Origin of the sequence: Blautia sp. LMAG:89, assembly GCF_008679485.1 — a bacterium.
Classification (GTDB): domain Bacteria; phylum Bacillota; class Clostridia; order Lachnospirales; family Lachnospiraceae; genus Blautia_A; species Blautia_A fusiformis.
Map to the genome: position 1 here is coordinate 1 of NZ_NANC01000005.1, position 45,000 is coordinate 45,000.

Annotated in this window: 37 protein-coding genes, 8 tRNA genes, 1 rRNA gene and 1 riboswitch (1 of these 47 only partly in view); of the genes, 7 read left to right on the plus strand and 39 right to left on the minus strand. The window is 46.1% G+C overall.

Translation table 11 applies throughout. The features are described 5' to 3' along the window. Nucleotides 1–150 precede the first annotated feature (150 nt). The 21 genes from CCC70_RS09095 to CCC70_RS09195 form a co-directional block, all read right to left on the minus strand. Nucleotides 151–594 (minus strand): GNAT family N-acetyltransferase, encoded by a 444-nt coding sequence (locus CCC70_RS09095; RefSeq protein WP_287084709.1) that lies wholly within the window; start codon nucleotides 592–594, stop codon nucleotides 151–153. 217 nt (nucleotides 595–811) lie between these two features. Then, nucleotides 812–2,845: a lysine--tRNA ligase gene (gene lysS, locus CCC70_RS09100; protein ID WP_287084710.1), complete on the minus strand. Its 2,034-nt coding sequence runs from the start codon at nucleotides 2,843–2,845 to the stop codon at nucleotides 812–814. A gap of 64 nt (nucleotides 2,846–2,909) precedes the next feature. Beyond that, entirely contained in the window at nucleotides 2,910–3,395 is a 486-nt protein-coding gene (greA, locus tag CCC70_RS09105; protein WP_015526720.1) for a transcription elongation factor GreA, read from the minus strand. Nucleotides 3,396–3,663: 268 nt separating this feature from the next. Next, complete coding sequence (locus CCC70_RS09110) at nucleotides 3,664–4,614, minus strand: glycosyltransferase family 2 protein (RefSeq protein WP_015526721.1); 951 nt, start codon at nucleotides 4,612–4,614, stop codon at nucleotides 3,664–3,666. Between the two features lie 115 nt (nucleotides 4,615–4,729). After that, nucleotides 4,730–5,698, minus strand: coding sequence for a tRNA dihydrouridine synthase DusB (gene dusB / locus CCC70_RS09115; RefSeq protein WP_118609143.1), 969 nt, complete (start codon nucleotides 5,696–5,698; stop codon nucleotides 4,730–4,732). Between the two features lie 9 nt (nucleotides 5,699–5,707). Then, nucleotides 5,708–6,076, minus strand: a complete 369-nt coding sequence (locus CCC70_RS09120) for a DUF6145 family protein (protein ID WP_015526724.1) — start codon at nucleotides 6,074–6,076, stop codon at nucleotides 5,708–5,710. Nucleotides 6,077–6,207: 131 nt separating this feature from the next. Next, entirely contained in the window at nucleotides 6,208–7,014 is an 807-nt protein-coding gene (locus CCC70_RS09125; RefSeq protein ID WP_270391749.1) for a biotin--[acetyl-CoA-carboxylase] ligase, read from the minus strand. Beyond that, nucleotides 7,014–8,012 (minus strand): ornithine carbamoyltransferase, encoded by a 999-nt coding sequence (argF, locus tag CCC70_RS09130; RefSeq protein WP_021975947.1) that lies wholly within the window; start codon nucleotides 8,010–8,012, stop codon nucleotides 7,014–7,016. The genes CCC70_RS09125 and argF overlap by 1 nt, the downstream gene beginning before the upstream one ends. Before the next feature lie 26 nt (nucleotides 8,013–8,038). After that, complete coding sequence (locus CCC70_RS09135; protein WP_015526727.1) at nucleotides 8,039–8,980, minus strand: SPFH domain-containing protein; 942 nt, start codon at nucleotides 8,978–8,980, stop codon at nucleotides 8,039–8,041. A 3-nt stretch (nucleotides 8,981–8,983) separates the two neighbouring features. Beyond that, a complete protein-coding gene (locus CCC70_RS09140; RefSeq protein WP_144093618.1) occupies nucleotides 8,984–9,424 on the minus strand; it encodes an NfeD family protein in 441 nt (146 codons plus the stop codon). 15 nt (nucleotides 9,425–9,439) lie between these two features. After that, on the minus strand, nucleotides 9,440–10,216 hold the full coding sequence (locus tag CCC70_RS09145) for a TrmH family RNA methyltransferase (protein ID WP_270391746.1): 777 nt from the start codon (nucleotides 10,214–10,216) through the stop codon (nucleotides 9,440–9,442). A 36-nt stretch (nucleotides 10,217–10,252) separates the two neighbouring features. Next, entirely contained in the window at nucleotides 10,253–10,912 is a 660-nt protein-coding gene (locus CCC70_RS09150; protein WP_118515158.1) for a potassium channel family protein, read from the minus strand. Nucleotides 10,913–10,925: 13 nt separating this feature from the next. Continuing rightward, a complete protein-coding gene (locus tag CCC70_RS09155) occupies nucleotides 10,926–12,320 on the minus strand; it encodes a TrkH family potassium uptake protein (protein ID WP_021652589.1) in 1,395 nt (464 codons plus the stop codon). Nucleotides 12,321–12,328: 8 nt separating this feature from the next. Next, nucleotides 12,329–13,318, minus strand: a complete 990-nt coding sequence (pfkA, locus tag CCC70_RS09160) for a 6-phosphofructokinase (RefSeq protein WP_015526732.1) — start codon at nucleotides 13,316–13,318, stop codon at nucleotides 12,329–12,331. Between the two features lie 68 nt (nucleotides 13,319–13,386). Continuing rightward, nucleotides 13,387–16,854 carry a DNA polymerase III subunit alpha gene (locus CCC70_RS09165; RefSeq protein ID WP_022426228.1) on the minus strand — a complete coding sequence of 1,156 codons (3,468 nt, stop codon included), beginning with the start codon at nucleotides 16,852–16,854 and terminating at the stop codon, nucleotides 13,387–13,389. A gap of 105 nt (nucleotides 16,855–16,959) precedes the next feature. Then, the gene (locus CCC70_RS09170; protein ID WP_021652585.1) at nucleotides 16,960–17,802 is read right to left on the minus strand and encodes a CvfB family protein; all 843 of its coding nucleotides are present in this window, start codon (nucleotides 17,800–17,802) and stop codon (nucleotides 16,960–16,962) included. Between the two features lie 178 nt (nucleotides 17,803–17,980). Continuing rightward, a complete protein-coding gene (locus CCC70_RS09175) occupies nucleotides 17,981–19,567 on the minus strand; it encodes a Na+/H+ antiporter NhaC family protein (protein WP_442859725.1) in 1,587 nt (528 codons plus the stop codon). Between the two features lie 185 nt (nucleotides 19,568–19,752). After that, a riboswitch (Lysine riboswitch) is annotated at nucleotides 19,753–19,923 on the minus strand. A 193-nt stretch (nucleotides 19,924–20,116) separates the two neighbouring features. Next, complete coding sequence (locus tag CCC70_RS09180) at nucleotides 20,117–20,359, minus strand: helix-turn-helix domain-containing protein (protein WP_015526736.1); 243 nt, start codon at nucleotides 20,357–20,359, stop codon at nucleotides 20,117–20,119. 204 nt (nucleotides 20,360–20,563) lie between these two features. Continuing rightward, nucleotides 20,564–21,265, minus strand: a complete 702-nt coding sequence (gene araD, locus CCC70_RS09185; protein WP_015526737.1) for an L-ribulose-5-phosphate 4-epimerase — start codon at nucleotides 21,263–21,265, stop codon at nucleotides 20,564–20,566. Between the two features lie 64 nt (nucleotides 21,266–21,329). Beyond that, on the minus strand, nucleotides 21,330–22,037 hold the full coding sequence (locus CCC70_RS09190; RefSeq protein ID WP_021652581.1) for an acyl-[acyl-carrier-protein] thioesterase: 708 nt from the start codon (nucleotides 22,035–22,037) through the stop codon (nucleotides 21,330–21,332). A gap of 146 nt (nucleotides 22,038–22,183) precedes the next feature. After that, nucleotides 22,184–22,255: transfer RNA gene (locus CCC70_RS09195), tRNA-Gln, on the minus strand. Between the two features lie 275 nt (nucleotides 22,256–22,530). On the opposite strand from CCC70_RS09195, the gene CCC70_RS09200 reads away from it, so the two are divergent. Together CCC70_RS09200 and CCC70_RS09205 are read left to right on the plus strand one after the other, a co-directional pair. Beyond that, a complete protein-coding gene (locus CCC70_RS09200) occupies nucleotides 22,531–23,991 on the plus strand; it encodes a nicotinate phosphoribosyltransferase (RefSeq protein WP_270391738.1) in 1,461 nt (486 codons plus the stop codon). Between the two features lie 72 nt (nucleotides 23,992–24,063). Beyond that, entirely contained in the window at nucleotides 24,064–24,627 is a 564-nt protein-coding gene (locus CCC70_RS09205; protein ID WP_092071858.1) for a M15 family metallopeptidase, read from the plus strand. A gap of 75 nt (nucleotides 24,628–24,702) precedes the next feature. On the opposite strand, the gene CCC70_RS09210 is transcribed toward CCC70_RS09205, so the two are convergent. Further along, a complete protein-coding gene (locus CCC70_RS09210) occupies nucleotides 24,703–25,251 on the minus strand; it encodes a stage V sporulation T C-terminal domain-containing protein (RefSeq protein ID WP_044962160.1) in 549 nt (182 codons plus the stop codon). 383 nt (nucleotides 25,252–25,634) lie between these two features. Here CCC70_RS09210 and trhA point away from each other — a divergent pair, with 383 nt between their 5' ends. Next, nucleotides 25,635–26,300: a PAQR family membrane homeostasis protein TrhA gene (gene trhA / locus CCC70_RS09215; RefSeq protein ID WP_110103161.1), complete on the plus strand. Its 666-nt coding sequence runs from the start codon at nucleotides 25,635–25,637 to the stop codon at nucleotides 26,298–26,300. 354 nt (nucleotides 26,301–26,654) lie between these two features. On the opposite strand, the gene CCC70_RS09220 is transcribed toward trhA, so the two are convergent. Further along, nucleotides 26,655–27,752 carry an RNA-guided endonuclease TnpB family protein gene (locus CCC70_RS09220; protein ID WP_287084712.1) on the minus strand — a complete coding sequence of 366 codons (1,098 nt, stop codon included), beginning with the start codon at nucleotides 27,750–27,752 and terminating at the stop codon, nucleotides 26,655–26,657. Then, nucleotides 27,715–27,852, minus strand: a complete 138-nt coding sequence (locus CCC70_RS09225) for a hypothetical protein (RefSeq protein WP_199579967.1) — start codon at nucleotides 27,850–27,852, stop codon at nucleotides 27,715–27,717. Before CCC70_RS09225 ends, CCC70_RS09220 begins: the two co-directional genes overlap by 38 nt. Before the next feature lie 191 nt (nucleotides 27,853–28,043). Between CCC70_RS09225 and CCC70_RS09230 the strand changes: the two genes are divergently transcribed. Both CCC70_RS09230 and CCC70_RS09235 read left to right on the plus strand, forming a co-directional pair. Beyond that, nucleotides 28,044–28,370 carry a hypothetical protein gene (locus CCC70_RS09230; RefSeq protein WP_129976138.1) on the plus strand — a complete coding sequence of 109 codons (327 nt, stop codon included), beginning with the start codon at nucleotides 28,044–28,046 and terminating at the stop codon, nucleotides 28,368–28,370. Nucleotides 28,371–28,468: 98 nt separating this feature from the next. Next, the gene (locus CCC70_RS09235) at nucleotides 28,469–29,185 is read left to right on the plus strand and encodes an ATP-binding protein (RefSeq protein WP_287084713.1); all 717 of its coding nucleotides are present in this window, start codon (nucleotides 28,469–28,471) and stop codon (nucleotides 29,183–29,185) included. 96 nt (nucleotides 29,186–29,281) lie between these two features. Here the strand turns inward: CCC70_RS09235 and CCC70_RS09240 are convergent, their stop codons facing one another. The 6 genes from CCC70_RS09240 to CCC70_RS09265 form a co-directional block, all read right to left on the minus strand. Further along, nucleotides 29,282–29,524, minus strand: a complete 243-nt coding sequence (locus tag CCC70_RS09240; RefSeq protein ID WP_118609232.1) for a GIY-YIG nuclease family protein — start codon at nucleotides 29,522–29,524, stop codon at nucleotides 29,282–29,284. A gap of 434 nt (nucleotides 29,525–29,958) precedes the next feature. Next, nucleotides 29,959–31,386, minus strand: a complete 1,428-nt coding sequence (locus CCC70_RS09245; RefSeq protein WP_287084714.1) for a glycoside hydrolase family 32 protein — start codon at nucleotides 31,384–31,386, stop codon at nucleotides 29,959–29,961. A 1-nt stretch (nucleotide 31,387) separates the two neighbouring features. Next, nucleotides 31,388–33,307: a PTS beta-glucoside transporter subunit IIBCA gene (locus CCC70_RS09250; RefSeq protein ID WP_287084715.1), complete on the minus strand. Its 1,920-nt coding sequence runs from the start codon at nucleotides 33,305–33,307 to the stop codon at nucleotides 31,388–31,390. A gap of 542 nt (nucleotides 33,308–33,849) precedes the next feature. Then, on the minus strand, nucleotides 33,850–34,830 hold the full coding sequence (locus CCC70_RS09255; protein ID WP_021652887.1) for a LacI family DNA-binding transcriptional regulator: 981 nt from the start codon (nucleotides 34,828–34,830) through the stop codon (nucleotides 33,850–33,852). Nucleotides 34,831–35,086: 256 nt separating this feature from the next. Further along, nucleotides 35,087–36,055: a M23 family metallopeptidase gene (locus CCC70_RS09260; RefSeq protein WP_270652904.1), complete on the minus strand. Its 969-nt coding sequence runs from the start codon at nucleotides 36,053–36,055 to the stop codon at nucleotides 35,087–35,089. Nucleotides 36,056–36,220: 165 nt separating this feature from the next. Then, nucleotides 36,221–37,090, minus strand: a complete 870-nt coding sequence (locus tag CCC70_RS09265) for a SpoIID/LytB domain-containing protein (protein WP_287084716.1) — start codon at nucleotides 37,088–37,090, stop codon at nucleotides 36,221–36,223. A 174-nt stretch (nucleotides 37,091–37,264) separates the two neighbouring features. On the opposite strand from CCC70_RS09265, the gene CCC70_RS09270 reads away from it, so the two are divergent. After that, a complete protein-coding gene (locus CCC70_RS09270; protein WP_270652906.1) occupies nucleotides 37,265–38,482 on the plus strand; it encodes a metallophosphoesterase in 1,218 nt (405 codons plus the stop codon). On the opposite strand, the gene CCC70_RS09275 is transcribed toward CCC70_RS09270, so the two are convergent. Continuing rightward, on the minus strand, nucleotides 38,446–40,815 hold the full coding sequence (locus CCC70_RS09275; RefSeq protein ID WP_287084718.1) for a carboxypeptidase regulatory-like domain-containing protein: 2,370 nt from the start codon (nucleotides 40,813–40,815) through the stop codon (nucleotides 38,446–38,448). The two genes, CCC70_RS09270 and CCC70_RS09275, sit on opposite strands and share 37 nt — an antisense overlap. A gap of 129 nt (nucleotides 40,816–40,944) precedes the next feature. Between CCC70_RS09275 and CCC70_RS09280 the strand changes: the two genes are divergently transcribed. After that, on the plus strand, nucleotides 40,945–41,364 hold the full coding sequence (locus CCC70_RS09280; protein WP_092071782.1) for a DUF3592 domain-containing protein: 420 nt from the start codon (nucleotides 40,945–40,947) through the stop codon (nucleotides 41,362–41,364). Between the two features lie 264 nt (nucleotides 41,365–41,628). Here CCC70_RS09280 and CCC70_RS09285 read toward each other — a convergent pair. From CCC70_RS09285 to CCC70_RS09320, 8 genes are all read right to left on the minus strand, one after another. Then, a tRNA-Lys gene (locus CCC70_RS09285) sits at nucleotides 41,629–41,701 on the minus strand. Nucleotides 41,702–41,765: 64 nt separating this feature from the next. Then, a tRNA-Phe gene (locus CCC70_RS09290) sits at nucleotides 41,766–41,838 on the minus strand. A 5-nt stretch (nucleotides 41,839–41,843) separates the two neighbouring features. Further along, nucleotides 41,844–41,917 (minus strand) — tRNA-Met (locus tag CCC70_RS09295). Nucleotides 41,918–41,932: 15 nt separating this feature from the next. After that, a tRNA-Thr gene (locus tag CCC70_RS09300) sits at nucleotides 41,933–42,005 on the minus strand. 7 nt (nucleotides 42,006–42,012) lie between these two features. Next, nucleotides 42,013–42,094, minus strand: a tRNA-Tyr gene (locus CCC70_RS09305). Nucleotides 42,095–42,102: 8 nt separating this feature from the next. Next, nucleotides 42,103–42,175: transfer RNA gene (locus CCC70_RS09310), tRNA-Val, on the minus strand. Between the two features lie 29 nt (nucleotides 42,176–42,204). Further along, nucleotides 42,205–42,278, minus strand: a tRNA-Asp gene (locus CCC70_RS09315). Nucleotides 42,279–42,363: 85 nt separating this feature from the next. After that, nucleotides 42,364–45,000, minus strand: a 23S ribosomal RNA gene (locus CCC70_RS09320) (it continues 250 nt past the right edge of the window).

Consider the following 45,000-nt stretch of genomic DNA (forward strand, 5'->3'; position numbering starts at 1 on the left):
AACTGTTACTCATATCAAAACCTCCACTTCCTCTGTGATTAGAGTATATGAGGTTTTGGCTTTTACTTGTAGTTTGCGAATATCTGTATAAATAGAAAAAGCCCTTTGAGAAAAGATTTCTCCTCTCTCAAAGGGCTTGAATGCATTAGTTTATAGGTTTCTTTGAAAAATCACCATATCCACCAACCTGACGCCACATTCAAATATTGGGTGGTCATAATAATCTGTAAAAAAGTTCGGTATCATATAAGAACGAACAAAACCGCACTTTTCATAGAATGGAACTGTCAAAGGACTATCGCCGGTTCCGACCTGTAAAACGGAATAATTGTCGGCATACTCTTTAACAATAAAATCTATCAAGGCTTTGGCATAGCCTTTACCTTGATATTCTGGAACGGTCGCAATATTCTTTATTTCAAGAATACCGTTGCCCTCATCCGTAACAACACATTCAGCTTTCACACCGTTATCATTAAACACATACATAGTGCCTCTTTCAAGATAGCGGTCTATCATATTTTCCTGTTCATCTGCCAATAGCAGTAATGAAAGGAATTGTTTTTTATTTTCTTTGATTTCCCGAATCTTCATAATTAGCCACTCTGTTAAATTTCATTTTAGACTTTTATCATACTTTTGAAAATGGGCAATCCCGATTGGGACTGCCCATATATTTTGAAAATTATGCGATTTTTAAGACTCTGCACCGTTTCAAGCACCATTTGGTGTAAATTTGGTGTATTTGTGTATTTTCAGAGCTTTTTCACAAATGAAGTACATCCCGTTTTGTAGGGTAAAACGGTACTTCTTAGTAGAGCTTTGCACCTGCCGGAATATGGTCATCTACCATAAGCAGATGGAGCTTTTCTTCGCCTTCTTCTTCGTGTACTGCACTCAGGAGCATACCACAAGAGTCAATGCCCATCATTGCTCTCGGAGGAAGATTTGTGATTGCAATAAGTGTCTTACCGACAAGTTCTTCCGGCTCATAATATGCGTGAATACCGCTTAAAATGGTTCTATCTGTGCCTGTTCCGTCATCAAGAGTAAACTGCAACAGCTTCTTTGATTTCGGTACTGCTACGCACTCTTTAACCTTAACGGCTCTGAAATCAGACTTTGAGAATGTATCAAAATCAACATCTTCTTCAAACAAAGGCTCAATCTTTACCTTAGAGAAATCAATCTTTTCAGGCTCTGAATTTGGTGTAGAAACTTCTTTATCCTTTACACCATTTTCGGATTTTACACCACCGAGGGTCTTCATTGTCGGGAACAGAAGTACGTCACGAATTGCCTGGCTGTCTGTCAGGAGCATAACGAGACGGTCGATTCCGTATCCGATACCACCTGTTGGCGGCATACCGATCTCCAGTGCATTCAGGAAGTCTTCATCTGTGTGGTTGGCTTCCTCATCACCTGCGTCTGCAAGGGCATCCTGTGCTTTGAAACGCTCTCTCTGATCGATCGGGTCGTTGAGCTCGGAATATGCGTTACACATTTCCCATGTATTGATAAAGAGCTCGAAACGCTCTACCTTGTTCGGATCGGAAGGTTTCTTCTTGGTCAGCGGAGAGATCTCGATCGGATGATCCATGATAAATGTCGGCTGGATCAGCTCTTTCTCACAGTACTCCTCGAAGAAGAGGTTGATGATATCACCCTTCTTATGGCGATCCTCATACTCGATATGATGCTCATCAGCAAGCTTCTTGGCTGCCTCATCATCTGCTACTTCGTCAAAGTCGATTCCTGCATATTTCTTGATGGCATCGTTCATGGTCAGACGTGCGAAAGGCTTTCCAAGATCGATCTCGATACCATTGTAGGAAATCTTTGTGGAACCGCAGACCTTCTCTGCAAGGTAACGGAACATGGACTCTGTCAGCTCCATCATTCCCTCATAATCCGTATATGCCTGATACAGCTCCATCAGAGTGAACTCCGGATTGTGACGGGTATCAACACCCTCGTTACGGAATACACGGCCGATCTCGTAAACTCTCTCAAGTCCGCCTACGATCAGTCTCTTAAGATAAAGCTCCAGGGAAATACGAAGCTTAACGTCTTCGTTCAGTGCGTTATAATGTGTCTCAAATGGTCTTGCAGCTGCACCGCCTGCGTTGGAAACCAGCATTGGTGTCTCAACTTCCATGAAGTCACGTCCTGCAAGAAAGTTACGGATCTCCTTAAGGATCTGGGAACGTTTGATAAATACATTCTTGCTGTCCTGATTCATGATAAGATCCACATATCTCTGACGATAACGGGTATCTGTATCTGTCAGTCCGTGGAATTTCTCAGGAAGGATCTGTAAGCTCTTGGAAAGAAGAGTCATCTTCTCTGCATGAATGGAGATCTCACCTGTTCTTGTTCTAAAAGCAAATCCCTCCAGACCAAAAATATCGCCGATATCAGATTTCTTGAAATCTGCATAGGAATCGGTTCCAATGGCATCTCTTGCCACATAAACCTGAATGTTACCCTGTAAATCCTGGATATTACAGAAAGAAGCTTTTCCCATTACACGCTTGAACATCATACGTCCTGCGATTGATACATGGATCGGGCTTGCGTCCATGATGCTTCTTCTTTCTTCATAATCCTTCTTCTGAGCCTCTTTTGCCTGCTCTTCATCAAGACCTGTTACATCAAGCTCCTTGCGATCTTTGAGAAGCTCTGCCTCATGTGCTTCATAGAGATTCTTTACCTTAAGGGAATGATGTGTCTGATCAAATTTTGTGATCTGAAACGGGTCCCTGCCATTTGCCTGAAGGTCTGCCAGTTTGTCACGACGTACCTTAAGCAGCTGGTTTACATCCTGCTTCTTCTGCTCTGCCACTTGTTGGCCTCCTTAATCTATCTGTCGTTCAAGCGGATCTGTGCGATCCGCTCCGTTGTCTGCTTTATACGTTTCTCTGGATCTCAAGAACCTTATATTTCATGATTCCGGACGGCATCTCAACCTCAACGATATCGTTGGTGTGTGCACCGATCAGTGCTTTACCTACCGGAGACTCATTGGAGATCTTTCCCTCAAGGCTGTTAGCCTCTGTGGAACCTACGATCTTCAGCTCCATATCTTCCTCAAATTCATAATCATGAACCTTAACCTTGCAGCCTACGCTGATTCTGTCAAGATCGACTTCATCCTCTACTACAACCTCAGCGTTCTTGAGGATCTTCTCGATCTCCTCGATACGTGCCTCGATATCTCTCTGCTCATCCTTTGCTGCATCGTACTCTGCGTTCTCAGAAAGGTCTCCCTGCTCTCTGGCCTCTTTGATCTTTCCTGCTACTTCTTTTCTCTTAACAACTTTCAGATCGTGCAGCTCGTCTTCCAGTTTTCTAAGTCCTGCGTATGTGAGTAAGTTCTTCTTTGCTTCTTCCATTTTGCCTTACTTCCTTTCAAAACCGTGCTGTTTTTTCTGAAAAAAATACAGCTTCGGATATTTCTGTTGCTACCATTCCCAAGAGCTCTTTTTTCTAAAAAAGGGCGTAAAAATCTCAGGATATTCACAATTCCTGTATTATACCGAAAAGCCCCAGTATTGTCAAGCATTCCACGTCGAAAAAGGGTCCCTGAAATATGCAAAAAAGCCGCGCGAAATCTCAGATTCCAACACGGCTTTTCTATATTATCCTGCCCGGTCTGATTCCTTATTTCTTCTCCGGAAAAAGATCTTTATAACGATTAGTCACCATCTGTGTCTGATACTCAAAATCCTGTTTATGCTGATTGACCAGTGTAGAAAGGATGATCCCGGAAAACCAGCAGATGATAGCTGTCAGGATCACAAACCCGCTGACGATCAGTGTCGGGATCTTTTCCACTGTTCCAACCTCCAGAAAATGTACCAGCACCGGAATAAAGAATACCATTCCCACCACAAACAGCACTGCTGCGATAAGGGAGAAGAACTCCAGCGGCTTGTAATTCTTGAACATTTTCACAATAGTCTTCAGGACCTTAAATCCATCTGCATAAGTATTCAGCTTGGACTCACTTCCCTCCGGCCTGTCACGATATTCAATGACTACATTCTCAACCTGCATGTTCTTATCGATGGCGTGGATCGTCATCTCTGTCTCGATCTCAAAATTCCTGGAAAGTACCGGGAATGTTTTTACAAAGCGGTAACTCATGGCACGGTAACCTGTCATGATATCCTTGATGTTGCTTTTGAAAAGACGGTTAATGGAACCTCTTACGATACTGTTTCCAAAGTTGTGGAAAGGTCTCTTGTTCTCTGTAAAATATGTAGAAGAAAGGCGGTCACCAACTACCATGTCTGTGCCTTTCTCCAGAACCTTGCTGCACATTTCAGCTGCAAACTCTGCCGGATAAGTATCGTCGCCATCTACCATAAGATAACACTGCGCATCGATATCCCGAAACATACTGCGGATCACGTTTCCTTTTCCCTGCTGATACTCATAACGGACAACTGCCCCTTCTTTTCTGGCGATCTCGTCTGTTCCATCTGTAGAGTTATTATCATATACGTAGATCACAGCTTCCGGAAGTGCTTTTTTCATATCGCGGATAACCTTTGCTACCGTCTTGCTTTCGTTGTAGCAAGGAATTAAAACTGCTATTTTATCTGCCATTATTTTTCTCCTGTAAAACAAAAAAACTTTCTGCGGATTCCCGCTAACTGACTGTAGCACGCGCTCCGTTCCTTGTCAATAGAACGTTTCGTTTTCTCCGACATACTTTTCTCTTTTATCGCTCCAGTACCATGTCTGTAAGCTTTTTCAGTTCTTCATAGCTTGAAATATTATTAGATTCTCTCCGGATTCCCGCACTGTGCCGCATACCGGCTGTATACCAGGCTACATGCTTCCGCATTTCGCGGATCCCGATATACTCACCCTTGATCGCGATCTGATCTTCGGCATGGCGCAGGATCATCTCGCAGACTTCCTCTGCGGTTGGTCTGGAAAGCTTTTCCCCGGTGTGGAAATAGTGGTTCAGCTCCCGGAAGATCCACGGGTTCCCACGTACTGCACGGCCGATCATCACCGCATCGCAGCCAGTCTCTTTAAACATGGCTTCTGCAGTTTCCGGTGAAACGATATCTCCGTTTCCTATCACCGGAATAGTCACCGCTTCCTTCACCCTGCGGATAGCATCCCAGTCCGCCTGACCGGAATAATACTGCTGTCTGGTCCTTCCATGAACTGCGATGGCTGCTGCACCGGCATCCTCCACCCGTTTTGCGATCTCCACCACATCCACCGGCGTATTTTCATCAAAGCCAATGCGGACCTTCACCGTTACCGGCTTGGAAACTGCTCCGGAAACACTGCGGACGATCTCTTCGATCAGCTGAGGATCCTTCAGAAGAGCTGAGCCCTCGCCATTATTTACCACCTTGGGAACCGGACATCCCATATTGATATCGAGAATGTCAAAGGGACGCTCCTCAATGCTTTTTGCCACCTCTGCCATAAGGTCCGGCTCGCTGCCGAAAAGCTGCATGGATACCGGATGCTCCCCGGGATCGATCTCCATCAGCGCCTCTGTATTCTTATTATGAAAAGAGATCGCCTTGGCACTGACCATTTCCATACAGATCAGGCCTGCACCCTGCTCCTTGCAAAGTCTTCGAAATGCCAGATCCGTAACCCCTGCCATCGGTGCAAGCACAAAGGGGTTCGGTATCTCCACATTTCCGATCTTCCACTGCATCTTCATGGATCATTCCTCAACGGCATCTGCTTTTTTCTGCAGTTCCTCATCCGGGATATCTCCCAGGAAAAATACCTTGTAATACATTTCCAGAGATTCCAGAAGCTCTCTTTTGTCCCGCTGGAGTTCCTTGATCTTCAGTGCACTTCCGATCTCATCAAAACGGGCATCTGCCTCCAGGGCCTCAGTCTTAAACTGCAGACTGCCGTCCTCATCAAATTCCAGTGTCAGGATCCCGCCTACATCCTCTGTGAAAAGCACACACATGATCTGCAGCTCCTGCTTTACTGTCTCAGGAAGAGACGCAAAATCCTGGTTAAAATAATATTTCTGCTCATAAGAGCTTGCTCCGCAGAGCACAATGTTATCCTGATACATAAAATCTCCTTTATTTATAACTTGACACTCCCCACAACTAAAGCAGGGAGATTCTTGTTTTTTCCACTACTGCAATAAAACATCAACGGAAAATCGCTGCCGGAAATTTTATCCGATCTGTGCTGCATGTTTTACACATAGCTGTATAAACCACGTACAGAAACCTCTCCGGAATTTACTTCCTCGACTGTACCGTCTGCACGCTCTACCAGAAGCTCTCCGCCGGCATTGATCCCTCTTGCGATCCCCTCATATGGATCATTCTGATCCAGTACACGTACCGGCTGGTTCAGATTGGCCAGCATTTTCTCATAATCCGGTTTCAGGCCGCTGAGATCCTCTGTCTGTACAAATCTCTCATAATTTTCCTCAAAATGCTTCATCACAAGTCCGACTACCTGTGCCCGGTCAAAGGGATGTCCGCTTTCCAGATACAGAGATGTAGCCTTATCTGCCATTTCTTCCGGAAAGCTTTCCATGTTTACGTTAATCCCGACTCCGATAACTGCACAGCCGATCTTATCCTGCTTCATGGTCATTTCGGTTAAGATACCGCAGATCTTTTTGCGGGAAACAACTACATCGTTAGGCCATTTGATCCCTACCTCAAGACCGAGCTCTGCTACTGCCTGTGCAACTGAAAGTCCCATAACAAGTGTCAGCATCGGCGCCTTCTGCGGAGAAAATTCCGGGCAGATAAGGATACTCATAGTAATGGCACTGTCCGGCGGCGCACTCCATCGTCTTGTAAAACGTCCGCGTCCTGCGGACTGATATTCTGCCACAAACAGCTCCCCGTGTCCTGCGCCTTCTTCCCTCCAGGCGCGTTTACCCCAGAGGTTGGTGGAATCAATTTCTCTTGCAAAATGGACGGTTTTGCCCGCCCATTTTGTATGTGTTGCCTGTGAAATTATTTCTTCATTAAATAACTCTGCCATTATTTCTCCGGCTCTCCTAATGTAGCAACGATCACAGCCTTGATGGTATGCATACGGTTCTCTGCTTCGTCAAATACCTTGGACTGCGGAGACTCGAATACCTCGTCTGTAACCTCCATGTCTGTAAGGTTGAAACGCTCGCCCATCTCTTTTCCGATCTTTGTCTTAAGATCATGGAATGCTGGCAGGCAGTGAAGGAAGATTGCCTTCTCACCGGCGTTCTCCATTACGTGTTTGGTAACTTTATATGGTGTCAGGTCGTGGATACGCTCTGTCCATACTTCGTCAGGCTCGCCCATAGATACCCATACATCTGTGTAGATGATGTCCGCGTCCTTGGTTCCTGCCTCTACATCCTCTGTAAGAGTGATGGTGGAACCTGCCTCTTTTGCCCACTGCTGGCACTGTGCTACAAGCTCATCATTAGGGAAGTATTTCTTGTTGGTGCAGGCTACAAAATCAAGGCCAAGTTTGGAGCATACGACCATAAGGGAGTTACCCATGTTGTAGCGGGCGTCACCCATGTATACAAGTTTCAGACCTTTCAGTTTGCCGAAATGCTCACGTACTGTCAGCATATCAGCAAGCATCTGCGTCGGATGATACTCATTTGTCAGACCGTTCCATACCGGAACGCCTGCATGTTTTGCAAGCTCCTCAACAATATCCTGACCGAAGCCACGGTACTCGATTCCCTCATACATTCTTCCGAGAACTCTTGCAGTATCTGCGATGCTCTCCTTCTTTCCGATCTGGGAGCCTGTGGGATCCAGATAGGTAGAACCCATTCCCAGATCATGAGCTGCCACTTCGAAGGAACAGCGTGTTCTTGTGCTTGTTTTTTCAAAGATCAGTGCAATATTTTTACCTCTGTAATACTCATGAAGCTCTCCTGCCTTTTTCTTTGCCTTCAGATCTGCTGCAAGGTCGATCATGTAAGTGATCTCTTCCGGTGTAAAGTCTTTCAGTGTCAGGAAATTTCTTCCTTTAAGATTCATAATATGTCCTCCTCACGGCTGCAGATTTATTTCTGCTCTGCCGGTTTATCTGTCATGATTTCCTTCAGAGATGTTGCCAGCCCTGCGATGCCCTGTATCTCGGACGGAATGATGATCTTCGTTGCCTTGCCGTCAGCAACTTTTGTAAGAGCCTCCAGGCTCTTCAGAGTAAGAACAGATTCATCTGCTCCTGCTTCCTTGATCATACGAAGTCCTTCTGCAGTTGCCTGCTGTACTTTAAGGACTGCCTGTGCCTGTCCTTCAGCCTCTTTGATCATACGCTCCTTCTGAGCCTCCGCATGAAGGATCGCCGCCTGCTTCTCAGCCTCAGCATCCAGGATAGCGGACTGTTTTTTACCCTCTGCAACAAGGATGGTGGAACGTTTCTCTCCTTCTGCTTTCAGAATGGCTTCTCGTCTCTCACGCTCAGCCTTCATCTGTTTCTCCATGGCATCCTGGATGGCTGCCGGAGGAATGATGTTCTTAAGCTCCACACGGTTAACCTTGATTCCCCATGGATCTGTAGCCACATCAAGGGAAGCACGCATCTTGGTATTGATAACCTCTCGGGATGTCAGTGTCTCATCCAGCTCCATATCACCGATGATGTTACGAAGTGTTGTAGCAGAAAGATTCTCGATCGCCATGATCGGATTCTCAACGCCATATGCGTAAAGCTTCGGATCTGTGATCTGGAAAAATACAACCGTATCGATCTGCATGGTTACATTATCTTTGGTAATTACCGGCTGCGGTGGAAAATCCACAACCTGTTCTTTCAGGTTTACTCTTCTTGCAACACGTTCAATGAACGGAACCTTGAAATGGATTCCTGTACTCCAGGTAGCCTTGTAAGCGCCAAGACGTTCCAGTACCACTGCATAGGCCTGCGGTACAATGCGGATACAGGATGCAAGTACCCACAGCACAAGAACGATGACTACAAGCAAAACAACAACTCCACCCATAATTTAGCCCTCCTTGCTAATTTCTTTTACGATCAGCTTCACTCCGCGGATCTCTTCAATCTCAACCACTGCACCTGTTGGAATTTCTTCCCCGTCATCTGCGGTCCGTGCAGTCCACTCGATGTCATTGATCCTCACCTGCCCGGTTTGGGCCAGGTTGTTGACCGTCTGTATCACTACGGCTCTTTTTCCCAGAAGACTCTCTGCATTGGTCTTTTCCACGCCCTTGTTCATGTAGCGGACCGCCAGAGGTCTGGTAAAGATCAGAAGCACCACGGAAACTCCGAAAAATAAAAGGAGCTGTACAACAATTCCCCCTCCAAGCCACGAGGCAATGCACGCCACAAGCGCACCGCCTGCAAACCAGACAGTGGTAAGTCCTACCGTGATCGCTTCAATTACCAGTAAAATTGCCAGTATTCCAAGCCAGGCCAAAGGTGTCATAAAACTCCTCCTCTCTTATTCTCTTCTCTGTCTTGCAGCTTCGTACATCAGGATTCCTGATGCCATGGCAGCATTCAGTGATTCTACTTTTCCGCACATGGGAATGCGGATCAGACAGTCTGCTGTCTCCGCCGCCTGATCAGTCAGGCCCTTTCCCTCGTTTCCAATGAAAAATGCGGTACCGCCCTTATAGGATTCCTGATCATAGGAATTCTCGCCCTTCAGATGAGCTGCAAAACTGCGGATTCCATTTTCTTTCAGCTTCTTTTCTAATGATACCACATCTTCCACGTATAGAAAAGGCATTCTGTAAATGGAGCCCATGGTAGAACGGATCACCTTGGGATTTGTGATATCCACGCAGGTTTTTGTGAGGAAAACTCCGCTTACGCCGGCGCCCTCACCGGTCCTGAGAATGGTTCCCGCATTTCCCGGATCCTGAAGATCCTCCAGAACCATGACCAGAGGATTTTTTCCCGCCAGTACCTCTTCCTCGCTCCAGGAAGGCAACTTCAGAACTGTCAGGATCCCCTGGGGAGTCTTGGTATCACACATCTGACGGAATACGGAATCCTTCACGATCTCACAGGGATATTTTTCTGCCTGAGACATCAGCTCTTCATCCCGGGAAACGGTCTCGGAGACAAACACCTGGGAAACCCAGCTTTCCGGTGCTTCCAGAAACATTTTCCGGCCCTCTGCCACAAAAAGTCCCTGCTCTCTTCTGGCTTTTGCCTTCTGGTTCAGCTGCATGACATTTTTTATTTTTGCATTTGATACACTGGTTATCATACTTTTATTTCTCTCCTTCCGGCAATCCGTATTCGGTTAACGTAATTCCTCACGACTTGCATTCAGATCTTTGTTTTTTCCGATGGCGATTATGGAACAGTTGTCCGGAAGCGGTTCGGAAGGATCCAGATCTACCGTGACATTTTCACCTTGCTTGATGCCAATGATATTAATGTGAAAACGCTCCCGTATATTCAGATCTACCAGATTTTTTCCGATCCAGGATACCGGCATGGAAAACTCCGCCATACTGAACTCCGCCGAAAGCTCAAACACATCCAGATACCCGCCGGACATAAGATTTCTGGCAACCCGCAGTCCCATGGACTGTTCCGGATAAATGATCTTATCTGCACCAATTTTGTCGAGTATACGTCCATGAAGAGAATTCATACTTTTTGCAACTACAAAGGGCACTCCCAAATCCTTAGCCTGCATGGTTGCGGAAATACTGGCTTCCAGATTTTCGGCAACTGCGATAATGGCTACATCCACATTCTGAACTCCCAGAGCCTTCAGGATTCCCGGTTCACGGACATCTGCTTTTACCGCATAGGTTACTTTTTCGGAAATCTCTTCGATATTTTCTTCTTTGTCATCAATGGCAAGGACATCACAGTCTGACTCTGCCAGCGTCACCGCCAGAGTCATTCCAAACTGTCCAAGCCCGATCACGGCAAAAGATTTATTTTTCATTCTATTCTCCTGTTTAACCGATCATGATATCTTCTTCACCGAGATGCGTGGTGCTTCCCGGCCTGTTGCGTACACGCATCACAACTGCTGTTCCAAGTGTCAGCGGTCCGATACGTCCCAGATACATGGTAAGGATCACGATCCACTTGCCTGCCACATTCAGCTGAGGTGTCAGTCCTCTGGAAAGTCCTACTGTAGCCCCCGCAGAAGTGATCTCATATAAAACATCTGCCAGATCCACTCCCGGCATTACTGCGGACAAAAGCACCGTCATGGTAAAAAGGATCAGCACACTGGTTCCTGCAACAACCATGGCAGAACGGAGATAGCTCTCACGGATCCTGCGGCCGTATACCTCTACATCCTTTTTTCCCTGAAGATATGCTGCAATGGAAAGGATCAGAACCGCAATGGTAGTAGTCTTCACACCACCGGCAGTGCCCATGGGTGATCCTCCGATAAACATCCACAGTAGGGAAATGATCACGGTAGGTGTGGACAAAAGCGACTGATCCATGGTATAAAATCCCGCCGTACGTGTTGTCACTGACTGGAAAAAGGATGCCATGAGCTTTGTTCCCAGTGGTGCCCCCTTCAGCGTGGAAGGGTTTCCGGATTCAAAAATAAATACCAGAAATGCTCCTGAAAATACCAGGATCCCGGTCATCGTAAGGACCAGCTTGCTCTGAAGCCGCAATACACGAAAAACTCTGGATGGGGAGAGCTCTTTTCTCAGAACCTTGCGGAATTTATCCCACAGATCCCACCAGACGATAAATCCAAGACCTGACACAATGATCAGGCCAATCGTAGTGATATTGACCAGCGGATTGCTCACATATACCGAAAGGCTTGTTTCCCCGAAAAGATCGATCCCTGCGTTGCAGAATGCAGATACCGCCAGAAATATGGCATGCACCAGACCTTTTTTTATTCCAAATTCCGGTACAAAGCAAAACGCATACAGGACCGCACCGATTCCTTCTGCAAGAAACACGCATTTCACCACACTGCGGACTACAGCCACGACTCCACCCATTTCATCCAGGTTGTAGGATTCCTTGATGATCCGCCGGTTTTTCAGGGAAATTTTCCGCCGGAGGCTGATGAATATCATATTCGCCAGTGCGATCAGTCCGATCCCGCCGATCTGTATCAGGCACAGGATAACCGCTTTTCCAATGGGGCTCCACTGGACTGCCATAACAACTGTGGAAAGTCCTGTCACACATACGCTGGTCGCCGCTGTAAAAACAGCATCCGGGAAGGTAACAGCCTGCCCGGGTGCACTGCAGAACGGCATCCACAAAATAAGTCCACCTACAAAAATCACCCCCGCAAAGCCGAGGGCAATTATTTGTGACGTATTCAGTTTATGCAATCCGTCTGAAACTTTTTTTAAGTTCATAAATATCTTTATTTTCTGTAATTATGAGAAAGAGAATTGCAGACCTCCCACATGTAGGAATCTACATTCTTCTGCATTGCAAGAGCCTCATTGATGTCGAAATCGACAAACTCACCATGACGGTATCCAACCACACGGCTGCGTTTTCCGGCAACAAGAAGATCTACTGCAAGAGCACCCATCATGGACGCATATACACGGTCCTTACATGTAGGGCTTCCACCACGCTGCATGTGACCAAGGATCGTTGCACGTGTCTCGATACCTGTTGCAGCCTCGATACGCTTCGCCATAGCCTCTGAATGGCCGATACCCTCAGCATTTACGATGATATGGTGTTTCTTGCCTTTCTTACGGCTCTCTACGATATTGTCAATAAGCTTCTGCTCGTCGTAATCATATTTCTCCGGGATCAGGATATCCTCAGCACCGTTTGCGATACCGCACCATACTGCAAGGTATCCGGCGTTACGTCCCATAACCTCGATGATACTGCATCTCTCATGGGATGTGGATGTATCACGTACCTTGTCAATAGCTTCCATAGCTGTATTTACAGCAGTATCGAAACCGATGGTGTACTCGGTACATGCGATATCAAGGTCAATAGTTCCCGGCAGGCCAATGGTATTGATTCCAAGGTTCGCAAGCTTCTGAGCACCTGCGAAGGATCCGTCTCCACCGATAACAACAAGGCCGTCGATCCCATGCTTTCTGCAGATCTCTGCAGCCTGCTGCTGTCCTTCCTCTGTTCTCATCTCTGCACATCTGGCAGTATAAAGAATTGTTCCGCCTCGTTCAATCGTATCGGAAACGTCCCTTGCTGTCATATCTCTGATCTCTTCATTTAAGAGACCGCTGTATCCTTTATAGATTCCCTTTACGTTCAGTCCGCTGCTTAATCCTCTTCTGACAACAGCACGGATTGCAGCATTCATTCCAGGTGCGTCACCGCCACTGGTCAAAACGCCGATCGTTTTGATTTTGTTCTCTGCCATATTGTTATCCTCCATCTTATGAAACAACCTATTGTAATACACATATTCGGGTATAGTTTATAGCATTTTTATAAGTTTTTCAATACTCTCTCCACAATTTTAACATTGGAACTTCCATATTTTTTACACATGCGCTCCAGCCAGGAATCCTCGATATGGACCTGATAAGCAGGGGGAAGTTTCTTCATTGCCTTGACATCTTTGAGATAAATAACCACCGTGCTGTTTCCTCTGGATTCCATCAGATCGTCTACCAGACCGGTCTCGGCTTTTGCGTACTCTTCCCGGCTTTCAAACTGGAGCCACAGTTCTCTTGGCATATCATCAAAAAGACGGACCTTTTCCAGGATCAGCTTGCTGGCTTTGTCGTCTTCTGCGGATACTCTTCCCTGAATAAAGAGCCGGGCATCTTCATTCAGGAACATCTGGCATTTTTCGTAATCACGTGGAAATACCACAACCTCCACGGTGCCTACCAGATCTTCCACTGTAAGGAACGCCATTACCTTATTATTCTTTGTATATTTTATGGTTTTATCCGTGATCATTCCACCCACGATCACTTTCTGGTTATCGTAAACCTCCGGTATCCCTGTTTCATCATCCGGCTGAAAATCAGAAGTTTTTGCAGAGATCATTTTTTCCATCATATTCCGGTAACGCTCCAGCGGATGACCGCTGAGATAGATGCCGAGAACTTCCTTCTCAAAGGTCAGTATCGTCTCCTTCGGATATTCTGCTGCCTGCGGCATACGGATCTCAAATTCCTTTTTATCTTCTTCAGGCGCAATATCAAAAAGACTCAGCTGTCCCGCCATGGTATGCTTCTTATCCTGGTTGATACTGTCTATGATCTGCGTATAAACCGTCATTTTCTGATTCCGGTTTCCCTCCAGGCAATCCAGCGCTCCGGCCTTGATCAGATTTTCCACAACTCTCTTGTTGATCTGGTCGATATTTCGCTCAATAAATGTTTTCAGGGAGGTATATTCTCCGTGCTCCTCACGCTCCCGCACAATCCCCTCGATTACCGGACGGCCGATACTCTTGATGGCAGAAAGTGCATAACGAATGGAACCATTGTCAACAGAAAAGCCATAAACACCATGATTGATATCCGGCGGAAGGATCCGGATCCCCATCTGGCGGCATACAGAAATATACTCGGCAACCTTGTTCGGCATTTCCACAACGGATGTCATCAGTGCAGCCATAAATTCTACCGGATAATAATATTTGAGATATGCCGTCTGGTAGGAAACCACTGCATAAGCGGCAGCGTGAGACTTATTGAAGGCATACTTTGCAAAATCTGTCATCTCATCGTAGATCTTGTTTGCGATCTCCTCGGAAATACCATTGGCAATACATCCCGGTACTCCCTCTTCCACGTTTCCGTAAACGAAATTCTGGCGTTCTTTTGCCATAACAGAAGCTTTTTTCTTGGACATGGCACGGCGCACCAGGTCACTTCGTCCAAGGGTGTAGCCTGCAAGCTCACGGACGATCTGCATAACCTGCTCCTGGTATACGATACAGCCATAGGTCGGCTTCAGGATCGGCTCCATCTGCGGACAATCATAACGGATGGTATCCGGACGGTTTTTTCCACGGATGTACTGCGGAATGAAATCCATGGGACCCGGACGGTAAAGCGAAATTCCCGCGATCACGTCCTCAAGGCTCTGAGGCTTCAGCTCCTTCATGAAGCTTTTCATTCCGGCACTCTCCAGCTGGAACACGCCGTCAGTACGTCCTGTTCCGAGAGAATCCAGTACCTTTTTGTCGTTGTAATCGATCTTTTGCATATCCAGAAGCATACCGGTACTTTTTTCCACCATTTTCACAGCATTCTGGATAACCGTCAGGGTACGGAGGCCCAGGAAATCCATTTTCAGAAGTCCCAGCTCTTCCAGTGTTGTCATGGTAAACTGCGTGACAATGGAACCATCCTGTGCTCTGGAAAGGGGTACGTATTCCGATACATCCTTCTGGCTGATCACAACACCTGCCGCATGCATGGAGGTATGCCTCGGAAGCCCCTCCAGACGTTTTGCCAGATCGATCAGACGATGGATATCGTCCTGTTCCTCGTAAGCCTTGCGAAACTCCGGATTCATTCCCAGTGCCTTGTCAATGGTGATATTCAGCTCCTGTGGGATCATCTTGGCGATGGTGTCCACCTGGGCATAAGGCATATCCAGAACACGGCCTACATCACGAATGACACCGCGGGCTGCCAGTGTACCGAAGGTAACGATCTGAACCACGCAGTCATCACCATATTTTCTTCTTACATAATCAATAACCTCCTGTCTCCGTTCGAAGCAGAAATCCACATCGATATCCGGCATGGATACTCGCTCCGGATTCAGGAAACGTTCAAAGAGCAGATCATACCGGATCGGGTCCAGCTGGGTGATCCCAAGTGTATAGGCAACCAGGCTTCCTGCGGCAGAACCTCGTCCCGGACCGACCATGATATCGTTGTCCCTGGCATATTTGATAAAATCCCATACAATGAGAAAGTAATCTACATATCCCATGTTTTTGATCGTAGACAGCTCATAATCCAGGCGCTTTTTCAGCTCCTCTGTTACCGGATGATAACGCTGCTCAAGTCCCTCATGGCAAAGCTTGTTCAGATATTCCCAGGAGGTAAATCCGTCCGGCACATCATATTTCGGTAGCTTGGTCACACCAAATTCAATCTCCACATGACATCTCTCCGCGATCCTGTGCGTGTTTTCCAGCGCTTCCAGCGCATATGGGAAAAGCCTCGCCATCTCCTCCGGCGATTTCACATAATACTGGCCGCCCTCATAGCGCATTCTGTTCTCATCGCTGAGTTTTTTCTGAGTCTGCAGACAAAGAAGAACATCATGTGGTTCCGCATCCTCTGCCATAGTGTAATGCACATCATTGGTGGCAACCAGATCGATCCCCGTTTCTCTGTGCATACGGAGAAGCTGCTGGTTTACGGTCTGCTGCTCCGGGATCCCATGATCCTGAAGCTCCAGAAAGAAATTTCCTTTTCCGAAAATATCTTGGTAACGTAATGCCGCGATCTTGGCATCCTCATACATTCCACGTGCAAGATATCTGGCGACCTCTCCCGCCAGGCAGGCACTTAAGGCAATGATACCCTCATGATATTTTTCCAGAAGCTCTAGATCCACACGTGGCTTGTAATAAAACCCTTCCACAAATGCCTTGGATACAATTTTCATCAGGTTGCTGTATCCCTGATTATTCTCAGCCAGCAGGACCAGATGATAATAACGGTCATCCCCACTTCCCACTTCTCTGTCAAAACGGGAGCCCGGAGCCACATAAACCTCACATCCGAGGATCGGATTGATCCCGGCTTCTCTTGCAGCCCTGTAAAAATCGATCACACCATACATAACGCCATGATCGGTGATCGCCGCACTGTCCATACCCAGCTCTTTTACTCTGGCTACATATTCTTTGATCTTATTGGAGCCATCCAGAAGGCTGTATTCTGTATGGACATGTAAATGTGTAAACTCCAAATTTATTCTCCTTATCGTAAAAAACAGGGCTCCGGATCCTCCCCGCTCTGCACTTTTCTCTGAACGTGCCGGAGCGTGTCTGATCCGGAGCCGGTCAACACCTTGTTATTTTTTAATGTAGATCCTCTTGTCACGGATCTCTACTTTTCCTTCCTTCATCAGATGACCGACTGCACGCTTGAATGCGTTCTTACTGAGGCCAAACTCTCTCTTGATGACTTCCGGTGAGGCATGATCATCAAATGGCAGCACCCCTGCAAATTCCTCGATCACGCTGAATACGCTCTCTGCATCCTCATTGATCTGGATGTAAGCCTTCTGGCGGTCACTGACGTTCATCTTGCCATCCTCTTTCACCTCTGTGACACGAAGATCAAGAATAGCTCCCGGTCTGTACTTGCCTGTTGCCTCCCGTGCCGGGATCAGAGCGGAATATTTATCATCTACCGCAACAAAAACGCCGAAATTCCCACTGATCTCATAGACACGCCCCTTTACCGAATCTCCCGGTACATAAGGAGTTCTGGTGGAAAGATAATGATACACCTTCATGGTTGCACAGAGTCTGCTGCTCTTATCTACATAAAGTGCTACCAGACACTCCTCACCTTCACGGACCCGGTTGGTCTGCTCATGATACGGAAGAAGAAGATCCTTCTCCAGTCCCCAGTCAAGAAAAGCACCGATCCTGGTGACCTGTTTTACCTTAAGGACTGCTGTCTGTCCTACCTGAAGCATCGGCTCACGGGTAGTTGCGATCAGTCTGTCCTGGGAATCCTTATAGATGAATACTTCGATCTCATCACCTGCTTTGGTTCCTTCCGGTACCTGTTTGGACGGAAGAAGCACCCGCTCATTCTGAGGTGCGTTTCGGTCCTCTCCAAGATATATTCCGAAATCCACGGTTTTTACAACCAGTAATTTCTGTTTTTTACCTAATTCTATCATTCTTACTCCTGTTCCTTAAAACTATATATGATCATTTACTATTTGCTGTCTGTCCTGCATTATAACATAAGAGAATTATTATAGAAAGCACAAAAAAGGCAGCTTCGGAAATTTCTTTCCGTCACTGCCTTTTATTTGCCATTCATGGGGGAATCTGCCCCCACATTGGGTCAGTCTGTTATTCTGTTGGTTTCTCAACCGGCATCGGATTCATCATTTTAATGACAAAAAGTACGATCAGCATCAGCACGATTCCCACCGGAAGAGCGATCCATGCTGTTTTTACAAAGCCTGCAACAATATAAGTTACAAAGGATACTGCCGCAGCCAGGATCGCATACGGAAGCTGTGTGGAAACGTGAGTCACATGATCACACTGTGCTCCTGCGGAAGCCATGATCGTTGTATCGGAGATCGGTGAGCAGTGGTCTCCGCAAACTGCACCTGCCATGCAGGCGGACATGGAAATGATCATCATCTCAGGACTGGATTTCTCAAATACCGCAACAACGATCGGGATCAGGATACCAAAGGTTCCCCAGGAAGTACCGGTAGCAAATGCAAGTCCACATCCAACCAGGAAAATAATGGCCGGAAGGATAACTTCAATACCACCGGCAACAGAACGCATTGCTTCTTCTACGAATACCGCTGCACCAAGTGAGTCTGTCATAGCCTTCAGTGTCCATGCAAAGGTCAGGATCATGATCGCCGGTACCATAGCCTTGAAGCCTTCCGGGATGCATCCCATACAGTCTCTGAAATTGACCACACGGCGGATCATATAGAAAATAATGGCAAACACCAGACCAAAAGCACTTCCCATTGCAAGGCCTGTAGAGGCATCACTCTGTGAAAATGCGGTAACAAAATCTGTTCCGCTGAAAAATCCTCCTGTGTAGATCATACTGATGACACAGCAGATAACAAGCACAACGATCGGGATCACAAGATCGATCACCTTTCCTCTCGGATTCGGTGTCTCATCATCCGTTGCATTCTCATACGGTCTTGCAGATGTTGTATAAAGATCTCCGTTCAGAGCATTGATCTCATGTGTTCTCATGGCACCAAACTCGGTTTTCATCAGTACCATGCCAACCATCATTACAATAGTAAGGATCGCGTAAAAGTTATACGGGATGGTTCTTACAAAAATCGAAAGTCCATCCTGTCCCTTTACGAATCCGCTGACTGCTGCTGCCCAGGATGAGATCGGTGCGATGATACATACCGGAGCGGCTGTTGCATCGATCAGGTATGCAAATTTCGCTCTGGATACGTGATGTCTGTCAGTTACCGGACGCATAACGCTTCCTACTGTCAGGCAGTTAAAATAATCGTCAATGAAGATCAGGATTCCAAGGATGATCGCTGCAAGCTCTGCACCCACACGCGTGTGGATCTTTTTGCTGGCCCATCGTCCGAATGCGGCGGAGCCGCCGGCCTTGTTCATCATACATACCACAGATCCCAGGATTACCAGGAAGATCAGGATACCTACGTTATAGCTGTCAGAAAGAACCTTGATGATTCCTCCCTCAAAAATCTGTGTTACCGTTCCTTCAAATTTAAATCCGGAATAGATCAGTGCTCCTACTACAATTCCCACAAACAGAGAACTGTATACTTCTTTTGTGATCAGTGCAAGGACGATCGCAACAAGAGGTGGAAGCAGTGCCCAGATCGTTGCATACAGAGCAGGCTGGTAAGTCTCCTCCGCATCCGCAGCCAGCACAGTCAGGGGACTTGCCAGTGCGCCCATGAATACCATTGCCATAACAGACAATGCTGTTCCTGCTTTTTTACTCATTTTTCTCCTCCCTTTTCGGGGACAAAAAAACGGAGGCTGTCTCTTCTTAAGAACACCTCCGGTTAAATAATCCTTATTTAACTAATAGCCCGTCAGAAAATCTCCATTCAGCATATTAAATGCAGATCTCCCGAAGTGCTACCGATAGCGCTCCACATCCGTGACAGTACAACGCATATTCTGCGTTATCCCAGCGCCCTGTCATCTGGCCTTCCAGAGCACTTCGGCAGATTTTCCTTTCTTTATGAACAGCCTGCCAGGGCCTTGCATCCATAAATACTGATAAAATCCGCGCCTCTATCTTCTTATCCGTGACCGTTTGCCCTCCGCAGGACTTCCCGGCCATCTTTTTTTCTTTATACTGTAGCAGTTTCCGACATAAATATCAAGTAGTTTACACAGATTCCTGCCATTCAGACCAATATTGTTACTTTTCACTCCGTTTTCAGTAACACGCTTCGCGGAATATTACCAGCGAACTGTAATCCAATATTGCCTTATTTACTGCTCATTCAGCAGCCACTTCACATCCACTCCCAGCACCTTTGCAAACACCCGCAGTTCATAATCTGCTACAAAACGTTCTCCTCCTTCGATCCGGCTGATACTGTCACGCTCCAGCATCACTCCTTCCACCTGCATTTTTGCTGCCAGCGCAGATTGCGACATCCGTTTCATATTCCTCATCTGGCGTATTTTTTCTCCGGAAACGTTCTTTTTTCCCTGATAAGTGTATATTTTCATCCTGCCACCTATTTTAATAAATGTGTTAATGTTCTGCATTTTTCTTGACATTAGCATATATTTCGGCGGCACCTGTGTTAAAGGTCAGCAAATCTGACATTTTCTGCATTTTTCGACAAAAAATGCCGCGGTACTGTTCCGCGGCATTTCCACTCAAGCGGATATTGACGATCCACCATCGGGTCAAACTGTTTTTTCTTCTGATCAGTCTTCCTGTCCTACCTGACCATAATATGCATTTGCACCATGTTTTCTGTAGTAATGCTTATCCTGAAGCTCCTGCGGTGCCGGTTTTACATCCGGATTGATCAGCTCGCAGCGAGATGCCATCTTGGCAACCTCCTCAAGAACAACTGCGTTATGAACTGCCTCATGAGCATCCTTACCCCAGGTAAAAGGTCCGTGGTTCTTACACAGCACAGCCGGTACTGCTTCATAATCTTTGTTTTTGAAATAATCAGCAATAAGAACTCCCGTGTTCTTCTCATATGCCTCTTCGATCTCTCTTTTGGTCAGATTACGCACACATGGTACTTCTCCGTAAATATAATCTGCATGTGTGGTTCCATAACACGGGATCGATCTGCCTGCCTGCGCCCAGCTTGTTGCCCAGGATGAGTGGGTATGTACGATACCGCCGATATTCGGAAACGCTCTGTAAAGAACTGCATGTGTCGGTGTATCAGAGGATGGATTGTATCTTCCTTCTACTTTATTTCCATCAAGATCTACCACTACCATATCTTCCGGTGTCAGCTTGTCATAATCCACACCACTTGGCTTGATCACAAAAAGTCCCTGCTCCCTGTCGATCCCGCTGACATTTCCCCATGTAAAGGTAACAAGACCATATTTTGGCAGATCCATATTTGCTCTGTAAACTTCTTCTTTTAATTTTTCAAGCATAGCGCGCCCTCCTTTTACGGTATAGTTGTTTCAAAAACGATGTACTAATCTCTACCGCCTATATTTATTTTGTAAACTCAACTACTGCGTAAGGTTCTTTATCCTCCGCGTTGAGAACTACAGCTTCTTTATTTTCTGTCATATATACTTCCGGAATGATAACATTATCCAGTACTGCCTGACGTTTATATTCAGCACGAAGCTGACCAACTTTAAAATCCTCAGGCAGATGATCCGCTGCCATCCGGATATACTGACAGTTGTTCACATGATGATTGGTGTCCAGATGATGCTTCTGTACGGAAAAAGCATTCTGCACTTCCCGTTCCTTCGGAAGCGCGATCTTTCTTGGTGCATAATCCATCTCTATTTTTTCGCCCAGATCATAGGGATCTGTATCTGCCGGTGTTAGCTTTTCCGGAAGACCGGTTTCTGTATTGATAAAGGACCAGTAGGAATTGGCCCATGCCAGCTTCTCACCATCCATTGTCTCAAGAATAAAATTACGCATTCCGATAAATCCACGGAATCCATAAGGAATTGTTGTTACTTTTATATTTTCACCAAGCTTCGGATATCGCTTCACGATCACCTGCCATGCAGAAAGTACCCAGGCTCTTTTCTGTTCCTTTAATACTTCCATACCGACTCCTGTCTGCTCGGATTCAAAGGTACAACAATCCTGAAAATAATCCAGAACTCCCGGCAGCGTTAGACATCCATCTTCTCCGATCTCACTGAATCTTACTCGACTCTCAAAACTGTAACTCATTCATGCCTCCTGTCATACTGTCTATACTTTATTGTAACACTTGGCAGGAAGAAACGCACTTGTTTTTTTTGGGGCGCAGCGGATTGCGAATATCTTCTTATTTTTGAGTACAAAAAAAGTACCTCGCAACTGAGGTACTTAAGAAGCAGGGCTACAAGGATTCGAACCTTGAACTGACGGAGTCAGAGTCCGTTGCCTTACCGTTTGGCGATAGCCCTATGTGTTTTGTTTTTCGCTTGCCTTATCGCTTGCGACGGATGTTATTATATAACAGCTTTTTTGAAATTGCAACCCCTTTTTTTAATTTTTTTTATTTTTTTTCAAAATTTCTTAAACTGCTGTTAAAACTCCTTATTATATGCGGGTTTACGCAGTAAAAAAAATTTTACAATCCACTCCTTTGTGTTATAATAAGCCGTATAATAAAAAGAGCGGAAACAACCGTGTATTTCCCTCCGGTCACAATATCCGGAGGCATCCAAAGGAGAACGCTATGCGAGCAAATAACCTTACTCTGCTCACGGACCTCTATGAGCTTACCATGATGCAGGGATATTTCAAAAACCCTACCAACCAGACCGTTGTCTTTGACATGTTCTACCGCAACAATCCGTGTGATGGCGGTTTTGCCATCTGTGCAGGACTGGAGCAGATGATCGAATACATCGAAAATCTCCGTTTCTCAGAAGAAGACATTACCTATCTGAGAAGTCTTGGCATCTTTGAGGATGATTTCCTTGAGTATTTGAGCAACTTCAGATTCACCGGTGATATCTACGCAATTCCGGAGGGAACCGTGATCTTCCCGAGAGAGCCGATGGTCAAGGTTATCGCACCGATCATGGAAGCTCAGCTTGTAGAGACGGCCATCCTGAACATTATGAACCATCAGAGTCTTATTGCCACTAAGGCAGCACGTGTATGCCATGCAGCCAAGGGCGATCCCATCATGGAATTCGGTCTTCGCCGTGCCCAGGGTCCGGACGCCGGGATCTTCGGTGCCAGAGCTGCAGTGATCGGCGGATGTGCCGGTACTTCCAACGTACTGACCGGCCAGATGTTTAACGTTCCGGTTCTCGGAACACATGCTCATTCCTGGATCATGAGTTTCCCGGATGAGTACACTGCCTTTAAGACCTATGCGAGACTTTACCCGAATTCCTGTACTCTTCTGGTTGACACCTACGATGTCCTGAAATCCGGTGTTCCCAATGCAATCCGTGTATTTGAAGAGATGCGTGAGGAAGGTATCCAGCTGAAGAACTATGGAATCCGTATCGACAGCGGTGATCTTGCATATCTTTCCAAAAAAGCTTACAAGATGCTGGCTGCTGCCGGTTTCGATGATGCTACCATTTCCGCATCCAGCGATCTTGATGAATATCTTATCGAAAGCCTGAAGGCCCAGGATGCCAAGATCAATTCCTGGGGCGTCGGAACCAAGCTGATCACAGCCGATAACAATCCGGCATTCGGCGGCGTATACAAACTTGCCGCTGTAAAGGACGCTGACAGCGATGCCTTCCAGCCGAAGATCAAGCTTTCCGAAAACACAGAAAAGGTTACCAACCCGGGCAACAAGACTGTATACCGTATCTACAGCAAGAAGACCGGCAAGATCAAGGCCGATCTGATCTGCCTTGCAAATGAGAAATTCGATCCGGAAGAAACTATGGTGATCTTCGACCCGGTTGACACCTGGAAAAAGACCAAGGTTCTTGGCGGAACCTACGAACTCCGTGAGCTCCTTGTTCCGGTAATTAAAGATGGTAAGAGTGTTTACAAGTCTCCATCTGTCATGGAACTCCGCGACTACTGCAAACAGGAGCAGAACACACTGTGGGATGAATCCAGACGTTTCGTTAATCCGCAGAAGGTTTATGTAGATCTCTCCCAGTCACTCTATGACATGAAGAAGGCTCTCCTGGAAGAAATGAGTGAAAAAGAGCTCTGATAAACAGAAATAAGCATTCATAAACCCTCCTTTCTTATCATAAGCTTATGGATAAGGAAAGGAGGGTTTTTATTGCACAGAGAATTTTATACCCGGCTGATCAGTAGGGAGCATCCTCTACCGGAAGCCTTTGTGCCGGAACATCTCATCGATATCGGACTTCCATTTGAAGCAGCACCGGGAGATCCGAAGCGACTTCTGGAGTATCAGGCTGCAAAAGCCGCTTCCCAGCTTTTCCATGCCTGTCACAGATGCGGTCTGAACCTGTGGGCAGTTTCCGGATATCGTTCCTACCAGCGACAGAAGGAGCTTTTTACAGGAAGTCCTTTCGTTGCAGAGCCAGGAACAAGTGAGCACCAGAGCGGACTTGCTCTGGATGTATCCTGCCCTTCCATCCATATGGAGCTCTCCGAAAGGTTTTCCGCAACAGGAGAAGGCCGCTGGCTGAAAAAGAACGCTCCGCTCTATGGTTTTATCCTCCGGTACCCAAAAAGCAAAGAGGAGATCACCGGCATCCCTTACGAGCCATGGCACATCCGCTATGTGACCAAACCTCTGGCTTCCTGGCTCACTATCACAAATCTGACTCTGGAAGAATACCACTGCTTTCCTTCCCGGTGTCCGCACCCTCCCTGATCTGCAGCTCCTGGCATCTACATCTGATGTTTATATCTTGATCTGCACACATTTTTCTGTACATCTGATGCACTTTTACTGCTCCATCTGTCTGCCAAGAAAACCGGCTGCTGTGCGGACAAGGGCACGTTCTGTGTCTCCCAGTGCTGTTTTTTCACTTTTAGTCAGAAGGATCACTGCTCCAATGGCGTCACTCGCACACAGGATCGGCTGTATCATTTTCTGGCAAAATGAATCCATAGCGTCGGAAATGACTGATATATTTTCCCTGCTGTCCTGACTGACCATTCTGCCTTTCCTGCCGGCAATGACTGCATCCAGATCAGAACTGATCTCTTTTCCTTCCAGTTCCCGGCTTCCGCTGCCGCATGCCGCCACGACCTGATCACGATCTGTAATACAGGCAGTCAATCCGGTGGTCTGTACCAGCGCTTCCGCATATTCCGCAGCAAACGTATTCAGCTCTCCAATGGGCGAATATTTTTTCAGGATGATCTGTCCTTCCCTGTCTGTAAAAATCTCCAGTGGCGTTCCTTCCTTGATCCGCAGTGTCTTTCGTATCTCTTTTGGAATCACAACCCTGCCCAGATCATCGATCCTGCGAACAATTCCCGTTGCTTTCATCTTCCTGAATTCCTCCTGTATTTTCTGTTCATTGTACATCAATGTTATGTTAACTATTTGTTTTTCATATGGTTATTATGCGAAAAACTGGGAGAAATATGCATAAAAATCTCTTATTTATCTGTCGCAGGAGCCGCATTGTCGTATGCCTGCTGCAGAAATAAATCCTGATAAAATTTTTTTCGAAAATAGGGGTTGCATTTTTGAATAATAGTGGTATAGTATTCGTATACTTGATATGTAGTTTTGAATACTACATGTTATTTTATTAGTTTCTACATTATTACATCGTAAACTGTCGCAATGATCCGTCATTGATGAACTGATCTTGAAGTTGTCCATATGATATAAACAGCAGATTTTTTTGCAGGAGGTGTTTTTATATGAAATTTAAATTAAAAGATCCGGGAAGCGCCATAACCCACGGAATCGGCATGCTTCTTGCCGTGGCCGGAGCCACTCCGCTGATCGTGAAGGCGGCCAGAAGTGCAGATGTTCTCCATGTTTTTGCAGTAAGTGTTTTTATCCTTACCATGATCCTTCTTTACCTGGCAAGCACACTTTACCATTCCGTAAGCTCCACAGCCAAGGTGAACCGCCGTCTGAAAAAAATGGATCACATGATGATCTTCGTGATGATCGCCGGCAGCTACACTCCTGTATGCCTGATCGTTCTCCACGGACGCACCGGCTATATCCTCTGTGCCCTCGTATGGACCGTTGCCATCATCGGAATGATCCTCAAGGGCTGCTGGATCAACTGCCCAAAATGGCTTTCCTCTGTGATCTACATTGGAATGGGCTGGCTGTGTGTACTTGCTTTTGTTCCGATCTTCCACAATCTGCCCCGTGCAGGCTTCGGATGGCTCCTTGCCGGCGGCATCATCTATACCATCGGCGGTGTGATCTATGCGCTAAAGCTTCCGATCTTCAATGCGAAGCATAAGAATTTCGGCTCCCACGAAGTATTTCATGTCTTTGTGATGCTGGGAAGTGTGTGCCATTTTGTTGTAATGTATTTCTTTGTAGCCGGTATGGCGATCCACTGAGTTACTCTGTGATCAGATAGATAACAATCTCACCTTTCGGATACCTTAAAAACTTAAAGCCCCGGAACACGGACAGACCTCAGGAAGTCGAAGTTATAACTTCTCTGAAGCTGCCTCGTGTTCCGGGGCTTCTTATTATGCCTGATCCAGCCTGTGATCCCGATGATCTCAGCCGATGGTCAGTGTGGAAAGACCACTGCAGGTGACATGCTCCCCCCACTTAAATCTTACGATTTTGAAGTGGGGGCTTCCTGCTCGATTACCCTTTAGGGCAAAGCTAAAACAGGCTATCCCCGCGTGTCCCGCGGTTTTGTTTTTTATGTTTATCCGGTTACGGATTTTTTTCTTGTGCCGTCAGGCACATTCTTTATAGATTCTTTTTCCTTCTTCACGGATGTTGACTGCTGCATTCACATCCCGGTCCATCCTATTTCCACATTCACAAACATACATTCTATCCGACAATGCCAGTTCCTTTTTCTTATGTCCGCATACACTGCAGATCTTGCTGGATGCAAAATAACGGTCTACTTTTATAAGATGTTTTCCACATTCTTCCAGCTTGTATCCCAGCATGAACAGAAACTGCCCGTACCCGTTATCCTGCACACCTTTCCCAAGGTGCAGCCCTCCGGACATTCCCTTCAGATTCAGATCTTCCACACATACTGCATCATATCTTTCCGCAAGCTCCCTACTGAGCTTATGCTGGAAATCTTTTCTCTGATTCTTTATCTTTTCATGACATAAAGCTACCCTTTTTTTCTGTTTCTGATAGTTCCGGCTTTCTTTTTCACAGTGGGAGAGCTTTCTCTGTTCTCTTGCAAGTTTTTTCTCTGCTTTTCTGTAAAACATAGGGTACCCGGCTCTTTCTCCTGTAGAAAATACACACATTCCATGCATGGCAAAATCGATCCCAAGAAATCTCTCTGCCGGTCTTTTTTCCACTGTTTGGTTCTCACAGCAGAACAAAAGGCTGGCAAAATATTTCCCGGATGGCTCACGGCTCACAGTTACAGACTTCAGTTTCCAGTCTGATGGAATCTGACGGTGAAGTTTTATCCTTATGACGGACATCTTTGGAAGCTTCAGATGGGTATCCTGCAAAAGGATATTTCCGTTTAGTGCATTGGTCGTATATGAATTTCTTGCATGCTTCTTTGATTTATAACGTGGAAATCCGCAGGCTGGTTCCCGAAAAAACTTCCGGAACGCACTTTCCAGATGCAGCTGCGCATTCGCCAGGGCAAGGGAATCCACCTCTTTCAGCCATGGATATTCCTTTTTATATCCGGCCGGTGTGTTCCGGAGCATCTTTTTTTCTTTCTGGTAATAGCTGATCTTATCTGCAAGCATCTGGTTATAGATAAAGCGGCTGCAGCCGATTGTTTGCTCTATCTGAACTCTCTGCTCTTTATTTGGATAGATCCTTATTTTTACGGCGCGGTTCATTCTTCTCACCCTGGCTTTCTATATACTGCCGTATCGTTTCAATCGTTGCTCCGCCTGCACTGAGCAGACCGAAGATCTGACCCCAGAATGCATCTTTCATGGTCTAACTCCATTATATTTATCATCCTTTTTCTTATATCGACGGATATGTATTTATGAACTAATTGTTCTTTTCAGTATACTACATCAGGGAAGAGAGAACAAGTGTTTCTTTTATACTATAGAGATTTTTTTGAGCAGATATGCTCAGATGTGCAATTCATCTCACCACCTGAAGAGGTGGGAGAATTCTTGCTACATTTGTTAAAATGGCTGATCGTATTGTACTGGTTTCTCAATCTTCTCTGCTGTCTGATAATAGCCAGGGCTTTTCACAACATTTCTCTCAGAGAAAAAAGACACGAACTGTTGGTTCAGCAGATGAGTTTTCTTCAGAAACAGCTGGAATATACAACCGAAATGGAACAAGAATATCAATCTGTGCGAAAATGGAATCACGATATGGAAAACCATCTCTTTTCACTGAATTATCTGATCCGCACCCAAAAATATCTTGAGGCAGATGTATATCTGGAAACAATTCTTTCAGAACTTCCGCCGGAAAAGAGGACTTTATGAAACGAGGCTTTACTATTCTTTTTATAGAACTTTTCTGTGTTCAGGCATCTCTTTTCCTGGGAGCTTTGCTACAGGAATATGCTCTGTTCTGACAGATAATGCTTCTCTTTTTTCTGGCCCTCACTTACCGCAGGATCTACCTTCTTGCCAGACGATCGCTCAAAAATGCTCAGGAAGAGGCAAAATTTCAGACTCTTAAGAAACAGGAACAGTTACAGAAAGAACAGGAGCAGCTGTTTGTTTCCAGAAAGCAGGAGACTCTGGAATTCCAGCAGTCTACCACCCGGAAACTTGAGACACTTCAGAATTACCTGAAAACGAACGAATATGATAAAATCCAGAACTACCTGCCAGCCATCACCGATGATTTTCAGAGAGAACGTTTCCATCCCATCTGTCAGGACAGCCTGATCAACGCCATCCTTGCGGACAAAAGATTTCTTGCCATGCAGAAAAATATCAAAGTTACCTACGAGGTTCTTCTTCCGGAGAAATCCAATATTCCCTCTTCGGAACTGAGCAGTATATTTTTCAACTTGTTGGATAATGGAATCGAAAGCTGCAACACTTCCGGTTCTGAAGCACCGTTTATCTCTGTAACGTCAAAAATGTCCGCCGGTTTTCTTACTGTCCACATGCAAAACAGCAAAGATCCGGAAAAACCATTCGACCACAAAACATCAAAAAAAGATATCCTCAACCATGGATTCGGCCTGTCCATAATTGAATATATCTGTGAAAAAAATGATGGCAGCTGTCAGTGGATCGACAATGGGGATACCTTTGATTCAGTTGTTATGCTGAGATACCAATAAGATTCAGCAGAACATACATATCCTTATCTTTCAGTTCCGCTACATAATGCTCCACACATTTGAAGCCTTTTGAAATATCAAAATGTTTATCAAAATTCAAAACCTCATCAGCTCCAGCTTCTTCTCCCTGGTCAGCTGCTTAATCCGGTACTCCCGGCTCATGGCCTCTTCCCTTGTGGCAAAGCCCTCATAATACACCAGCTTCACCGGCCGCTTGGCCCGGGTATATTTGGCACCTGACTTGCCTTCATTGTGCGCTTTCATCCGCCTGGCAAGGCAGTTTGTCCAGCCGGTGTAGAGCGTGCCGTCTGCACACTGCACGATATATGTATAGTTCATTGCAGCCTCCTCTTCTGTAAAAATTTATGCAATGCAATGCCAATATGCCAGTACATCTTCAGTAACATCACCCCGGATATTTACCTTCCTGTAAAACAAATATCTGAACACTTTTCTGGACAGTGTAATCTGTCTTCCGTGATATTTCCTCTCCTGTAAAGCAAACATCCAGTCAGCAGCATTTCTTCTATGTAAAGACAGCCACCAACATTTCTTCAGCAGCCATCCTTCTATACTCAAGCAGCCGGCACAATTCATGTATTTCACTTACATCAAAAAATAAAGCAGGCTGGGATTCCGGCTGCGGATTTTCCCACCTGCTTTATTATACGGTCATTTCTTATTTCTGTGAATATGGAATTCACTGCATAGCTACTCTATAGGTATTCGTATTCTGATCTTGCTGTATTTCCCAATCAATCAATAAGCTCTGCCTACTCCATCACATAATTCTTCAGCACATAAATCTTCCCATCACACTCCACAGCCTCCACCTTCACAGTCTGTTCCTGCGTTTCCGGATAATATCTGGAAGAGAAAACAACCTCTCCGCCATTCACATAGATTTCCACAGCTGTAGTATCCGCAAGAACTCTGATGCTTTCGATCACACCGGACGGAACATGCGCCTTACGTACTTTACGTCCGGCACCGGCCTTCTCGGAGAGAGTTAAGATCACATCTCCGTCCTGATATTCCAGGAAGAGATTTTCCCCAAGGCTTACTTTACCCTGCTCACCTTTTACCTGAACATCCAGATCAAACGGTCCATTCACCGGAATCTCCGCACTGGAACCGCTGACAGAAACGCCAGCCTTTCTCAGCCCGTTCAGTTCTTCCACCGGATACTGATAAAGCATTCCGTTTTTATACGTAACTTCCCTTGGAACAGTCAGGCAATGCTGCCAGCCTTCGCTCTCTGCTGTAGGATTCACATACTCCTCATCTGCATCCGGCATTCCCATCCAGCCGATCAGGATCCGTCTGCCCTTTCCATCCTGGAATGTCTGGGGTGCATAGAAATCAAAGCCGTGGTCCCATTCCCGGAAAGCTTTTTCCTCCGGCTTTCCAGCCTTCAGGATAAAGTATCCGGACTGATAGATGTTCTGAAAACGGAACTCTTCTCTGGTCAGTCCCTGGGGAGATACAGAAAGCACCTCCTGTCCCTCAAGAGTGAAAAAATCCGGGCACTCCCACATGTATCCGAATGCCTTCTCCGTAGTAAGCTCACCGTCAAATTTCCAGTTCTTCAGATCTTCGGATCTGTAAAAAAGTACGGCGCCATGGTCGCTTTTCTGACGGCCGCCAAGGATCATCCGGTACTCTTTCCCCTCCTTCCAGACCTTCGGGTCACGGATGTGGCAGGTGTAATTCTCCGGATAATCCTCACAGGAAACTGCAACCTCCTTTGTTCCGAAATGAAGGCCGTCCGCACTCTCCACATGAAGAGTGCTGGACTGCCTTCCGTTATTGATATAATCATAATCTCCATCCATCTTGATGTTTCCTGTGTAGAAAAGATGAAGCTTATCTTTCTCCGCAATGGCAGAGCCTGAGTAAACACCATGACAGTCATAAATGCTGTCCGGCAGAAGCGGAACCCCTTCATATCTCCAGCTGATCATATCTTCACTGGAGTAATGTCCCCAGAATTTCAGTCCACCGTTGGCCTCAAACGGAGAATACTGGAAAAACACATGATATCTTCCCTTGTACCAGCATAATCCGTTCGGGTCATTGAGCCATCCCACAGGCGGCATCAGATGATGGGTCAGACGGTTTGTCTGCATCGTCCTTCCTACTGCTGCCGTTTCCTCGATTTTTCGCACTTCCTCCGCAAGGACCTTGGTCAGAGAACTCATTTTATTTTACCTCCAGTACTTCAGAACTATTATTTACTGTTCCTTCTGCAAGCATTTTTACTTCTTCATAATCATCGGTATTGGTTACGATCAGCGGTGTGGTCACCTCATAGCCGGCTGCCTTAATAGCATCCATATCAAAAGTGATCAGTGTCTGGCCTTTTTTGACCACGTCACCGTCCTTTACATGAGCGGTGTAGAATTTACCGCCAAGTTCAACGGTGTCAACGCCGATATGGATCAGCAGCTCCAGACCACTTTCTGTTGCAAGCCCGATGGCATGCTTTGTATCAAAAATTGTAGAAACCGTAGCATCACAGGGTGCTTTTACTTCACCTTTGGACGGAATCACTGCCATGCCCCTTCCAAGGACTTCAGATGCAAAGGTTGCATCCTTTACTTCTGAAAGCGGGATCGCAGTTCCCTCAAGCGGGCTGTAGAGGATCTGTGCACCTGTCTCTGAAGTTTTCTCCTGGGCAATTTCTGCCGGAGCATCTGATTTTTTCTCTGCTTCAATATTTTTCTCAGCTGTTTCCTGTACCTCATCCTTATATCCGAACATCCAGGTAAGCACAAAAGCCACACCAAATGCGATGGCAAACATCAGGATATAACCAACTGGATTATTCAGGCACAGCAGGATTCCGAAGATACCGGTAACACCTGTTCCTGTGGCACCAAGACTGCTAATGGAGGCAAAAAGTGCTCCGCATGCACCACCCAGGCAGCCCATGATAAACGGCTTTCCGAAGCGGAGGTTTACACCGAAGATTGCCGGCTCTGTGATTCCCATGCATGCGCTTAAGGCAGAAGGAACAGCCATGGATTTGATCTTCTGATTTCTGGATTTCAGCCCTACAGCAAGAGCTGCACCACCCTGTGCAATGTTAGCTGCAGATGCAAGTGGCAGCCAGTAGGTAACGCCGAATTTGGCCAGCTGTCCAAGGTCAATGATAGTGTACATGTGATGAACACCGGCAACAACAGTCGGTGCATAAAAGGCACCCATGATAAAGCTTCCGATTCCAAATGGCAGTGCGATCAGCCACTGGATCCCATCCAGAAGTCCGTTCTCAACAGCTACGAAGATCGGTCCGATAATGGAAAGTGTAAGATAACCGGTTACAAAAACACTGACAAGTGGTGTTACAAAAAGATCGAACATTGCAGGTACGATCTTATGAAGTCTTTTCTCGATCTGTGCCAGTACCCATACTGCAATGATAACCGGGATCACATGTCCCTGATATCCCACCATGTCAATGGAGTAAAGTCCAAACCATACCTTCTGCGTTGCCTGCACACCCTCTGTTGCAACAGTCCAGGCATTCTGCAGATTTGGATGGATCATGATCATACCGATAACCGCACCCAGATAAGGGTTGGCACCGAATACCTTCGCACCACTGTAAGCGATAAGGATCGGCAGAAATGTATACGCTGTGTTACTGAAAAGCTGTGCAAATACATAAATGGAACCATTGGTGTTAATATTCAGGAAGCCGTTGTTTACCATGAAGTTCAGGGCTTCCATGATTCCCATCAAAAATCCGCTGGCTACGATAGCTGGGATGATCGGGACAAAAATATCTCCCAGTGTCTTGATCAGTCTCTGTATTGGATTAGCCTTGGATGCTGCCACCTTCTTAAGCTCATCCTTACTACTCTCTGATATTCCGGCGATCTGGATAAATTCATCATAAACCTTGTTTACAACTCCTGTTCCCAGGATGATCTGCATCTGTCCCTGTGCGAAAAACACGCCCTTCACACCGTCGATGTTCTCTACATATTCCTTATCCGCCTTGTCATTATCCGCAATGACCAGACGAAGCCTTGTTGCACAGTGCGCCGCGGAAATGATGTTTTCTTTCTTTCCTACATGATCATAGATTTCCTGTGCTGTCTTTCTGTAATCCATGTCCTTCCTCCTTTTCTGCTACTGTTCCCGGACAGTCATCTCTTTCTGCTTTCCCTTTCTTCGGATCAGATCTGTCTGTTCTTTCTTCAGCTTCCCGGGATTTATTATCTCTGATCCATTGTTTTTTATTTATTTATGAGATTGATTTCATATATCCATTCATACAGGGAACGGTAATCTTTCCATTTTTTTAAGCTTTTTGATAATTTTAACACTTTTCAATGGTTTGTTTTATGTTGTTGCTCGCGCTCTTATGTGGAATCGTTCTCATATCTTACTTGTATTATAACTACTGCATTATTATTTGTAAATCCGCAACATCGCACAAATTTCTTCGGTCAAAATTGTACATATTCCATAAGAACAGATGCAAGACAGACAAACCAGTCAAGGTATCGCAGAAAAAATCTGGCATTTTTCTGTGTTTGCTCAGCCATAACACAGCACCACACAAAAAGAAGCAGGTCTTTTTCTCCCAAAAGATCTGCTCCTGTTCCACAATAACTTATAATTTCTTCCTCTGTCTGCGAGGATATTCTCTGTTACCTGTGAGATTCCCGTTCCACAAGCTCACATCCCATTTTTATTTCCTTGCTGATCCCGGTATCGTTCTCAATAAGATCAGCCAGCATGGCTGCTGCCTCCATTCCGCTGGTCTTATAATAAAAATGTACCGTTGTCAGCTTCGGTTCCACGATCTTACCCGGAACTCCATCCCCGATCCCTGCGATCTGAACATCCTCGGGAATGCGAAGCCCGATCTCCTTCAAATAAGTCATGGCTCCCACCGCCATAGTATCCGTAGCACACACAAGAGAATCTATGGAAGGCTCCTCCTCAAAAAGCTCCTTCGCCATCTCATACCCGGAATCCATGGTAAAGCTTCCGATCTTCATCCTCTCCGGCACGACCTCCAGCTTAGCTTTATGGATAGCATCCATAAAACCCTTTTTCCTACAGGCACCAACTGCCTCGTCCTTATCTGTAACGCCGATATAGGCAAACTTTTTCCCCTTCTCCGCCAGCTTCTCCGTGACCTGAAAAGCTGCTTTATGATCATCCTGATAAATACATGGATATCCGTCCAGATGCTGTCCCAGGATCACGATCGGTACCTTATAATCCTTCAGCATCTGTTTATGCTTTCTGGTAAACATGGTAGCAATGAAAACCACTCCGTCCACCTGACGTTCTTTAAACAGAGAAAGGTATTTCAGCTCTTCTTCCACATCATTATTGGTATTGGCCAGAATAAGCTGATATCCTCTCCGTGTAAGAATATCACTGATCCCTGTCACCTCACGGCTTATGGTATCTGAATTGATCTTTGGAAGGATGACACCGATGAGACTGGTTTTTTTGGTCCGCAGTGTCTGTGCCTGGGAGGATGGCTGATATCCTGTCTCCTGGATCACCCTGCGGATGACTTCCTTTTTTTCACTGCTGACATATCCATTATTCAAATATCTGGATACCGTAGCTCTGGAAACTCCGGCAAGCCTGGCTATTTCATTAATGTTCATAACTTATGTACCTCTTCTTTTGTCCTGTTATATCCGTCCTTGTATGCATATTTATAATATAGATTATACACGGTTTCTTTCCGGTAAAAAAGCTTCTTTTCCTATGTAAATGGAAATTTTTGGTTAATGTTCACTCCGTTCTCAGTAGCATGCTTCACAAGGCAGGGGATACGGGATGCATATACCTCCCATCCCGTATCCTCCATACTCTGTTTCTAAAAATCTCCCCGGCATATCTGTTTTTCGGTTTTCCCTGTCATTCCAGATATTCAAACGGATCTACCGGCACGCCATCCTTTTTCATTGCAAAATAAAGATTCGGGCCTTCTACAGAATAATATTTGGTAGGTGCACTGATATTTCCGATCACTTCACCCTCCTTTACTGTGTCGCCTTCTGCCACAGTAAGGTCCTTCAGCTGCCCGTATACTGCCTGATAACCATTTCCCAGCTCCATAGTCACAGTCGTTCCCGTACAGGCATCCTGTACAACAGAAAGCACCTGACCATCAGCCGCCGCATACACCGGCGCATCCTCCACTGCCTGCAAAGCAATGGCAGAGCTTATACGATACTGATCCAAAGTCGGATAATATACGGTTTCATCCATATTGTAATCCACAAGAACCGTTCCTCTGACCGGCCATTCCATAATGGAATCCTCCGTAAAATCCAAAGCCTGTGCCGCAATTCCGACAGCTGAGGTCTCTGCGGTATCTGTGGAAGCTCCAGCTCCGTTATTCACCGCTCCCTCTGCCGATGTATTTCCGGCATTATCTGCTGTATTTCCAGTGCCATCTGTGCGGCTTCTGTCTGCACCTGCTGCCGCAGACACGCTCCTATCCTCCGTACCACTTTCATTATCTGCATCTGCCGCTGCATTTTCGGCTGTACCACTTCCTGCAGTCTCACGGATGCTTCCTGTCACTCCATCTGCTCCAGCTTCTGAAGCTCCTGACAGACCTGCTTCATCTTCGGTTTCTCCATCAGAGATCTCATCCTGTGCTACATCCTGCCAGCCATCTCCGGCAGCTGCCGCATCCTCTGCGTTTTCCCCGTCCGAAAGCTCCTCTTCCAGCCCGGTCTCTTCTACCTGTACAGAATTTTCCTCCTGGGGATTTTCTGCGATGGGCTTTGTTCCAAGCTGATAAACAGTAATCCCAAGTGCCGCCACTGCTGCCAGAACACCTCCGTTGATAATACCTCTCACAATTTTACTTTTCATATTCTTTCCACCTCTGTCTGATATGTTCATTTTCAGTAACAGAAAAAACAGTAAAGCTGCCGTTTCGGTCACCATTTCTATATCTATAGAGTGTCCAGAATATGGCTGTCTATTCATTTTTTGAATATTTTTTTATCAGACGTTGCTTCGGATGCCTGACTTTCTTTAATCCTCAGCTTTCAGCTCCATCTCCGGAAAATATTTTTTCAGGATCTCCTCCGCACTGCTTCCGTTTTTTGCCATCTCATTTCCACCAAACTGGGAAAATCCCACACCATGACCGCTACCACGCACTCGCAGATAATAAATATCATCCTTTTTCTTCAAACTGAAATTCGCGGATTCCAGTCCCATTCCCGCTGCAAAGCTTTCTCCCTCCAGAAGTGTTTCCCCAATCGTAAGCTCTGTCACATAACCGGCACTGTCCCGTTTTTTGATCTTCAGCTCCCCGGAAAGCTGCCCCGCAGGAATTTCCACGATTTTTATATGATCCGGAGATTTTTTATCCTCACTGCTATCTGCCGATTTCAGATATGTATACGCCTCATCATGAAAAGCTTCTTCCCCGCTGCGGGTTTTCCCTGCGCTTCTCTTATGCCAGGGAGTCAGCCTCACTTTTCCTTCATATGTAAGTACCTGTCCATCCGTCTCTTTTGCTGCCTGTTCATAGATCTGCCTTTTTTCTGCAAAAAAATATCTCCAGACTTCCTCTGTACTTCCGTTTTCCCTCAGGATCTCTGCCAGATTTTTCCCCTCACCCAGCCACCTTTGAATATTCGACCGTGCGATCACAGTCTGCGCTTTTATGGTTTCTTTTTTCATATCCGGGGAAATCTGCGAAAAAACAATGACCGGGAGATATTCTTCCATATCCGGCACCCTCTCTGCCAGGACCCTCTCTGGTCCATTAATGGTTGCCGCCGAAAAATAAGGAAGAACAATTGCCAAAAATACCAGACAATATCGAAGAAGCGCATATTTTTTCATAAAAAGCACCATAAGCGTTCTTTTTCCTAATATATGTTCTTTTGCCAAAAATTATTATTTGCTGTATACTATAGCAGTTCCATGAATCAATGCATCAAAAAAAGTTATTCCGAACATGCTGCAGTAATTTATGGAAATGCTATATATCAATTCAAAAAGTATCTGCAGTGATCAATCCTGCTCACAGCTTATTGCTTTCCACGAATGGAGGTATCACACACCATGCTTGCCATCTTTCTCGCACCATTATATATTCTCATTAATATTTATATCGTCCGCTGGATGATTTTGTGGATGGGTGCCTGTACTCATTTTTTCCAGACCTTTGCGTTCCGGGCATGCTTTGCAGGTGTTTATATTTTTCTGTCCACTTCTCTTCTGACCTGTTTTCTCATCCGGAAGCCCCCTGCGCTCCATCGCTTCCTGAAAAATACGGCAAATTATTTTCAGGGAACATTTCTTTACATCCTGATCGTAATCGTAACTACAGATCTCTGCAGACTGATCCTGAAGCATACGCTTCATCCGGCCTGGATGTATTCCAGGAAAGCCTTCGTAGTCACAGGCGCTGTCTGCACCCTTCTGATCATTGGTGTCAGTCTCTATGGGATTTTTAATCAGTGGAATATTAAGACAAAAACTTATGATGTGAAAATAGACAAGCAGGTGAAGGGAATGGACTCCCTGAAGATCGTCCTGCTCGCAGACATTCATTTCGGTTACAGTATCGGAGAAAAACATGCCGGACTTCTTGTAAAAAAGATCAACGCCGAAGATCCGGATCTGATCTGTATTGCCGGCGATATTTTTGATAACGAATATGAAGGGATCAAAAACCCGAAAAAAACAGCGGCCATTCTCCGTTCGCTGAAATCCAGATACGGCGTTTATGCCTGTTGGGGCAACCATGATCTCAGCGAACCGATTCTGGCCGGTTTTACCTTCCGCAATGCAAAAAAAGATTATGATGATCCCAGAATGCGGAATTTTCTGGAATCTGCCAACATCCGGCTTCTCGATGACGAAACCGTCCTCATAGATAAACGGTTTTATCTGACAGGCCGTAAGGATCCTTCACGCTGCCGAAAAATGTCCGACACCCGTAAGGATCCTGACCAGCTTACAGCCTGCCTTGACAAAACACTCCCGATTATTTTTATGGATCATCAGCCCGGTCAGCTGGATGAAGTGGCAGCCGCAGGCGCAGACCTTGATCTCTGCGGCCATACTCATGACGGCCAGCTGTTCCCTCTGAACATCATCACCGGCCTGGTCTGGGAAAATTCCTGCGGTTACCTGAAAAAGGGGACTATGCACAACATCGTTACCTCCGGTGCCGGCATATGGGGCCCGAATATGCGTACTGCCACAAACAGCGAGATCTGTTCGATCACAGTACATTTTTATCCTGCCAGACCTAACTCCTCTGATCCCTCATAAATATCTTCCACCGGCAGCTCCTCCGCACTCTCACTATCCTCTTCTGTTATTTCTGTTCCGTCATTTTCTTCTTCCGTTTCAGAGTCCTTCGGAAACTCAATTACTTCAGCCGTATCACCACTTTCTGATATCTCCGGTTCTTCACTGGAATCATCAAATATCTCTTCCTCAGTATTATCGTCCGTCTTTCCTTCTTCAGAACTCATCTTGAGTTCCTCGCTGCTCTCTTCTTCAGCTTTCTTTTCACTGTTTCGGATGATCTCAAGGGCTTCTGTTTCTGAAATAATGCCTGAATTATCTTCCATTGCATTTGCTTCCGGCACTTCATAATCATATACAAAGGTATTGACTGGCATAAGCTTGTTTGACTGCACATCATAGTCAAATACATGCCACAGGTATCCTTCCCTGTTAACCGGTACATTTGCCTGGTAGATCTGTTTTCCACCCCGGTAAACGGTTACTTTGGCTGACGAAGCAGATAATTCTGTACTCGCATCATCTTCACCGTTTGTATAATCGTATACATAAAAGCTATATTTTCTTCCGGTGAAGCCTTTGTATATGGTTGTTGTTTCCGGTCCATAGCTGCTTGTATCATCCAGATCCAGATTTGCTATTACATCTCCATCCTCTGAATATGCATTTTTATCCCTATAGTATACATGGAAGTAGTCATCTCCGTTTTCATCAGCAGGTCCCAGCAGATGAGAATCCAGATCTCGCGGAGTTTCTCCCCATGTAAGCACGATCTGAAGAAGTCCCTCATCTCCTGCACTGATATTGGTCGGTGACATTGTTACATCACGTTCACTGCATGCATTTGCCTGAACTACAACATTGATATGGGCAGAAACAAAATCTTCATTGCTTGCATTCAGCGTATAGTTTCCGGCTGGCACGGTCAACGTATAGGTTCCATCTGCTGATACGCCTTCTTTCACAGTCTCTCCGATCACATTATCCCAGCCCTTACGTAATTCATAAGTTACATTTTCTATATTTCCGCCGGTCATGGAATGAATAAATCTTCCACTCAGCTCACCATCTCCGGCTTCTGCTCTGGATACCATCAGGAAAGATTCTGCGTATGTGATCTGGTTCGCTGATACTTCCATGGAACTGCTCTCATATTTCTGGTAACCGGTTGCTGTGACAACAATTTTGTAGGTTCCTTCATCAAGATCATTAAATGAATAAGTTCCATCTTCTTTCGTGAAAGTTTTTTCAACCTTGACTGTTCCGGAATATGCTTCCACGCTGGCATTTTTTACAGGAGCTTTACTGTTTGAATCCAAAACGCTTCCCTCAATGCTTCCGGCTCCGACTGTACATTTATCTACCAGTGTTCCATTTTCAAAATGAACCTTCAATTTTAGTGGATTATCGTCATCATCAGACAGAAAATCCTTGGACAACGTATAATGCCATACCGTTTTCAGGAACTTTCCGACCACCGTATCCGGATTCAACTCACCCGCTGCGTAAATATAGGTTCTTACATCAGAACAAAGCACATTTCCGGCATCACGAACTGTATAGGATACGCTTGCCTTTGCCGCAGGTCCTACCTTAATATCAATTCCTGCCAGATCCCATGTCTCCAATGCAGTCAGATTTAATCCAAACTGAAGACCGCATTTCGCAGATCCTTCTATTGTGACCGGTGTCAAAGTCTGACTGAAATCATGGATAAATCTTCCATTTCCATCTTTGAATTCATATCCGCCAGTTGCTTCAACGGAATATTTCACAACAAACTGCCCGGACACATCATAAAACAGAGAAACCACCAGATCTGCAGAAAGACCAGTTGTACCAAGCTTTATAGGAACTCGTCCCAGTTCAAGTACATCGCTGACTGTTTCCATAGTTCCACTTGCATGTTTGATCTGCTGCTCTGAATTCACGCCACTTATATAAAGTCCGCCTTCGAAATCAGCTTTTCCTGTAACTGACGCAATAAAATGCTTTACCTCTATCTTTCCCCAGCTGAATCCGGCATCCAGCTTACAGCTTACATCCGGAATCGTAACAGCAACAGAACCGGACAGCTTTACCTTTGTGATATTCTGGACTTTTAATGCAATATCTGTATCTGTTCCCATTTCCTTTGCAGAAAACAGTACAACCTTTCCGGTTTCCAGATTTTTATAAGCATTTCCGTCTTTTACTGTGATCGTATAAGTTCCGTCACTGTTCTGGACAACATTGTATATATTTTGGGAAGTATCTTTGACTTCAACTGCATTTGCTGGCATACTGATTCCTAAGATCAACATCAGGATCAGCATCAGCGGCAGCAATTTTTTTGACGCACTTTTTCTCTTCATAAGCACTTTTCCCTTCTGCTGTACTATGCTATAATGTTCATCAATTATAAATTTTCGAGATCATTCGAAATCATTTATAATTAATCCCCCGTAAATTATCAGACTATCAACCAAGAAAGGAGAAAAATCATGAGTGTCACCGTAAATCCAAAAGCCCGACAAATTTTACCGGTTATTCTGGGCTGCTGCGTAATTGGAACTGTTTTTTTTCTGGCAATAACTATCTGTTCCGCCATAAAATATCATGATTACGTACCTGTAGATGCTGTTATATCATCTGTCAGCCGCTCAAATAATCCTAACAAACCTCATAGTTCCAATTATCATAACTATGTGAAGTACTCTTACACCTACAAGGAACAAAACTACACAGCTGACCGAATCGAGTTTTTACGCCTTGGCAAAGCCCCCGGAAAGCATGTTCAGATCAAATGTGATCCGCAGAATCCAAACCAGATCCAGAATATCTATTCTATGACCATCTCTATTGTCTTCCTAGTAATCCTGATCATAACAGATTTCCTGCTCATTCTTATGATAAAGTCTTAATACTGTACAGCTATGCTCTAATTTTGTCGAAAATGTCCATAATATTTTTTTTATCGCATTGACATACTCCTACCATTGAAATCCTACTCGATGGCTCTGCTGATTCGTTCGTCAGTACGTAATTTTCTATGATATAAAAAAGACGGTTACGCTGAATCACAACGTAACCGTCTTCCTTTATACTATACTCGCACAGATATAAAACAAAATTCCCACCTACTGCCTTGAGCAATAAATGGGAATTTATCTGATCCACTTAAAAAGTGAGGCATCGGGGATTCGAACCCCGGACAACTTGATTAAAAGTCAAGTGCTCTACCGACTGAGCTAATACCCCATATTAAATTAATTAATACTCAGGCTTTTTCTAACCAGCCGTTCGTATGTTTTACATTAAAACATGCCCAGAGCCGGAATCGAACCAGCGACACGAGGATTTTCAGTCCTCTGCTCTACCAACTGAGCTATCTGGGCATAAGTAGCGGGGACAGGATTTGAACCTATGACCTTCGGGTTATGAGCCCGACGAGCTTCCAGACTGCTCCACCCCGCGTTATTAAATGTTAAAAGCCGATGATCGGACTCGAACCGATAACCTGCTGATTACAAATCAGCTGCTCTGCCAATTGAGCCACATCGGCATTTAAGTGGATGGAGAAGGATTCGAACCTTCGAAGGCGGTGCCAACAGATTTACAGTCTGCCCCCTTTGGCCACTCGGGAATCCATCCATAATCTATGGGACCTATAGGGCTCGAACCTATGACCCTCTGCTTGTAAGGCAGATGCTCTCCCAGCTGAGCTAAGATCCCATATTTAATTCATTACAGCTAAGCTGTAACGACCCAGAAGAGACTCGAACTCTCGACCTCCGCCGTGACAGGGCGGCGCTCTAACCAACTGAGCCACTGGGCCATTTTAAGGTTTGTACCTTAAAAACTACATACATGCTTGTTGATCGTTAATCAAACTCTTTGAATCAATTCTTAACCTGCGTTTCTTGGTCAAGCCCTCACCCGATTAGTAACAGTCAGCTCCATGTGTTACCACACTTCCACCTCTGCCCTATCTACCTCGTCGTCTTCAAGGGGGTTTACTTCATAAGAATGGGATATCTCATCTTGAGGGGGGCTTCACGCTTAGATGCCTTCAGCGTTTATCCCTTCCGGACTTGGCTACCCGGCCATGGCTTTGGCAAGCCAACCGGTCCACCAGCGGTCCGTCCATCCCGGTCCTCTCGTACTAAGGACAGCTCCTCTCAGATATCCTGCGCCCACGCCGGATAGGGACCGAACTGTCTCACGACGTTCTGAACCCAGCTCGCGTACCGCTTTAATGGGCGAACAGCCCAACCCTTGGGACCTACTACAGCCCCAGGATGCGATGAGCCGACATCGAGGTGCCAAACCACTCCGTCGATGTGAACTCTTGGGAGTGATAAGCCTGTTATCCCCAGGGTAGCTTTTATCCGTTGAGCGATGGCATTCCCACTTAATACCACCGGATCACTAAGCCCTACTTTCGTACCTGCTCCACCCGTCGGTGTCGCAGTCAAGCTCCCTTCTGCCTTTGCACTCTTCGAATGGTTTCCGTCCATTCTGAGGGAACCTTTGGGCGCCTCCGATACCCTTTCGGAGGCGACCGCCCCAGTCAAACTCCCCGCCTGGCATTGTCCCACCGCCGGATCACGGCGGCTGGTTAGAAGCCCAATATCACAAGGGTGGTATCCCAACAGCGGCTCCGCGGCAACTGACGTTACCGTTTCTCAGCCTCCCACCTATCCTGTACATGCAACACCGGACCCCAGTGCCAAACTGGAGTAAAGCTCCATGGGGTCTTTCCGTCCTGGCGCGGGTAGCCAGCATCTTCACTGGCACTTCAATTTCACCGGATGTATTGCCGAGACAGCGCTCAAATCATTACGCCTTTCGTGCGGGTCGGAACTTACCCGACAAGGAATTTCGCTACCTTAGGACCGTTATAGTTACGGCCGCCGTTTACTGGGGCTTAAATTCAAAGCTTCGACTTACGTCTAACCTCTCCTCTTAACCTTCCAGCACCGGGCAGGCGTCAGCCCATATACCTCACCTTTCGGTTTCGCATAGACCTGTGTTTTTGCTAAACAGTTGCTTGAGCCTATTCTCTGCGGCCTGCTCTCGCAGGCACCCCTTCTCCCTAAGTTACGGGGCCATTTTGCCGAGTTCCTTGGCAATACTTCTTCCGCCGGCCTTAGGATTCTCTCCTCATCCACCTGTGTCGGTTTACGGTACGGGTACAATATGAACGATAGCGGCTTTTCTTGACGCATGGCTCACGGGCTTCGTTACTAAAATTCACTCCACATCACGTCTTCCCATTGCCACACGGATTTTCCTATGTGACTGGTACCTCGCTTGTACCGGGCTTTCCATTCCCGGCTCCCGCTCTCCTTACGTGTCCCCACAGTTCTGTCATACTGCAGTACAGGAATATCAACCTGTTGTCCATCGGCTACGGCTCTCGCCCTCACCTTAGGTCCCGACTCACCCAGGGCAGATCAGCTTTACCCTGGAAACCTTGGATATTCGGCCTAGAGGATTCCCACCTCTATCTCGCTACTCATTCCGGCATTCTCTCTTCCATGCAATCCACAGCTCCTTCCGGTACTGCTTCTTCCCGCATGCAATGCTCCTCTACCAATCTTTTCAGATTCCTTAGTTTCGGTGGCGCGTTTCAGCCCCGGACATTTTCGGCGCAGGACCTCTCGACCAGTGAGCTATTACGCACTCTTTGAATGTATGGCTGCTTCTGAGCCAACATCCTGGTTGTCTTCGAAATCCCACATCCTTTTCCACTTAACGCGCACTTTGGGACCTTAACTGTAGGTCTGGGCTCTTTCCCTTTTGACCGCCCAACTTATCTCGTGCAGTCTGACTCCCGGTGATATCTACACGGCATTCGGAGTTTGATATTCTTCGGTAGGCTTTGACGCCCCCTAGGAAATTCAGTGCTCTACCTCCGCAAGACTCACACCGAGGCTAGCCCTAAAGCTATTTCGAGGAGAACCAGCTATCTCCGGGTTCGATTGGAATTTCTCCCCTATCCACACCTCATCCCCACCCTTTTCAACGGATGTGGGTTCGGTCCTCCACTACCTCTTACGGCAGCTTCAACCTGGACATGGATAGATCACCCGGTTTCGGGTCTACTCCTACTGACTCTGGCCCTGTTAAGACTTGGTTTCCCTACGGCTCCACACCTGAAGTGCTTAACCTTGCCAGTAAGCGTAACTCGCCGGACCGTTCTACAAAAAGTACGCGGTCGTACATATAAAGTACTTCCACAGCTTGTAGACACAGGGTTTCAGGTTCTCTTTCACTCCCCTCCCGGGGTCCTTTTCACCTTTCCTTCACAGTACTATGCGCTATCGGTCACTAAGTAGTATTTAGCCTTAGGGGGTGGTCCCCCTTACTTCCCACAAGGTTCCTCGTGTCTCGTGGTACTCCGGATCCTGCTCAGTCAGCTCTGCTTTCACGTACGGGGCTTTCACCCTCTTCGGCCGGCTTTCCCAAAACCGTTCTGTTAACTTCGCTGAATCTTAAATGCAGTCCATGACCCCGGCATGCACGCACACCGGTTTAGGCTCCTCCGCGTTCGC

Coding starts and splice junctions, on each gene's coding strand:
- CCC70_RS09095 (WP_287084709.1), bottom strand. CDS start 594: ATGAAGATTCGGGAAATCAAAGAAAATAAAAAACAATTCCTTTCATTA.
- greA (WP_015526720.1), bottom strand. CDS start 3,395: ATGGAAGAAGCAAAGAAGAACTTACTCACATACGCAGGACTTAGAAAA.
- CCC70_RS09110 (WP_015526721.1), bottom strand. CDS start 4,614: ATGGCAGATAAAATAGCAGTTTTAATTCCTTGCTACAACGAAAGCAAG.
- dusB (WP_118609143.1), bottom strand. CDS start 5,698: ATGCAGTGGAAGATCGGAAATGTGGAGATACCGAACCCCTTTGTGCTT.
- CCC70_RS09120 (WP_015526724.1), bottom strand. CDS start 6,076: ATGTATCAGGATAACATTGTGCTCTGCGGAGCAAGCTCTTATGAGCAG.
- CCC70_RS09125 (WP_270391749.1), bottom strand. CDS start 7,014: ATGGCAGAGTTATTTAATGAAGAAATAATTTCACAGGCAACACATACA.
- argF (WP_021975947.1), bottom strand. CDS start 8,012: ATGAATCTTAAAGGAAGAAATTTCCTGACACTGAAAGACTTTACACCG.
- CCC70_RS09135 (WP_015526727.1), bottom strand. CDS start 8,980: ATGGGTGGAGTTGTTGTTTTGCTTGTAGTCATCGTTCTTGTGCTGTGG.
- CCC70_RS09140 (WP_144093618.1), bottom strand. CDS start 9,424: ATGACACCTTTGGCCTGGCTTGGAATACTGGCAATTTTACTGGTAATT.
- CCC70_RS09145 (WP_270391746.1), bottom strand. CDS start 10,216: ATGATAACCAGTGTATCAAATGCAAAAATAAAAAATGTCATGCAGCTG.
- CCC70_RS09150 (WP_118515158.1), bottom strand. CDS start 10,912: ATGAAAAATAAATCTTTTGCCGTGATCGGGCTTGGACAGTTTGGAATG.
- CCC70_RS09155 (WP_021652589.1), bottom strand. CDS start 12,320: ATGAACTTAAAAAAAGTTTCAGACGGATTGCATAAACTGAATACGTCA.
- pfkA (WP_015526732.1), bottom strand. CDS start 13,318: ATGGCAGAGAACAAAATCAAAACGATCGGCGTTTTGACCAGTGGCGGT.
- CCC70_RS09170 (WP_021652585.1), bottom strand. CDS start 17,802: ATGATAGAATTAGGTAAAAAACAGAAATTACTGGTTGTAAAAACCGTG.
- CCC70_RS09175 (WP_442859725.1), bottom strand. CDS start 19,567: ATGGGCGCACTGGCAAGTCCCCTGACTGTGCTGGCTGCGGATGCGGAG.
- CCC70_RS09180 (WP_015526736.1), bottom strand. CDS start 20,359: ATGAAAATATACACTTATCAGGGAAAAAAGAACGTTTCCGGAGAAAAA.
- araD (WP_015526737.1), bottom strand. CDS start 21,265: ATGCTTGAAAAATTAAAAGAAGAAGTTTACAGAGCAAATATGGATCTG.
- CCC70_RS09190 (WP_021652581.1), bottom strand. CDS start 22,037: ATGAGTTACAGTTTTGAGAGTCGAGTAAGATTCAGTGAGATCGGAGAA.
- CCC70_RS09200 (WP_270391738.1), top strand. CDS start 22,531: ATGCGAGCAAATAACCTTACTCTGCTCACGGACCTCTATGAGCTTACC.
- CCC70_RS09210 (WP_044962160.1), bottom strand. CDS start 25,251: ATGAAAGCAACGGGAATTGTTCGCAGGATCGATGATCTGGGCAGGGTT.
- trhA (WP_110103161.1), top strand. CDS start 25,635: ATGAAATTTAAATTAAAAGATCCGGGAAGCGCCATAACCCACGGAATC.
- CCC70_RS09220 (WP_287084712.1), bottom strand. CDS start 27,752: ATGAACCGCGCCGTAAAAATAAGGATCTATCCAAATAAAGAGCAGAGA.
- CCC70_RS09225 (WP_199579967.1), bottom strand. CDS start 27,852: ATGAAAGATGCATTCTGGGGTCAGATCTTCGGTCTGCTCAGTGCAGGC.
- CCC70_RS09235 (WP_287084713.1), top strand. CDS start 28,469: ATGCTTCTCTTTTTTCTGGCCCTCACTTACCGCAGGATCTACCTTCTT.
- CCC70_RS09240 (WP_118609232.1), bottom strand. CDS start 29,524: ATGAACTATACATATATCGTGCAGTGTGCAGACGGCACGCTCTACACC.
- CCC70_RS09245 (WP_287084714.1), bottom strand. CDS start 31,386: ATGAGTTCTCTGACCAAGGTCCTTGCGGAGGAAGTGCGAAAAATCGAG.
- CCC70_RS09250 (WP_287084715.1), bottom strand. CDS start 33,307: ATGGATTACAGAAAGACAGCACAGGAAATCTATGATCATGTAGGAAAG.
- CCC70_RS09255 (WP_021652887.1), bottom strand. CDS start 34,830: ATGAACATTAATGAAATAGCCAGGCTTGCCGGAGTTTCCAGAGCTACG.
- CCC70_RS09260 (WP_270652904.1), bottom strand. CDS start 36,055: ATGAAAAGTAAAATTGTGAGAGGTATTATCAACGGAGGTGTTCTGGCA.
- CCC70_RS09270 (WP_270652906.1), top strand. CDS start 37,265: ATGCTTGCCATCTTTCTCGCACCATTATATATTCTCATTAATATTTAT.
- CCC70_RS09275 (WP_287084718.1), bottom strand. CDS start 40,815: ATGAAGAGAAAAAGTGCGTCAAAAAAATTGCTGCCGCTGATGCTGATC.
- CCC70_RS09280 (WP_092071782.1), top strand. CDS start 40,945: ATGAGTGTCACCGTAAATCCAAAAGCCCGACAAATTTTACCGGTTATT.